52 protein-coding genes are annotated in these 57,251 nt (G+C 64.5%); 21 read left to right on the top strand and 31 right to left on the bottom strand.

What is annotated here, in order from left to right; all coding sequences use genetic code 11:
* Positions 1–92: 92 nt before the first annotated feature.
* Positions 93–3,557 carry a hypothetical protein gene (locus DOM56_RS04945; protein ID WP_110707798.1) on the top strand — a complete coding sequence of 1,155 codons (3,465 nt, stop codon included), beginning with the start codon at positions 93–95 and terminating at the stop codon, positions 3,555–3,557.
* Positions 3,558–3,652: 95 nt separating this feature from the next.
* On the opposite strand, the gene DOM56_RS04940 is transcribed toward DOM56_RS04945, so the two are convergent.
* From DOM56_RS04940 to DOM56_RS04890, 11 genes are all read right to left on the bottom strand, one after another.
* A complete protein-coding gene (locus DOM56_RS04940; RefSeq protein WP_110707797.1) occupies positions 3,653–5,722 on the bottom strand; it encodes a M13 family metallopeptidase in 2,070 nt (689 codons plus the stop codon).
* Positions 5,723–5,884: 162 nt separating this feature from the next.
* Positions 5,885–7,000 (bottom strand): porin, encoded by a 1,116-nt coding sequence (locus DOM56_RS04935; protein WP_232822180.1) that lies wholly within the window; start codon positions 6,998–7,000, stop codon positions 5,885–5,887.
* 92 nt (positions 7,001–7,092) lie between these two features.
* Positions 7,093–7,410: an EF-hand domain-containing protein gene (locus tag DOM56_RS04930; RefSeq protein WP_157958168.1), complete on the bottom strand. Its 318-nt coding sequence runs from the start codon at positions 7,408–7,410 to the stop codon at positions 7,093–7,095.
* A gap of 123 nt (positions 7,411–7,533) precedes the next feature.
* Positions 7,534–9,135, bottom strand: a complete 1,602-nt coding sequence (locus DOM56_RS04925) for an ABC transporter ATP-binding protein (RefSeq protein WP_110707794.1) — start codon at positions 9,133–9,135, stop codon at positions 7,534–7,536.
* Between the two features lie 10 nt (positions 9,136–9,145).
* Positions 9,146–10,105, bottom strand: coding sequence for an ABC transporter permease subunit (locus tag DOM56_RS04920; protein WP_110707793.1), 960 nt, complete (start codon positions 10,103–10,105; stop codon positions 9,146–9,148).
* Between the two features lie 76 nt (positions 10,106–10,181).
* Positions 10,182–11,108 (bottom strand): oligopeptide ABC transporter permease OppB, encoded by a 927-nt coding sequence (oppB, locus tag DOM56_RS04915; protein ID WP_110707792.1) that lies wholly within the window; start codon positions 11,106–11,108, stop codon positions 10,182–10,184.
* Positions 11,109–11,151: 43 nt separating this feature from the next.
* Positions 11,152–12,753 carry a peptide ABC transporter substrate-binding protein gene (locus DOM56_RS04910; protein ID WP_110707791.1) on the bottom strand — a complete coding sequence of 534 codons (1,602 nt, stop codon included), beginning with the start codon at positions 12,751–12,753 and terminating at the stop codon, positions 11,152–11,154.
* 76 nt (positions 12,754–12,829) lie between these two features.
* Positions 12,830–14,452, bottom strand: a complete 1,623-nt coding sequence (locus DOM56_RS04905) for a peptide ABC transporter substrate-binding protein (protein WP_232822179.1) — start codon at positions 14,450–14,452, stop codon at positions 12,830–12,832.
* Between the two features lie 90 nt (positions 14,453–14,542).
* The gene (locus tag DOM56_RS04900) at positions 14,543–15,526 is read right to left on the bottom strand and encodes a C40 family peptidase (RefSeq protein ID WP_110707789.1); all 984 of its coding nucleotides are present in this window, start codon (positions 15,524–15,526) and stop codon (positions 14,543–14,545) included.
* Between the two features lie 53 nt (positions 15,527–15,579).
* Positions 15,580–17,178 (bottom strand): peptide ABC transporter substrate-binding protein, encoded by a 1,599-nt coding sequence (locus DOM56_RS04895; RefSeq protein ID WP_110707788.1) that lies wholly within the window; start codon positions 17,176–17,178, stop codon positions 15,580–15,582.
* 253 nt (positions 17,179–17,431) lie between these two features.
* A complete protein-coding gene (locus DOM56_RS04890; RefSeq protein ID WP_232822178.1) occupies positions 17,432–19,012 on the bottom strand; it encodes a peptide ABC transporter substrate-binding protein in 1,581 nt (526 codons plus the stop codon).
* A 209-nt stretch (positions 19,013–19,221) separates the two neighbouring features.
* Between DOM56_RS04890 and prfB the strand changes: the two genes are divergently transcribed.
* The 7 genes from prfB to DOM56_RS04855 all read left to right on the top strand — a co-directional run bounded on the left by prfB (position 19,222) and on the right by DOM56_RS04855 (position 25,806).
* A protein-coding gene (gene prfB, locus DOM56_RS04885; protein ID WP_110707787.1) for a peptide chain release factor 2 occupies positions 19,222–20,320 on the top strand; the annotation gives its coding sequence in 2 pieces (ribosomal slippage) (positions 19,222–19,296 and positions 19,298–20,320; 1,098 coding nt in all).
* A 131-nt stretch (positions 20,321–20,451) separates the two neighbouring features.
* Complete coding sequence (lysS, locus tag DOM56_RS04880) at positions 20,452–21,981, top strand: lysine--tRNA ligase (RefSeq protein ID WP_110707786.1); 1,530 nt, start codon at positions 20,452–20,454, stop codon at positions 21,979–21,981.
* 207 nt (positions 21,982–22,188) lie between these two features.
* Positions 22,189–22,575: a hypothetical protein gene (locus DOM56_RS04875; protein ID WP_110707785.1), complete on the top strand. Its 387-nt coding sequence runs from the start codon at positions 22,189–22,191 to the stop codon at positions 22,573–22,575.
* A gap of 46 nt (positions 22,576–22,621) precedes the next feature.
* The gene (locus tag DOM56_RS04870) at positions 22,622–24,010 is read left to right on the top strand and encodes an MFS transporter (protein WP_110707784.1); all 1,389 of its coding nucleotides are present in this window, start codon (positions 22,622–22,624) and stop codon (positions 24,008–24,010) included.
* 71 nt (positions 24,011–24,081) lie between these two features.
* The gene (locus DOM56_RS04865; protein WP_110602138.1) at positions 24,082–24,393 is read left to right on the top strand and encodes a BolA/IbaG family iron-sulfur metabolism protein; all 312 of its coding nucleotides are present in this window, start codon (positions 24,082–24,084) and stop codon (positions 24,391–24,393) included.
* Positions 24,390–25,256, top strand: a complete 867-nt coding sequence (locus DOM56_RS04860; protein ID WP_110707783.1) for a hypothetical protein — start codon at positions 24,390–24,392, stop codon at positions 25,254–25,256. Before DOM56_RS04865 ends, DOM56_RS04860 begins: the two co-directional genes overlap by 4 nt.
* A gap of 55 nt (positions 25,257–25,311) precedes the next feature.
* A complete protein-coding gene (locus DOM56_RS04855; protein ID WP_198655684.1) occupies positions 25,312–25,806 on the top strand; it encodes a GNAT family N-acetyltransferase in 495 nt (164 codons plus the stop codon).
* 130 nt (positions 25,807–25,936) lie between these two features.
* Here DOM56_RS04855 and DOM56_RS04850 read toward each other — a convergent pair whose 3' ends face one another.
* Positions 25,937–26,140 (bottom strand): cell division protein ZapB, encoded by a 204-nt coding sequence (locus DOM56_RS04850; RefSeq protein ID WP_110707781.1) that lies wholly within the window; start codon positions 26,138–26,140, stop codon positions 25,937–25,939.
* Positions 26,141–26,250: 110 nt separating this feature from the next.
* On the bottom strand, positions 26,251–26,883 hold the full coding sequence (rsmD, locus tag DOM56_RS04845) for a 16S rRNA (guanine(966)-N(2))-methyltransferase RsmD (RefSeq protein WP_110707780.1): 633 nt from the start codon (positions 26,881–26,883) through the stop codon (positions 26,251–26,253).
* A gap of 128 nt (positions 26,884–27,011) precedes the next feature.
* Between rsmD and ftsY the strand changes: the two genes are divergently transcribed.
* From ftsY to rpoH, 4 genes are all read left to right on the top strand, one after another.
* Positions 27,012–28,490, top strand: a complete 1,479-nt coding sequence (gene ftsY, locus DOM56_RS04840) for a signal recognition particle-docking protein FtsY (RefSeq protein ID WP_110707779.1) — start codon at positions 27,012–27,014, stop codon at positions 28,488–28,490.
* The gene (ftsE, locus tag DOM56_RS04835) at positions 28,487–29,155 is read left to right on the top strand and encodes a cell division ATP-binding protein FtsE (protein ID WP_110602150.1); all 669 of its coding nucleotides are present in this window, start codon (positions 28,487–28,489) and stop codon (positions 29,153–29,155) included. The genes ftsY and ftsE overlap by 4 nt, the downstream gene beginning before the upstream one ends.
* Positions 29,152–30,132: a permease-like cell division protein FtsX gene (ftsX, locus tag DOM56_RS04830; RefSeq protein WP_110707778.1), complete on the top strand. Its 981-nt coding sequence runs from the start codon at positions 29,152–29,154 to the stop codon at positions 30,130–30,132. Before ftsE ends, ftsX begins: the two co-directional genes overlap by 4 nt.
* A gap of 259 nt (positions 30,133–30,391) precedes the next feature.
* Complete coding sequence (gene rpoH / locus DOM56_RS04825) at positions 30,392–31,258, top strand: RNA polymerase sigma factor RpoH (RefSeq protein WP_110707777.1); 867 nt, start codon at positions 30,392–30,394, stop codon at positions 31,256–31,258.
* Between the two features lie 125 nt (positions 31,259–31,383).
* Here rpoH and slmA read toward each other — a convergent pair whose 3' ends face one another.
* The 15 genes from slmA to DOM56_RS04750 all read right to left on the bottom strand — a co-directional run bounded on the left by slmA (position 31,384) and on the right by DOM56_RS04750 (position 46,309).
* Entirely contained in the window at positions 31,384–32,001 is a 618-nt protein-coding gene (slmA, locus tag DOM56_RS04820) for a nucleoid occlusion factor SlmA (protein WP_110707776.1), read from the bottom strand.
* Positions 32,002–32,124: 123 nt separating this feature from the next.
* A complete protein-coding gene (argB, locus tag DOM56_RS04815; RefSeq protein ID WP_110602158.1) occupies positions 32,125–33,027 on the bottom strand; it encodes an acetylglutamate kinase in 903 nt (300 codons plus the stop codon).
* 92 nt (positions 33,028–33,119) lie between these two features.
* Positions 33,120–34,538, bottom strand: a complete 1,419-nt coding sequence (locus DOM56_RS04810) for a phosphomannomutase/phosphoglucomutase (RefSeq protein WP_110707775.1) — start codon at positions 34,536–34,538, stop codon at positions 33,120–33,122.
* 43 nt (positions 34,539–34,581) lie between these two features.
* Positions 34,582–35,133, bottom strand: a complete 552-nt coding sequence (locus DOM56_RS04805) for a YaeQ family protein (RefSeq protein ID WP_110707774.1) — start codon at positions 35,131–35,133, stop codon at positions 34,582–34,584.
* A gap of 45 nt (positions 35,134–35,178) precedes the next feature.
* The gene (dut, locus tag DOM56_RS04800; RefSeq protein WP_110707773.1) at positions 35,179–35,655 is read right to left on the bottom strand and encodes a dUTP diphosphatase; all 477 of its coding nucleotides are present in this window, start codon (positions 35,653–35,655) and stop codon (positions 35,179–35,181) included.
* An 83-nt stretch (positions 35,656–35,738) separates the two neighbouring features.
* Entirely contained in the window at positions 35,739–36,998 is a 1,260-nt protein-coding gene (gene coaBC / locus DOM56_RS04795) for a bifunctional phosphopantothenoylcysteine decarboxylase/phosphopantothenate--cysteine ligase CoaBC (RefSeq protein WP_110707772.1), read from the bottom strand.
* A 105-nt stretch (positions 36,999–37,103) separates the two neighbouring features.
* Positions 37,104–37,457 carry a hypothetical protein gene (locus DOM56_RS04790; RefSeq protein WP_157958167.1) on the bottom strand — a complete coding sequence of 118 codons (354 nt, stop codon included), beginning with the start codon at positions 37,455–37,457 and terminating at the stop codon, positions 37,104–37,106.
* 140 nt (positions 37,458–37,597) lie between these two features.
* Positions 37,598–38,770, bottom strand: coding sequence for a mannonate dehydratase (uxuA, locus tag DOM56_RS04785; protein WP_110707770.1), 1,173 nt, complete (start codon positions 38,768–38,770; stop codon positions 37,598–37,600).
* A 2-nt stretch (positions 38,771–38,772) separates the two neighbouring features.
* Positions 38,773–40,260: a mannitol dehydrogenase family protein gene (locus DOM56_RS04780; RefSeq protein WP_110707769.1), complete on the bottom strand. Its 1,488-nt coding sequence runs from the start codon at positions 40,258–40,260 to the stop codon at positions 38,773–38,775.
* Positions 40,261–40,264: 4 nt separating this feature from the next.
* The gene (locus DOM56_RS04775) at positions 40,265–41,545 is read right to left on the bottom strand and encodes a TRAP transporter large permease (protein WP_110707768.1); all 1,281 of its coding nucleotides are present in this window, start codon (positions 41,543–41,545) and stop codon (positions 40,265–40,267) included.
* Positions 41,545–42,120 (bottom strand): TRAP transporter small permease, encoded by a 576-nt coding sequence (locus tag DOM56_RS04770; RefSeq protein WP_110707767.1) that lies wholly within the window; start codon positions 42,118–42,120, stop codon positions 41,545–41,547. The genes DOM56_RS04775 and DOM56_RS04770 overlap by 1 nt, the downstream gene beginning before the upstream one ends.
* A 79-nt stretch (positions 42,121–42,199) precedes the next feature.
* The gene (locus DOM56_RS04765; RefSeq protein ID WP_110707766.1) at positions 42,200–43,183 is read right to left on the bottom strand and encodes a TRAP transporter substrate-binding protein; all 984 of its coding nucleotides are present in this window, start codon (positions 43,181–43,183) and stop codon (positions 42,200–42,202) included.
* A gap of 100 nt (positions 43,184–43,283) precedes the next feature.
* Positions 43,284–44,306, bottom strand: coding sequence for a Zn-dependent oxidoreductase (locus DOM56_RS04760; RefSeq protein WP_110707765.1), 1,023 nt, complete (start codon positions 44,304–44,306; stop codon positions 43,284–43,286).
* 57 nt (positions 44,307–44,363) lie between these two features.
* Positions 44,364–45,575 carry a D-mannonate dehydratase ManD gene (manD, locus tag DOM56_RS04755; RefSeq protein ID WP_110707764.1) on the bottom strand — a complete coding sequence of 404 codons (1,212 nt, stop codon included), beginning with the start codon at positions 45,573–45,575 and terminating at the stop codon, positions 44,364–44,366.
* Between the two features lie 29 nt (positions 45,576–45,604).
* Positions 45,605–46,309, bottom strand: a complete 705-nt coding sequence (locus DOM56_RS04750; protein WP_110707763.1) for a GntR family transcriptional regulator — start codon at positions 46,307–46,309, stop codon at positions 45,605–45,607.
* A 176-nt stretch (positions 46,310–46,485) separates the two neighbouring features.
* Here DOM56_RS04750 and radC point away from each other — a divergent pair, with 176 nt between their 5' ends.
* The 7 genes from radC (at position 46,486) to DOM56_RS04715 (ending at position 51,081) form a co-directional block, all read left to right on the top strand.
* The gene (radC, locus tag DOM56_RS04745) at positions 46,486–47,160 is read left to right on the top strand and encodes a DNA repair protein RadC (RefSeq protein WP_110707762.1); all 675 of its coding nucleotides are present in this window, start codon (positions 46,486–46,488) and stop codon (positions 47,158–47,160) included.
* Positions 47,161–47,468: 308 nt separating this feature from the next.
* Entirely contained in the window at positions 47,469–47,705 is a 237-nt protein-coding gene (gene rpmB, locus DOM56_RS04740; RefSeq protein ID WP_110602189.1) for a 50S ribosomal protein L28, read from the top strand.
* 11 nt (positions 47,706–47,716) lie between these two features.
* Entirely contained in the window at positions 47,717–47,872 is a 156-nt protein-coding gene (gene rpmG, locus DOM56_RS04735) for a 50S ribosomal protein L33 (protein WP_035472447.1), read from the top strand.
* A gap of 124 nt (positions 47,873–47,996) precedes the next feature.
* Positions 47,997–48,812: a bifunctional DNA-formamidopyrimidine glycosylase/DNA-(apurinic or apyrimidinic site) lyase gene (gene mutM, locus DOM56_RS04730; protein ID WP_110707761.1), complete on the top strand. Its 816-nt coding sequence runs from the start codon at positions 47,997–47,999 to the stop codon at positions 48,810–48,812.
* 227 nt (positions 48,813–49,039) lie between these two features.
* Entirely contained in the window at positions 49,040–50,233 is a 1,194-nt protein-coding gene (locus DOM56_RS04725) for a class I SAM-dependent rRNA methyltransferase (protein WP_342596570.1), read from the top strand.
* Between the two features lie 27 nt (positions 50,234–50,260).
* Complete coding sequence (locus DOM56_RS04720) at positions 50,261–50,590, top strand: DUF2007 domain-containing protein (RefSeq protein ID WP_110707760.1); 330 nt, start codon at positions 50,261–50,263, stop codon at positions 50,588–50,590.
* Between the two features lie 50 nt (positions 50,591–50,640).
* A complete protein-coding gene (locus DOM56_RS04715) occupies positions 50,641–51,081 on the top strand; it encodes a thioesterase family protein (RefSeq protein WP_110707759.1) in 441 nt (146 codons plus the stop codon).
* Positions 51,082–51,153: 72 nt separating this feature from the next.
* Here the strand turns inward: DOM56_RS04715 and DOM56_RS04710 are convergent, their stop codons facing one another.
* Genes DOM56_RS04710 through DOM56_RS04700 form a run of 3 tightly spaced genes read right to left on the bottom strand, consistent with a single transcriptional unit; the run spans position 51,154 to position 54,391 of the window.
* The gene (locus tag DOM56_RS04710) at positions 51,154–52,671 is read right to left on the bottom strand and encodes a sodium:solute symporter family protein (protein ID WP_110707758.1); all 1,518 of its coding nucleotides are present in this window, start codon (positions 52,669–52,671) and stop codon (positions 51,154–51,156) included.
* Complete coding sequence (locus DOM56_RS04705) at positions 52,664–52,945, bottom strand: hypothetical protein (protein WP_110707757.1); 282 nt, start codon at positions 52,943–52,945, stop codon at positions 52,664–52,666. Before DOM56_RS04705 ends, DOM56_RS04710 begins: the two co-directional genes overlap by 8 nt.
* A 54-nt stretch (positions 52,946–52,999) precedes the next feature.
* A complete protein-coding gene (locus tag DOM56_RS04700) occupies positions 53,000–54,391 on the bottom strand; it encodes an amidase (RefSeq protein ID WP_110707756.1) in 1,392 nt (463 codons plus the stop codon).
* Positions 54,392–54,795: 404 nt separating this feature from the next.
* Here DOM56_RS04700 and ald point away from each other — a divergent pair, with 404 nt between their 5' ends.
* Both ald and DOM56_RS04690 read left to right on the top strand, forming a co-directional pair.
* Positions 54,796–55,914, top strand: a complete 1,119-nt coding sequence (gene ald, locus DOM56_RS04695; protein ID WP_110707755.1) for an alanine dehydrogenase — start codon at positions 54,796–54,798, stop codon at positions 55,912–55,914.
* A gap of 317 nt (positions 55,915–56,231) precedes the next feature.
* Entirely contained in the window at positions 56,232–57,245 is a 1,014-nt protein-coding gene (locus DOM56_RS04690; protein ID WP_110602200.1) for a tryptophan--tRNA ligase, read from the top strand.
* Positions 57,246–57,251: the final 6 nt, after the last annotated feature.

Here is a 57,251-nt window from a genome sequence, read left to right as displayed (position 1 = left end):
CCATTCGCCCTGTCTGGACGACGGGGAGGCGAGATACTGAGTGGCGTCCAGTCGGCCGATTCAGACTTCCCTTCCCGCTCAGGAGACTATCGATGGCCCCCGCCGTTAACTCAGATCGCGAAATCGAGACACCGGATACCACTGGCGCACCGGCCGGCTCTCCGCAGTGGCTGTCGACGCTGGTCAGGGCCGTCGCCTCGGGCAAGAGCAACGGCGAGACGACAGAGAGCGATGCGGAGAAGCCGGAGCAGGTCTCCGATACCTCACTGAGCGCCGGGCAGATACGCGACAAGTACGATATTCCGGATTTCACCGACGACGGCCTGATGGAGGCCGAAGTGGATGACACGGACGATGACGGCAATCACAAGACGGTAGGGCAGAAAGCTGCCGAGGATTTCATCCAGGGGATCCGCGATGACGTCAAGAGCGGCAAGCTTGGCGAAGAGTCGGACGAAGCGAAGCTGGTCGATCTGATCGATGCTCAGGGGGCCACCGATCATGGCTACGATCTCTACGGCTACGTCGAGCTGATCGAGTCCGGCGGTTCGACCTATCGGCAGACACAGACGGAGCCGACGCATCTCACCGGTGACGACGCCAAGGCGCTCATCGACGAGGACGAACTCGCCAAGCAGATCTCCGAGCTGATGCAGAAGGAGGGTATCAGCAAGCGCTACGACGATTCGCTGCAGGGAGCTATCGAGAGCGTCTCCGACGACAAGCGTGAGGCGATCAGCGACAAGGTCAACGAAGCGCTGTTCGACGCTGACGGCAAGGCCAACCTCGATTTCGAGGATTACGTCATTGCGATGAAGGAGAAAGCGGAAGCGACGGACGACGAGGCGCTTTCGGACGGGATTCAGGCTGAAGTCGACAACTACTTCGAAGCCCTGCAGGCGCTGGAACCGGATCGCTACAAGGACCGGAAGCAGACCTTCGACCAGAACATGATGACCCATCAGCTCGATGGCTACATGGAGAACCCCGACTCGGTGGATGCCGAAAATGTCAGCACGGGGCTGCGTGACACCATCGATATCGTGCAGGGGGGCATCAATAGCGCGCTTCAGCATCTGGACAAGACCGACAAGTCCTATAACGCCTACCAGACCCTGAATCGCGATCTGGAATCGTTCAAGTCCTCACTATCCAACCTGTCGGCGGGCGAGCACAAGAAACTCGCCGAATCCCTGCGCCTGGCGACTGAGGTCACCAACCGGCCGGGTATCAGTCAGGCGGAAAAGAACAAGCTGTTCCAGAAGATCGTCAACGACAACCTGACCGCGCTGCCGGAGGCGGAAAAGGGGACCTTCAAGAAGGTTCTCGATTCAGCCAGTTCCAGCGGTACGCTGGGTGCCATGAGCGGGATGATGAGCCTGATCAGCGGTGGCATGCAGATATCCAATGGCGGTTGGGACGAGATGACCACCGACGAGCGGGTAGGGGCCGTTCGCGATCTGGTGGGCGCGCTCAGTTTCGGTAACGACTTTGCCAAGTTCGGTTCGAACCTCATCGAGACGCTGGGCGGGAAGCGTGATGTGCCCGAGATCGAAGGCGGCGTACCTCGCGCCAATGCGACCGCCTGGCTCGGGCTGCTGGGTGACAACTTCCCGGATATCTGGAAATCCGGTGCCGATGTCAAAGCCGATCTCTTCGCCGAAAACATCAGCCTGCGCGTGGACAACGGGTCTCGGAGTCTCGGCAATCAGGGCATTCCACTCGACGATCTCGATGAGAACGGGCGAAGAAACTTCGACAAGCTGGCGGAAAACCTGGGCAACCAGATGATCGACACCGGTACCCGGACCTCTGGCACCGATATCGCCAAGAGGGTCGGACGCTCGTATCTGCGCTTCATGGGGGGAGCGGGGCTGGACATCACCGGCGGCGTCATGGATCTCGTCACCGGTGTCAAGAAGCTAAAGGATGCCGATACGGCACTGGAGAGAGCCGGCGCCGGCATTCAGATCGGGCTGGGTTCCTCGACCACCGGCATGGCGCTCGCCAACACGGTGTCGATGTTTGCGCCCAGCGGCAGCAATCTTGCCGCCAATCTCGGGGGTATCGGCACCCGCGTGATGAGCGGGATCTTCATGGGCGCGCGCGTGGCTGGCCCCGTCCTGGGTGTCGTCGGCACCATCTTCGGTATCGCCGGTACGCTGATCGCCGAAGCGATCAATCACCAGAAAATGCAGAAGCTGACCGACTCCCAGGGAGACTTCTTCAAGGATCTTTCCGAATACGGTGTCACCGAGGACGATTGGGGCGACAAGCTCGAGTTTGCCCGCTACGAGTCCTACATGTACGGCGGTCGAGACACGCCTGACGACCAATCCATCTTCGACTACCAGTCGAAGGAGTGGCAGCACTTTCAGGATACCGAGGGCGAACGCGGCAGCTCGCTCTCCCGGCTGGCACCCCATCTGCACAAGGACGGTGACCCCGGCACCGAGAATCTTTGGGAGAAACATCTGACCGGTGGCACCACGCGCCAGACCGGCAAGGACCATATCAGCAAGACCGACGATTGGCGCCCCTGGAGCAGCACGGACATGGATGCTGGCGACGAGGGGTTGGGCACCGACGAACTTCGCAGAAATTCGCGCATGGAGGCGATGATGACGCTCTATGGCCGGGAGTTCTTCGATGCGCACAAGACGGAGATCGACACCATCGCCAGCGTCTGGGACGACTGGAATGGCAAGGATGCCATCGTCAGCCGCGACGATCTGAAGGGTTTCATCGCCGACAAGAACAGGAGCCAGGGCGAACGCGACGCTGCCCAGTTCCTGCTGGACGAGAACGGTTTCTACGATGGGCTGGATTCCCTCAAGCACGGGGGCGACGGCGACGCCAAGATCAGCACCAACGATCTCGACACCTGGCTGGAGGAACTTGGCGAGGATAGCGTGGAGGAGTATCGAAAGACGGCGGCGGCCAGCGGCTATGGCTCGCAGTTCCTGCAGGACCACGCAGCCGAGTTCCAGACCATTGCCGAGCGCTGGAACGACTGGAACGGCAAGGATGACATCGTCAGCCGCGATGATCTCGAGAAGATCGTCGACGATGACGACCGGAGCGATGCCGAGCATGAGGCAGCGGACCTGCTGCTCGACAACGAGGGGCTGTTCGACACCCTGGACACTTTCCAGAAAGGTGGCGGCAAGGATAGCAAGATCAGTACCCGGGACCTCGACGACTGGCTCGCGACCATCGGCGAAGTCGGGCTGGATGATTACCGTCGGGCCTCGGTCGTGGGGGACTACGACGTCGATTTCTATCGTGACAACGAGGAGGTGCTGACCGTGGCGATCGACAGCTGGGACGACTGGAACGGCAAGGACGATATCGTCAGCCGCGATGATCTCGAGAAGTTCGCCGATGACGAGGATCGCGACGAAAGCGAACAGGAAGCGGCGGCTCTGCTATTGGAGGATCAGGGGCTGTTCGAAGTGCTGGATACCTTCAAGAAGAGCGATGGCAGCGACGGCAAGATCAGCACCAAGGATCTCAACGCCTGGCTCGAGACGATCGGCGTCGAGCGGCGCGCCTGAGATCGTACGGCTATTCGGCGCCCGCTGACGGATTCGACCCCCGGCCATGAGGCCGGGGGTCGTCGTTCAGGCGCGTGGGAATTTTCCAGAGAAACCTACCAGATCACCACCCGCTTTTCGGGCGGCAGATAGAGGTCGTCGCCAGGCACGACACCGAAGGCGTCGTACCATGTATCCATGTTGCGCACGATGCCGTTGACCCGGAACTGCGACGGCGAGTGGGGATCGCTCTGGACCCGATTGATCATCTCCTCCTCGCGCATCAGGCGCCGCCAGACCTGGCCCCAGGCCAGGAAGAAGCGCTGGTCGCCGGTGAAGCCGTCGATGATCGGAGCGGGTTCGCCATCGAGCGAGCGGTGATAGGCGCTCAGGGCGATGTTCACGCCTCCGAGGTCGCCGATGTTCTCCCCCATCGTCAACTGCGGATTGAGTGAATAACCCGGTATCGGTTGGTACTGCGCATACTGCTGCCCGAGACGCTCGGCCAGTTGGTCGAAATGCTCGGCGTCGGTGGGCGTCCACCAGTCGGTCAGCATGCCGGTGCCGTCCGACTTGCGGCCCTGGTCGTCGAAACCGTGGCTCATCTCATGGCCGATCACCGCCCCGATGCCGCCGTAGTTCACCGCCGGGTCGGCGTTGGGATCGAAGAAGGGTGGTTGCAGGATTGCCGCGGGGAACACGATCTCGTTGCGTGACGGAGCGTAGTAAGCGTTGACGGTCTGCGGGTTCATGAACCACTCGTTCCGGTCCACCGGACCGCCGAGTTTGGCCAGATCGTCCTGCCAGTGCCACTGGCGTGCCGCACCGATGTCGCCGTAGAGATCATCGGCACGAATGGTCATCCCGGCGTAGGTTTCCCAGTGATCGGGATAGGCGATCTTGGCGGTGAAGGCGTCGAGCTTCTCCAGCGCTCGCTGACGGGTCCGGTCGGTCATCCAGCTCACCTGGTGTTGCAGACGATCGCGATAGGCGTCTTCGAGATTGGTGACCAGCGTCTCCATTTCGCGCTTGGCCTGGGGCGGGAAGTGCAGCATGACGTAGAGCTTGCCAGCGGCCTGGCCCAGGAAATCGTTGATCAGCGATACGCCGCGCTTCCAGCGTTCGCGCTGCTCCGGCTGGCCGGAGAGACGCTGGCCGTGGAAATCGAAATGCGCCTGGCTGAAGTCACTAGAGAGATAGGGGCTGTTGGCATCCAGCAGTCTAAACGTCGCATAGGTCTTGAGCGTCGACAGCGGCGTTTCGTCGTAGAGCCGTGCCAGGCCGCGAATGGCGGTATTCTCCGCGAGCACGACCTGGGGCTGACCGGCAAGACCGCTGGCCGAGAGCCATGCCTGCCAGGGAAAACCGGGGGCATAGTCGTCGAGCCGATCCAACGGCAGCGGATTGTAGGTCAGGTCGCGATCCCGCTGTTTCGCCGGCGCCCATTCGATCTCCGCCATGGCGGTTTCCAGTTCGAGAATGCGCTGTGCGCTCTGTCGGGGATGGGGCTGCCTCGCCAGTGTGAGCAGCCTGCCGATGTAGCCGAGATAGGCCTGGCGAATCGTCTCGAAGCGCGGATCGTCACCGAGGTAGTAGTCCCGGGTGGGCAGGATCAGCGGGATCTGCGAGAGATAGGCGGCGTAGCGATCCGGCGCCTTGACGTCGATATCGACGCCCGGCGTCACGATGGTCGGCACGCCGAGACGACGGTCGGCGCTGAACCGAGCCAGATCCGCCTTGCTCTCGATTCCCGCCAGGCGCGTCAGGTCCGGCATCAGCGGCGAGATGCCCTTGGCCTCGATGGCGCCCTCGTCCATCCAGGCGTGGTAGAGATCGCCCAGTCGCTGCTGGGGTGAATTCGACGGCGTATTGGCACCGTCGAGCTGGCGGAGAATGTCACGCACCTGCTGCTCGGCCTGGTCGGCCAGCACGGTAAAGGCGCCGTAGTTGGTGCGATCGGCCGGGATCGGCGTGCGTGCCAGCCAGCCGCCGTTGACGTAGTGGTAGAAGTCGTCGCCAGGGGCGACGCTGGTGTCGCGGGCGCTCAGGTCGACGCCCCACTTACCCATGGCGGGGGCGTGGTTCGGTGCACCGGCGAGGGCGTTGGCACCCGTCGTGCCGGCAAGTGTGAGGATGGCGAAGGCACACGCCGATGTCAGGGTGGAAACGATGCGTCTGTGAGTCATGACCCCTCGCTCTGTTGGGTAGAGCTGACAAAAAGCCGCTACTAGGACGGATAAAAAACTGTCACTGGAACGGATAAAAAAAGCCGCTACACAGAGTAGCGGCAACCGATCGAAGAAACCTCTTTGACAAGACGCATTCACGTCTCTTTGCTCCAGATGTGGTTAGAAGTTGTAGCGCACCAGCAGATCGGTCTCATCATTACCGTAGTCGCTGTCGTCGACGTTTCTCGAATCGTCGAATTTGCGCTCGACGGCGAGAATCAAATTGTCGTCGAAAAGCAGCCACGCCGCCCCCGCGAGATAGAACGCGTTACGAGCGTCGGAGTCGCGATCCTCCAGCCGGTTGAGGCCTGTGTAGAGCTGGACCGTACCGGGGACCGATTCCTTGACGTTGTAGAGTGCGACGCCTTCGTAACCGCGCGCTTCGTCGACGATGCCGTCGCCGCTCTCGACCCCGCTGAAATCTCCGTCGCGTACCAGGTTATGGTATTCGCCCGCGGTCAATGCAAAGTACCAGTTGCCCGGCGTCCAGCGCGCCGCGAGCAGGCCGGCATCGACACTCTCGTCCGTCTTGCCACCGCCGCTCAGCTCGCCGTCGATATTGCTGTGGGTGTAGGTGAAGCCGAACGACCACTCGTCGGTCGGTTGATAGACCGCCGCGCCCTGCGCCGTGTACTTGCGATCCAGACCGGTGAGATTGCCGCTGTAGCCTACCGAGTTGGGGACGTCGTCCCGGGAGGTTTGATAGAGCAACCCGAGTGTCCAGTCACCCCAGTTGTTCTTGTAGGAGATGGCGTTGTCGGGGCGTCCGTTGCCGTCGAAGCCGCCATCGCTGGAAGCGCCGTTGAAACTGCCCTGAGCCGTTGCCCCGTTGTACCAGAACCAGTCGGTCCAGTAGGCGACCATGTCGTACCATAACGAGTACTGCTTGCCGATCAGGATGGTGCCGTAGTCATCGTGACTGACACCGGCGTAGAGCAGGCGCTTGTAATGGTTGTCGGTGCCGTCCTCGAAGAACGGGTCGAAGCCCCACTCCGCGCGGGCGATCGATGACCAGCCGCCCTGGAAGTTGTGTTCGTGAATCAGACGAATGCGCGATCCGGCATTTTTCGGATCGTGATCGTCATGTACGTCGTCGACGAAACTGCTTCCTGCCGCGATGCGGCCGCTGACCGTGAGTTTGTCCTGGGTCGTTTCGTAAAGCGTTACGGCCAGTGCGGATTGGCTGGCCAAAAGGATCCCGGTAGCGACGAAGGTCGCCACAACTGTTTTATTCATCATGATGACTCTTGCTAACTGTTTTTATAAAGAGTGTTCACTCATTTTCGAGAGTGCGGTCACTGCTTGGATGACACCGGTCGCGCCAGCGATCAGTTGTTGTTGACGGCCTGGCTGTCCAGAAACTCTTCCAGCGAAAGCTGGCGATCGCTATCGACATCGGCGGTGCCGAAGGCCCCCATTAGATCGGAATCCGAGCGCGCTTCGCTGACATCGATGACGCCATCGCCGTCGCTGTCCAGAGAGTGGAATCTGTCGACCAGCTCGGGTGGCGCGCTCATCTCCAGCTTGCCACGCTCGAAACTGCCGGTACCGTCACCTGCCGGTGTGTAGTTCTGGCAACCTGCCAATGCCACTAGTGCAGTGACGGAAAAGAGTCCCGTTGTTATGGACTTTGTACTCAAGAACATCTTTGGCTCCCTTTCAGGAGTGGGTTTTGGGGTATAAACCCCGTTTTTTGGCCGCAGATACCCCAAGCGGGTGCGATTGGAGCATCCGCGGCCAAATTCTGTTGTTATTGGAAGAGAAAGGCGTTAAGCGACTTCGCTCTCCAGAAATGCTGCCTTCAGCAGCGCCTGGGTATAGGGTTCTCGAGGATTCGAGAAGATCGATTCCACCGAGCCGTGTTCGATGACGCGCCCTTCCTTCATCACCATCACGTCGTCGGAGAGTGCGCGAACCACCGAGAGGTCGTGGCTGATGAACAGGTAGGTCAGGCCGTGTTTCTTCTGCAGGTCTCGCAGCAGGTCGATGACCCGGACCTGGACCGAGCGGTCGAGCGCCGAAGTCGGTTCGTCGAGCAGCAGCAGCTCGGGTTTCAGGATCAGCGCGCGGGCAATGGCGATCCGCTGGCGCTGGCCGCCGGAGAACTCATGCGGGTAGCGGTTGCGCATGGCCGGATCGAGGGCGACCTCTTCCAGCGCGGCGATGACCTCGGCCTCGCGTTGACGGCGATTCAACTCGGGATGATGAACCTTGAGACCTTCACTGATGATGTCGCCCACGGTCATGCGCGGGGAGAGCGAGCCGAAGGGGTCCTGGAACACCACCTGCAGGCGCGAGCGCAGCGGACGCATGCCGGACTTGTCGAGCCCGGAGATGTCACTCTCCTCGAAGCGGATGTCGCCTTCGGACTTCAGCAGTCGCAGCAAGGCGCGGCCTAGCGTCGACTTGCCCGAGCCGGATTCGCCGACGATACCCAGGGTCTCGCCACGGCGGATGGAGAGATCGATCCCGCGTACCGCCTCGAAGTATTCGCTCTTGCCGAACAGGCGCTTCTTCAGTGCGAAGCGAACCTTGATATCGCGCCCGCTCATCAGCACCGGTGCGTCTGCCGGGGCAGGCTCCTTGCGCCCGCGCGGAATCGCGTCGAGCAGCATGCGGGTATAGTCGTGCCGAGGATTGTCGAAGACCTCCAGCGTGCGGCCGGTTTCGACCACTTCGCCATACCGCATCACCGCGACGTGATCGGCGAAGTGGCGAACGATGCTCAGGTCGTGGGTGATGAACAGAATTGCCATGCCGTATTCGGCCTGCAGCGACTTGAGCAGATCGAGGATCTGCGCCTGCACGGTGACGTCGAGTGCCGTGGTCGGCTCATCGGCGATCAGCAGTCTGGGTTCGCAGGCCAGCGCCATGGCGATCATCACGCGCTGGCGCTGGCCGCCGGAGAGCTCGTAGGGATAGCTGTCGATCCGGCGTTCCGGTTCGGGGATACCGACCTGATTCAACAGTTCCAGGACGCGCTGCCGATTGGCCTGGCCCTTGAGCTGCTTGTGCCGGATCAGCACTTCACCGATCTGCTTGCCGATCCGGTGCAGCGGATTGAGCGAGGTCATCGGCTCCTGGAAGATCATCGAGATGTCGTTGCCGCGCACGCGGCGCATGCGCTTGGGCGTGACCTCCAGCAGGTTCTCGCCGTTGAAGCGTATCGCGCCGGTGGTCTCGGCGAGCTCCGGCAGCAGGCGCATGGCGGCGGTGGAGGTGACCGACTTGCCGGAACCGGACTCGCCGACGAGTGCCATGGTCTCACCCTCGGCAATGGCGAAGCTGACCTCCTTGACCGCCGTCACGGGGCCGGTAGGCAGCTGAAACGTCACGCTGAGCTTGTCGATTTCCAGTAGTGATTGCGTCATCGAGTCATCCTCAGCGTGTGCGCGGGTCGAGGGCATCACGCAACCCATCGCCCAGGAAGTTGAGACAAAACAGCGTGGCGGCGAGGAAGAACGACGGCACCAGCAGCATCCAGGGGGCACTCTCCATCATGTCGACGCCTTCGGAGATCAGCACGCCCCAACTGGTCAGCGGCTCCTGCACCCCGAGCCCCAGGAACGACAGGAAGCTCTCCAGCAGGATCACCTTTGGCACGGTGAGGGTGACGTAGATGATCACCGGGCCAATGGCGTTGGGAATCAGGTGGCGGGTGACGATCTTGGTATCCCGCACACCGAGTGCATGGGCGGCTTCGATGAATTCGCGACGCTTCAGCGCCAGGGTCTGCCCGCGCACGATACGGGCCATGTCGAGCCACTCGACCGCGCCAATGGCGGCGTAGATCAGGAAGATGTTGCGACCGAACACCACCATCAACAGGATCACCAGGAACATGAACGGCAGCGAGTACATGATGTCGACGAAGCGCATCATGTAGTTGTCGACGCGGCCGCCCAGATAGCCCGAGATGGCGCCGTAGAGCACACCGATCACCAGGCTGACGAAGGAGGCGACCAGCGCCACCGAGAGTGAGACGCGGCCGCCATAGAGCACGCGGGTGAGCAGGTCTCGGCCGTTGGCGTCGGTGCCCAGATAGTGGGCGCCTTCCAGCGTCGGACCGGTGCCGAAGGCGTTCCAGTCGACCTCGGCCAGCCCCCAGGGCAGTAGCCACGGACCGACGACGCAGACCACGATGATGGCGATCAGCAGGCCCAGACTGGCCATGGCAGCACGGTTCTGGGTAAGCCGCCGCCAGGCATCCTTGGCCAGGCTTTCACCCACGGGGGCCGCGGCGGCTTCCGGTTCTGGAGCGCGGGGTGGGTTGGGGCCGCCGGCGGGCAGCGGAGCGCCATCCCGCTGTTCTCCGCTGTAGGGCTTGGAATCAGACGTCATTGGCGGCCTCCCCGGTGACACGAATGAATGGAGTCGAGGCTCGGTCGTTTTTCATGAGGTGGTCATTGTTCATGAGTCAGTCGTCGTAGCGAATTTGGGGATCGAGTGCGGAGTAGAGCAGGTCGACGATCAGGTTCATCAGTACGATCAGCACGCCGTAGAAGACCACGGTGCCCATCACCAGGGTGTAGTCGCGGTTGAGCGCGCCCTGGACGAAGTAGCGGCCGATCCCCGGGATGCCGAAGATCTGCTCGATCACCACCGAACCGGTGATGATCCCGGCGATGGCCGGGCCGAGGTAGGACATCACCGGCAGCAGGGCAGGGCGAATCGCGTGGCGCCAGATCACTTCACCCTCGTTGAGACCCTTGGCCCGCGCGGTGCGAATGAAGTGGCTGCCCAGTACCTCGATCATGCTGGCGCGCATCATCCGCGCGATATAGGCGATCTGCTGGATCGACAGCGCCACCACCGGCAGGACCAGGTTGGGCAGGGCGCCACCGTTCCAGCCCCCGGCCGGCAGCCAGCCCAGCAGCACGCCGAACACCAGGGCGAAGATCGGCGCGATCACGAAGTTGGGAACGGCGATACCGGTCAGCGCGGTGCCCATGACCAGGTAATCCACGGTGGAGTTGCGCTTGATCGCCGCCGCGATCCCCAGCGGTAGCCCGATCATCAGCGCCAGCAGTATCGCCAGGCCGCCGATCTCCAGGCTGACTGGAAAGCCCTGCATGATCAGCTCGGTGACCGAGAAGTCCTTGTACTTGAACGACGGCCCGAAATCGCCCTGGAGCAGATTGCCCATGTAGCGCAGGTACTGCATCGGCAACGGTTCATCGAGATGGTAGGCGGCCATCAGGTTGGCTTCGATCTCCGGCGGGAGCTGGCGTTCGCCGTCGAATGGGCCGCCGGGCGCCACACGCATCAGGAAGAACGAGATCGTGATCACGATCAGCAGCGTGGGAATCGCCTGCAGCAGGCGCTTGAGGGTGTAGATCAGCATGCGGAGTCACCTGAGCCTGAACGTGGCGGCGTCTTCGAGAGAATCATTGCTCGCGCTCCTGGAGATAGCGCAGCGGGTGAACGTCCATCGGGTTGCTCTCCCAGCCCTGGAGGTCGGGCGATACCAGGTGAACGGAGACATAGTCGTAGAGTGGCAGCAGCGCATAGTCGTCCAGTAGCCGCTGTTGGGCCTGCGTCATCAATTGGCGACGCTTCTCGGCGTCGAGTTCGCCGGTGCTCTCGGCGACGAGCGCGTCGTAGGTCGCGTCGTGGTAGCCGCTGCTCCGGCTTGCCGAGCCGTTGTCGGCATAGGCATTGAGGAAATCGAACGGGTCGTTGATGGTCGCCACCATGCCGTAGCGCGCCACCTCGAAATTGCCTTCGCGGATGGTGGCGTAGTGGACGGCCGCCTCGGAGTTGATCAGCTCGACCTGCACGCCCAGCGGCTTCCACATCGCGGCCACCGCCACCGCGATCTTCTTGTGATCTTCCAGGGTGTTGTAGTTGAGCCGCAGGTGCAGTGGATGGTCGGGCCCATAGCCCGCTTCCTGCATCAGCTCCTTGGCGCGTGCCAGGCGCTGTTCCATGGGCATGTCGGCGAAATCCAGCTCCCCCTGCGGCGCGTTGGCGGTGTTGCGCGGTACGTACCAGAACGAGGGAGTCTGGCCCTGGCCGAGAATCTGGTCGGTGATGACGTCGCGCCGGACGGCCAGATTGAGGGCTTCGCGAACGCGCTTATCCGCCAGCGGCTGGCCGTCGTGGAGGTTGAACATGTAGAAATATTCCGCCGTCAGCGGGCCGACTCTCAGCGCGTCGCCGAGGTTCTCCCGCGCCCAGGCAAAGCGCGACGACGGCACGCTGGAGTAGGCGATATCCATCTCGCCGGTGCGGAAACGGTTGAGGGCCGAGCCGGCATCGTCGATGGGGTAGAAGGTGACCTTGTCCACGGCGACGCTGTCGGCGGCATGGAAATGCGGATTCTTCTCCACCACGATGCGCGACTGCGGCTGCCACTCATCCAGGGTGAAGGCGCCGCTGGAAACGGTGTTGCCCGGCTGCACCCAGCCTGCTTCGTTGGCGATGACGTGTTCGGGAAGCGGCGCCGCTTCGGTCATCGCCAGCGCCTGCAGGAACCAGGCGGTGGGCTGGGTCAATCGGATGCGTAGGGTATGCGAATCGACCGCTTCGACCCCAAGGGCGTCGGCGCTCTCGTCACCAGCATTGATCGCCCGGGCGTTGACGATGGGGTAGTAGAGATTGGCGTTCTGGTTGGCGATCGCCGGATCGAGCACGCGACGCAGGGCGAAGACGGCGTCCTCGGCAGTGATCGGTTCGCCGTCGGACCACTCGGCGTCGCGCAGATGGAAGGTGTAGGTCTTGCCATCGTCGCCGACTTCCCAACGATCGGCCAGCCCCGGGACCAGGCTGCCATCCTTGGCATAGGTGACCAGGCCCTCGAACAGCGCGCGGGTAATGCGTGTCTCCCAGGTGCCGCTGGTCTTCTGCGGATCGAGGGTGCCCGGCTCGGCACCGTTGGCGATATTGACGCTGAAGGCCTGCGCTGGGATGGCGAATGCCGTCAGTGTGATGCCGCCCAGCGTGGCAAGCAGATGCCGCGAGATCTTGCTGTAGGGTTTCGAAATCATCTGGTAATGCGTCCCTTGGCCGCCGGTCGCTGCGAATCGATGACACGGCGGCATTGGTGATTCGAATTGTCGTTTGTCAGTCCGACGCTAGCGAAAGCCACCGAGAAAGGTGCCGATTGAGCGCGTTGTCTTCCCAGCCATTCAGCTTGGGGTTGACCAGGTTGCGCGAGACGTCGACGTAGATCGGTGCCACCGCATAGTCGGACAGCGCCTGCCGCTCCGCCTGCTGCAGCAACTGCTGGCGAGCGTCTTCGTCGGTCTCGCGGCTGGCTTTGGCCATCAGATCGTCGAACGCCTGGCTGCGATAGCCGCCGTAGTTCTTGGGCGAGTCGCTCTGCAGGATGCCGAGGAAATTGCTGGCGTCGTCGAAGTCCGCGACCCAACTGCCGCGGCCGACGTCGAAGTTGCCGTTGGCGAGCTCGGCGTAGTGCACCGCGCCCTCGGCGTTGATCAGTTGCGTCTCGACCCCGAGCGGCTGCCACATCGCGGCCAGCGCCACGGCGATGCGCTTGTTGGCCTCGGTGGTGGAGTAGCGCAGCGTCAATTCCAGGGGATGGTCCGGGCCGTAGCCGGCGTCTTCGAGCAGGCTCCTGGCCTCGGCAATCCGCTCATCCATCGGCCGATCCAGGCCTGGCATGGTCTGGGCGTCGTAGTGGCTGACGCCGCCTGGGACGAAACCGCTGGCCGGGGAGACGACACCGCCCATGATCTTGTCGGCGATCACGTCGCGGCGGATTGCCAGATTGAGCGCTTCGCGCACGCGCTTGTCGGCCGTCGGATGGCCATCGCGCTGGTTGAGCGCGAAGTAGTAATTGGCCAGCTGCGGGGCGAGGTGAACGGCGTCGGGGAGGTTCTCCTGCAGCCACTGGTAGCGGTCCGGCGAGAAATCACGAACGATGTCGAGACCGCCGGCGCGGAAGCGTTGCAGGCCGGCGCTGCGATCCTCGACCGGATAGTAGTCGACCCCATCGAGGGCGACGTCGTCGGCGTCGTGGAATTCGGGGTTCTTGCGCGCCGCGATGTGATCGTGGGAGGTCCAGCTTGTCGGGGTGAAGGCGCCGTTGGTCGCGATATGATCCATCTGGGTCCAGTCGTTGCCGAAGCGCTCGACCAGGTGCGAAGGCACCGGAGACGCGGCGATATGCGCCAGCAGCGTCGGAAAGTAGGGCGTCGGCTGGCTCAGGGTGATCTTCAAGGTCTTGGCATCGACCGATTCGATACCGAGTTCGGGGGCGTCCTGCTCGCCCTTGGTATGAACTTCGGCGCCGCGAATCGGATAGAACAGGCTGGCGTAGACGGCGCCGTTGGCCGGATCGAACAGGCGTTGGAAGGCGAGCACGAAGTCCTTGGCGACCACGGGTTCACCGTCCGACCAGTTGGCGTTGTCGCGCAGCTCGAAGGTGTAGACGGTACCGTCGTCGCTGACGTCCCAACCGCTGGCGGCGCCGGGGATGTACTCGCCGGCGGGGTCCAGGGTGACCAGGCCCTCGAACAGATCGCCGAGGACGTCGTTCTCCCAGGTGGTACCCCCGATCCGGGCGGCATCCAGTGACGCCGGCTCACCCTGGATGCCGATACTCAGCGTCGCGGCCTGGGCGGTGGCGACGCCCCCCGACGCGATCAGGCTCGCGGCCATCAGCAAGGGGAGGCCGAGCCGAACGAATCGTCGGCGCGCGCTTTGGTGGGGCTGTTTACGCATGATCGAGTCCATCCGTTGTTGAGCGTTTGTTATGGCCGGGGCTGCTGGCGCATTCGCCGGTTCTGGCGACCCCGTCTCGATCTTAAGTCTTCAGGTTCCTGCTGGAATAGTTCCCGCTGGAATCGCCGTTCCCGGATCACTCTGGTCGAGATAGCGACGCACGGCACAGAGCTGCGTTTCGTAGCGACTGCCCGAAAGTCGGCGACATTCGATTCGGGCATTGTTGGTCGGCGCGTGCAGCATGCGGTCATCGCCGAGATAGAGCGCCACGTGATCGACTACCAGCCGGCCCGCGTCGTTGGGCTTCTCGAAGAACAGCAGATCGCCCGCCTGGCGCTCGTCCGGCGCCACCGGAAGCCCTGTCTCGACCTGGTCGTGGGCGTCCCGAGGTAGACGAATGCCGATGGCGGCGAACAGGCTGTGAACGAGCCCCGAGCAGTCGTAGCCGAAGCTCGAGTTGCCGGCCCAGAGATAGCGCAGACCGTCGAAGCGCCGCCCCAGCGTTTCCAGCGTCGCGGCAGTCGCCGGCAGGCTCTCGCCTGGCAACTGGACACTGTCGCGTGGCAGCCAGCCGCGTCCCAGCGACGTCTCCACCCAGATGCGGGAAGCTTTCCGGTCAGCGGCTTCCGTCACTGGGTCGGCCAGCTTCAGCCGAGTCAGAAAGCTCAGTTTCAGCGAGCGTCCCTGGGATAGACCCTGCAGCCAGGCGATGGGAGCCATCACCACCACCGACTCGGCATCGGCCGGGCAGCCCTCTGCCTCGACGAGCTGCGCCGCCGGTATCCAGCCGGGGTAGCCGCGCTCGTCCAACGAGGACCGCTGGCTCGGGACCACGACGCGACACCAGTCGTTGCCGTGGCCATCACGATGGCGCTCGAGTATCTCGACCGGCGTGTCCAGCAGCACCTGAGTGGCGAGCCGCTTCTCCTTGCACAGCGCCAGACGGGTCTCGTCGTCCAGCCGGGAGAGCCAGCGTTCGAGCAGTGCCGGGTTACCCAACGCCGGGGCGTCGATGGCCCGGGGCGCTTCGGGGGAGGTCCACAATCCCGCCACGGCGACGGCGACACAAGTCATGTCGATGCTCCTGGATGACTCATGTCGGCGCCCCCGCAAGACAGCTCAAGCCGTTACTCGGTGAAGTGAACCCAGCGGGACGGATGATCGTCCTCGACGTTGTCTTCCCAGCCCTCGAGCTTCGGATTCACCAGGTTGCGGGTGACGTAGGTCAGCAGGGGGATGAACGCGTAGTCGTCCAGCGCCACGTTCTCCGCCTTTTCGAGCAGCTTCTCGCGGGCATCCAGATCCTGGGTCTGGGCAGCCTGATCCATCAGCTTGTCGTACTCCGGGTTGGAGTAGGCGCCGTAGTTGTTGCCCACACCGGTGTGCAGCAGGGTGAGAAAGTTCTCGGCATCGTTGTAGTCGGCGATCCAGCCGGCCCGGGCGACGTCGAAATCCCCCTGCTGGATGGTCTGGTAGTGGACGGTGGCTTCGGAGTTGATCATCTGCACGTTGACGCCCAGCGGCTTCCACATCGCGGCCACGGCGATGGCGATCTTCTTGTGCTCGTCGCTGGTGTTGTAGCGCAGGCGCAGATTCAACGGATGATCGGGGCCATAGCCCGCTTCCTGCAGCAGCTCCTTGGCCTTGGCCATGCGCGCGTTCATATCGTCGCTGCCGAGGTCCATATGCTGGGCTTCGTAGTGACTGGTACCCGGCGGAACCATGGCGGTGGAAGCCTTGAAGCTGCCAGCCATGATCTGCTCGGAGAGCACGTTGCGACGAATCGCCAGATTGAGCGCCTCGCGTACCCGCTTGTCGTTAGTCGGGTGCCCGTCACGCTGGTTGAGCACGTAGTAGTAGGAACCCAGCATCGGGCTCATATGGGTGGCGTCGGGGAGGTTCTCGCTCAGCCACTGGTAACGGCTGGACGGGTAGTCGCTCAACACGTCCAGCTCCCCGGCGCGGAAGCGCGAGATGCCGGCGTTGCGATCTTCGACGGTGAAGTAGTTGACGCCATCCAGTGAGACATCGTCGGCATCGTAGTAGGTCGGGCTCTTCTCGACGCTGATCTTCGACTGCGAGATCCAGTCCACCGGCTTGAACGCGCCGTTGGTGGCGATATGGTCCAGCTTGACCCAGTCTTTGCCGTATTCGTCGACCAGATGCTTGGGCGTTGGATAGGCCGTGTAGTGGGTCAGCAGTTGTAGAAAATAGGGCGTTGGGTGGTTGAGGGTGACCTTGAGCGTCTTGCCGTCATCGAGAGATTTCGCCCCCAGCGTGTCGGCGGCCTTGTCGCCGGTGTTGATCGCCTCTGCGTTGACGATCGGATAGAGCATGTAGGCGTACTTGGAGGCGTTCTCCGGCGCCAGCAGATGCTGCCAGCCGAACACGAAATCCTCGGCGGTGACCGGCTCGCCGTCGGACCACTTCGCATCTTCCCGCATGTGGAAGGTATAGGTCTTGCCGTCGTCGGAGACCTCCCACTTCGTTGCCATGCCCGGCAGCAACTCACCATCGGGAGACTGCTTTATAAGGCCCTCATAGACGTCCATCAGCACCTGGGATTCCCACACGCCGCCGGAGACCTGGGAGGTATCGAAAGAGGCGAGCTCGCCCTGGACACCGATACTGAGGGTCTCGGCCAGCACCGGCGAGGCCATTAGCGAGGTGGCCAGCGCCAGGGTACTCAGGGGAAACAGGGTGCGGGGGAGTTGCAGCTTCGACATCTTTGAAAAGCTCCGACTTGTTGTTGTGAAAATCCGTTGTGAAAGGCTCGCTGTAGAACGATTGCCACGAGCGGGCCATCAGTGAACCGGCTTATGGCCATCCCGAGGATCGATGCGACACCTTCGCGCGAACCTCATGATCCGTCTAATTCAAATGCTCGATAGTCCGTTTCATCTCATGCATACAGGTGCGCGAAGGCGGCAGTGGCGCCGCCTCCGCTGTGATTCTGGTTACAGTTAGACGTTGGTCTAGTCACTCCGGCAGCTCGATCCAGCGCGAGGCGTGCATGTCCAGCGCGTTGTCGTTCCATCCCTCGATTTCGGGATTGACCAGATTGCGCGAGCTGTAGGTGTAGATCGGCGTCAGCGGATAGTCGGCCAGCGCCAGTGCCTCGGCCTGCTGCATCAGCTGCGCCCGCTTGCCCGGGTCCTGCTCGGCGTCCGACTGGCTGACTAGTTGGTTGTAGTCGTCGTTCTGATAAGCGCCGTAATTGTTGGTCTCCGCCGACAGCAGCTGGAGGAAGTTCTGGGCGTCGTCGTAGCTGGAGATCCAGGCGGCGCGGGCAACCTGGAAATCGCCCTCCATCAGGTCGGCGTAGTGGACGTTGGCTTCGGTGTTTCTGAGTTCGACATCGACGCCCAACGGCTTCCACATTGCGGCGACGGCGACGGCGATCTGACGGTGTTCGTCGCCACTGTTGAACCGCAGGGTCAGCTCGAGGGGCTTGTCCGGGCCGTAGCCGGCCTCTTTCATCAGCGATTTGGCCTTGGCCAGACGGCTATCCATGTCGTCATCGAGCCCGGGCTGGGACTGGGCCTCGTAGTCGCTGGTTCCCGGCGGTACCAGCGAGGTGGCCGGCTCGACGCCGCCTTTCAGCAACTGGCCGGCAATGACGTCGCGGCGAATCGCCAGGCTCAGCGCCTCGCGGACGCGCTTGTCCGCCACCGGCGAGCCGTCGCGCAGGTTGAATACGTAGTAGTAGGTGCCCAGCGACGGAAACAGGTGGGTGGCATCGGGCAGGTTTTCGGAGAGGCGCGGATACTGCGCCGCCGGATAGTCACGCAGGATATCCAGCTCGCCGGCACGAAAGCGCTGGATGCCGGCGTTCTTGTCCTCCAGCGGGTAGTAGTCGACGCCGTCCAGGCTGACGTTGTCGGCATCATGGAAATGATCGTTCTTGACCGTCTCGAGCTCGGTGTTGGAGACCCACTTCACCGGCTTGAACGCGCCGTTGACCGCGATGTGGGAGGGGTCGCTCCAGTCGTCGCCGAACTCATCCACCACATGCTTGGGGATCGGGTAGGCGAACGGCAGCACCAGTGTCTTGAGGAAATAGACGGTGGGAGCGTTGAGGGTGATCTTGAGCGTCTTGCCGTCGTCCAGGGATTCGACGCCCAGCGAATCGAGCGGCTTGCTGCCAGCGTTGATCGCCTGGGCATTGACCACCGGATAGAGGCGGTGGGCGTAGTTGGAAGCGGTCTTGGGATCGACCTGGTGACGGTAGGCGTAGACGAAGTCGTCGGCGGTCAGCGGCTCGCCGTCGGACCATTCGAGGCCATCGCGCAGATGAAAGGTGTAGGTCTTGCCATCGTCGGAGATCTCCCAGCTTTCGGCGGCGCCGGGGATGATCTGGCCATCGGCATCGATGGCGATCGGGCCCTCGAAGATGTCCCGCAGCACATCCTCTTCCCACACTCCACCGGTGATCTTGGCCGGGCTCAGCGACGCGGGATCGCCGGAGATGCCCATGTGCAGTGTGGCTGCCTGGATGGGCAGGGCGCTCAGGGTGGCTGCGAAACCGATGGCGGCTGCCAGGCGAGTCGGTGATATCAAAGTGGGATCCCTCGAACGGTAATGGATGATCAAGTTTTTATTCTTTCCACCTTAGCGCATCGTCTCGATTCGCACAGCGTGAGACGGTCGACGGCGGGATGACGCTATGCCGGGGTTTGGCTACAATAGGCGTCCTTTTTTCGACGAGTCGACCACCCCCGTGTTCCGGGAAGGTTCGACGCGTCGGTGGCGACGTTGGCAGGAGCCCCATGCAAGAGATCAATCCGATCAATAACCTCATCAAGGACCTGTCCGAACGGACAGACGTCCTGAGGGGGTATCTTTGACTATGCCGAGAAGAAAGACCGGCTAGAAGAAGTCTCCCGAGAGCTGGAAAACCCGGACGTCTGGAACGATCCCGACTATGCCCAGAAACTGGGCAAGGAGCGGGCGTCGCTGGAAGCCGTGGTCGAGACCATCGACACCCTCGACAGTGGCCTGGCCGACAACCGCGAGCTGCTCGAGCTGGCGGTGATGGAAGAGGACGACGCCACGATCGATGAGGTTCGCAAGGAACTGTCGTATCTCGAGGGACAGCTCGACAAGCTGGAGTTCCGGCGCATGTTCTCCGGCGAGATGGACGAGAACAACGCCTATCTCGACATCCAGGCTGGCTCCGGCGGCACCGAGGCGCAGGACTGGGCCAACATGCTGCTGCGCATGTACCTGCGCTGGGCCGAGCACCACGGCTTCAAGGCCGAGCTGACCGAAGTCTCCGCCGGCGAGGTCGCGGGCATCAAGTCCGCCACCATCCACGTCCAGGGCGAGTACGCGTTCGGCTGGCTCAGGACCGAGACCGGTGTCCATCGGCTGGTTCGCAAGAGTCCGTTCGACTCCGGCGGCCGGCGGCACACCTCTTTCGCGTCGGTGTTCCTCTCTCCGGAGGTGGATGACAGCTTCGAGGTCGAGATCAACCCGGCCGATCTGCGCACCGACACCTATCGCTCCTCCGGCGCCGGCGGCCAGCACGTCAACACCACCGATTCGGCGGTGCGAATCACCCACGAGCCGACGGGTATCGTGGTGGCCTGCCAGAGCCAGCGCAGCCAGCACGCCAACCGCGACTTTGCCATGAAACAGCTCAAGGCGAAGCTGTGGGAGCACGAGATGCAGAAGCGCAACGCCGCCAAGCAGCAGGCCGAGGAGAGCAAGGCCGACATCGGCTGGGGCAGCCAGATTCGCTCCTACGTCCTGGATGACCAGCGGATCAAGGACCTGCGCACCGGCGTGCAGAGCAGCAACTGCGACAAGGTGCTCGATGGCGATCTGGACCAGTTCATCGAAGCGAGTTTGAAGCAAGGTCTCTAGCTACGAGCTACGAGCTACGAGCTACGAGCTACGAGCTACGAGCTACGAGCTACGAGCTACGAGCGTATTGTTTTGGCTGAGACTTGCATTCGCGGCTCGCGGCTTTATTTCAATTTTCGACAGGCGACGACATGGCGAACCAGGACAACCCGCAATCTCCTTCCGATGCACACCATGAAGCCCAGGAAGAAAATCGGCTGATCGCGGAGCGCCGTGGCAAGCTGGCGGCCCGCCGCGAACGTGCGGCGGAGCAGGGCGGCAGCGCTTTCCCCAACGATTTCCGACGCGACAGTCTGGCGGCGGACCTGCAGGCGGAGCTGGGCGACAAGGAGAAACCCGAGCTCGAGGCGCTCGACCGCCAGGCTGCCGTTGCCGGCCGCATCATGCGCAAGCGCGGGCCGTTCGTGGTGATCCAGGACGCTTCCGGCCAGATCCAGTTCTACGTCGACAAGAAGGGGCTCCCCGCCGAGTTGCTGGAAGACATCCAGAGCTGGGATATCGGCGATATCGTTGCCGGCCGCGGCCCGGTGCACAAGTCCGGCAAGGGCGATCTCTACGTGATGCTGGTCGAGGCGAAGCTGCTGACCAAGAGTCTGCGTCCGCTGCCGGACAAGTTTCACGGCCTGACCGATCTGGAAGCGCGCTATCGCCAGCGCTACGTCGACCTGATCATGAACCCGCAGTCGCGTCGGGTCTTCGAGGTGCGCTCCGGCGTCATCGCCGCGATCCGTCGGTTCATGGTTGAGCGGGGCTTCATGGAGGTCGAGACGCCGATGCTGCAGCCGATCCCCGGCGGCGCCACGGCGCGACCGTTCACCACGCACCACAATGCGCTGGATATCGACATGTATCTGCGCATCGCACCGGAGCTCTATCTCAAGCGGCTGGTCGTCGGCGGCTTCGAGCGGGTGTTCGAGATCAATCGCAACTTCCGCAACGAAGGCCTGTCGACGCGGCACAACCCCGAATTCACGATGCTCGAGTTCTACTGGGCCTATGCCGACTATCGTGATCTGCTCGATTTGACCGAGGCGATGATCCGCGACGCGGCCGAGCAGGTGCTGGGCACGACCACCGTCACCTACCAGGGCACCGACTACGATCTGGGACAGCCGTTCCGCCGCCTGACCCTGCGTCAGTCGATTCTGGAGCATGGGGACGGGCTGGGCGAAGCGGATATCGATACCCTCGAGGCCGCCAGGGCGACCTGCGAGCGTCTGGGTATCGCGACCAAACCGAGCTGGGGACTGGGCAAGCTGCAGACCGAGATCTTCGAGGAGGTCGCCGAAGCCGAGCTCGATCAGCCCACCTTCATCACTGAGTATCCGGCCGAGGTCAGCCCGCTGGCGCGACGCAACGATACCAATCCCCATGTCACCGACCGGTTCGAGTTCTTCGTCGGCGGGCGCGAGATCGCCAACGGCTTCTCCGAGCTCAACGACGCCGAGGATCAGGCCGAGCGCTTCGCCGCCCAGGCCGCCGAGAAGGACGCCGGCGACCTCGAGGCGATGTACTACGACGCTGACTACGTGCGTGCGCTGGAGTACGGCATGCCGCCCACCGCCGGCGAGGGCATCGGCATCGACCGGCTGGTGATGCTGCTGACCGACAGCCCCTCGATCCGCGACGTGCTGCTGTTCCCGGCAATGCGCCCGGAATAATACGGAGCTACGAGCTACGAGCTACGAGCTACGAGCTACGAGCCGTGCGTTTCGGGTGAGACTTGCAGTCGCGGCTCGCGGCTCGCGGCTCGCGGCTCGCGGCGCAGCCGGGCAAGAGTTATTGGTCAGGGGCGCAGCGAGCGCCCATAATGGCTGCGGTTCGAATTCTGCCGACCCCGTGCGGCTCCCAAGATAGAGGTGACACCGATGAAGCTGCTCAACCGTTCCGCGCTGAGCGTCAAGCCGACCCAGGCGTTCGTCGACTGGGTCAACTCGTTGGAGCCGATGGTCGGTGAAGACGACCTGACGCTCGAAGACATCGCTGGCGAGAATACCGTCTATCTCATCCCCGAGATGGATACGCCGGAAGCCCTGCAGGCCTATGTCGGAGAGCGCTACTACGACATCCTCGAGACCGAGCTGCGAGCGTGGGAGGAAGATGAGCGCCAGTGGCCGGAGAGCCTGGACTGGGCGCTGTTCGAGACCTTTCTCACCCTGGAACACAGTTATCTGGCGGTGGACCTCGACGACGAGGCCGAGCTGGAGACCTCCGAAGTCGACGACGAACTGCTGATGGAGACCGACGAGGAGTGAGGTTGCGGATGTTACTCGAGGGCGATGCTCCGCGCTTCTGCAGCCCATGCTGAAGCGGCTGTTCGAGGAGCGGCCGGGGGACGACGGGCTTCCCGGGCGTGAACGCAAGCTGGCGCTGCTGGCGATGATCACTGGCACCCAGATGGCGGTGCTGGACAACGGTATCGTCAACATTGCCCTTCCCACGCTGGCCAAGGAGCTGGCGATCAGCGGCGCCGAATCGATCTGGATCGCCAACGTCTATCAACTGGTGACGGCGGCGCTTCTGCTGACCTTCGCCGCGGTGAGCCGACGCGTCGGTCGTCACCGGCTCTATATCGGCGGGCTGGCGGTCTTCACCGTGGCATCATTGGGCTGTGCGCTGGCCCGCTCGTTCGAATTTCTGCTGGTGATGCGGGGGCTGCAGGCGATCGGCGCCGCTGCGATGCTGAGCATCGGACCATCGCTCTACCGCATCATTTTTCCTACCCGTCTGCTGGGCTCGGCGATCGGACTGAGCGCGCTGACGGTGGCGTTCGGCATTGCTGCAGGGCCGTCGCTGGGGGGGCTGATCCTGCACCTGGCGAGCTGGCCGTGGCTGTTCGCGATCAACGTGCCGATCGGTCTGCTGGCGCTGACGCTGGGGGTTCGCGCCTTGCCGCGGGAGAAGGCGATTCCGGGGCGGATCGATATCTGGGGCGCGCTGATGTCGATCATCATGCTCAGTGGCAGCGTCTTCGCGCTGGATCAGTTCGGCCACGGGGAGGGCGGCGTGCTGGCCCTGGCCACGCTGACACTCAGCGTGATCTGCCTGGTGGGATTCATCTATCGCCAGCGCCATGTCGCCAGGCCGCTGGTGCCCCTGGCACTGTTCGTCGAGCCGCGCTTCTCGTTCGCGGCGATTGTGTCGATGTTCGCATTCCTGGCCCAGGGCGTGGCGTTCGTGGGGCTGCCATTTCTCTACCAGACCGTCATGGGCGTCTCGCCGATCATGTCGGCAGTGCTGTTCACGCCCTGGCCGCTGGTGATCATGGTCATCGGGCCGCTGGCAGGGCGCCTGGCGGACAAGGGCAACCCGGCGCTGATCAGCTCGACCGGCCTGGGCTTGTTCCTGCTCGGCATGCTGGCGTTGACCGGCCTTGGCGCCGACTCGAGCTACTTGGACGTAATCTGGCGCACCGCGCTCTGCGGGGTGGGTTATGGCCTGTTCCAGGCGCCCAACAATCGCGAGATGATCGGTAGCGTGTCGGTCGATCTCAGTGCCAACGCCTCCGGCGTGCTGGCATCGGTGCGCACCTTCGGGCAGTCGCTGGGTACGGCCTTGGTCGGGCTGATCCTCGGTCTCTCGTTCGGTTCGCTCACGCTGTCGCTCTGGGTGGGATGTGCATCGGTGGCGATCGCACTGGCATTGAGTCTCTATCGCACGCCGATGGCCGCCAAGGGACTTCGGCGCTGAGCCCTGTTCGAGGCTCACCCAATCCCCGAGCAAGGCGTTACAATGGTCCGGTTGGTTCAGGAGGAACTGTCATGAGTGTTCAGGCACGTATCGAAGAGAAACTCGCGACGCTCGAGCCGGTCGAGATGACGGTCGAGAACGAGAGCCATATGCATCATGTGCCACCGGATTCCGAAACCCACTTCAAGGTGACGCTGGTCTCGGAGCGATTCGCCGGGCTGATGCCGGTCAAGCGCCACCAATTGATCTACAGCCTGCTCGCTGATGAACTCGCCGGCCCCGTCCATGCGCTGGCACTGCATCTCTACACGCCGCAACAGTGGTCGACCCGTGGCGGCGTACGCCCGGATTCGCCCCACTGTCGCGGCGGGGGCGGCCAGTGATCGGCGATCCGCAGCGGCTGCAGTACCTCGAGGCCATGGGGATCTCCACCTGGGCCTCGCGGTATCGCTTCGTCAACGCCAAACCGACCGAGCAGGTCGAATGGGAAGCCGCGGCTGAACCGGAAAAACCGGCGCCGGGGCAGCGGCTGCAGGCGTTGCTGGAAACGCCGGCACGACCGGTCGAGCGCGATCGGCCCGCCGCCGATGCGTCGCCGACGCAACAGACCGCGGCACCGCTGTCGCGCGCCAGGGCACTGCTCGGGGAAGACGTGCCCCGGGTCGAATCGCCGCCGTCTTCTCCCGACCGCACTGCCGATCCCGACGCGGCGGTTTCCTCGGCGCCAACGGTCTCCGGGGACGGGCAAGCTCCCGTGGGCGTTGCCAAGGATGCTGCGCCCGCCGCCGAGCCGCTCCGGTTCACCCTGTCGCTTTCGGTCATCGGTGAGCGCTGGTGGCTGCTGCTTCCCGGCGAGCGGCCGATCTCCGCCGCGGGCCAGGCGCTGCTGGGACAGATGCTGCAGAGCGCCGGCATGCCCGCCGGTGGGGCGCCGCTGTCGCGTCTGACCTGGCCGTTGATGGACCTGCAGGCCACCGATCCCGCCGATGAGGCGCGTGAAGGTATCCGGGTCTTCTGCGCTGGGCAGGCGCGTCGCCACGGTATGAAAATCGACGGTGCCATCGCCGTCGGCGATGAGGTCTGGTCGTCGCTGCTGAGCGATTCGGGGGACGAGGGCGATTGGGCCTGCCACCGCCTGCCGCACCCCGACGACATGCTGAGCTCGGCCAATGCCAAGCGCGAGTGCTGGTCCCTGCTGCAGGTGGCGGGAAGCGCCTGGCGCCAGGGCTTGGACTCTCCCGAATAGCAGCTCCCGCCTGCCGGTGCCGGAGCGCTTGAACGATCCTCCTCGAGTCATGCCCATGTCCATCGACGCTTTTCACCCCGAGGCCTTCACTAGCGGGGCCATTCCGGTTCGGCTCGACGCCGACGACTTGCCGGTGTTGATGGCGTTCGAGCGCCGAGCCAACGATGACGCCTGGTCGGAAGCGCTGCTGGAGGCGGCGTTGAGGGACGACGGCTACGCGGTCTGGGGCATTCGATCGGCCGAAGACAGCACACTGTGGGCCGTCGCCATCCTGGCCTATCTGCCTTTTGACGCCGAGCTACAGTCGATCTGCGTGCTGCCCGATGCGCGACGCCAAGGTCTGGCATGGAAGATGCTGGGGTGGGTCATGCGATGCGCCCGTGCCCAGGGGGCCGAGCGCCTGCTGCTGGAGCTGCGGGAATCGAACCTGGCGGCGCGGCGACTGTACGAGCGTGCCGGCTTCAGGATCGACGGCCAGCGTCGCGGTTACTACCGTCGTGACGATGGACGTGGAGAAGATGCGCTGCTGATGTCCCGGGACCTGATCTAATGCGATCGATCGAGGACGCCCGGCCGAACGCGAGGGTGATTTGGCAGGGACCCGGAGGGGTGGAAAGCGAGGCCGCGGCGGGCTGGCTGCCGCACGGGACGGCCCGAGCAGGTCGCCCCGTGCCGCCGTCTCAGCCGTTGTCGCTGGTGGGGGCGCTGTCGAGCGACTGCAGCTTGTCCAGCAGCCCTCCGAGGCGCTGTTCCCACTCCTCACGCTCCTGCTGAAAGCGCGCGTTCTCCGCCTTGAGCTCTTCATTCTCCATCTTCAGCATCTCGATGCTGTCGACGGCATCCTGAATCTTCTGTTCCAGTTTGGCGAAGATTTCACCGTTCATCTCTACTCTCCTTGAAAGTTCGTGACTCGTTCCCGAGGTATGGCCGCTGGTTCGATGGCCGCAGCCTACGTGGCGCCGAGGCCGACGACAAGCGTCTCGAAGTGGCGACGTCAGCCGGCGTCGGGTTGACGTCTGAAAAGCCGCCCATGACTGTCTCCCGCCACGATTTCGCGATGAAGTTGCCAAGATGCCGGCGGGGACCAGACGAGCTCGTGTTCCGTCTCGACATAGATGACCGCATCGGACGCCAGCCAACCGCCCATCTCGAGGTTGAGGCAGGTTTGTGCGGCCAGCCCCTGGCGGAAAGGGGGATCGAGGAAGACGAGGTCGAACCTGCTGGGCGTCGTCGCCAGGAACCGTTCGACGGGGATGCCGACGACGTCTCCGGCGGCGCCCAGCGTAGCGACATTCGCTTCCAACACCTTGGCCACCGGGGCGATGGATTCGACGAACGTGGCCCGGGCCGCCCCTCGCGACAACGCTTCCAGGCCGAGTGCACCGGTGCCCGCGTAGAGATCCAGTACCTGCCGTCCGGCAATATCGAAAGCCAACCAGTTGAACAAGGTTTCGCGCACCCGGTCCGGTGTCGGGCGCAGGCCGGGGCTGTCCGGTATCGGCAGCTTGCGGCGACGAAACTCGCCGCCTATCAGGCGCAACTGGCCACGGCCACCGCGAGAGGTGGCTTGAGAGGGCTGGCGCGAGCGAGCGCTGTCGGAAACCCGGCGTGGGCGGCGTCGATTCATGGCGCGCAATTGTACCCCCGCAACACTCGCGGTGATAGGATGAGCCCTCGATAACGATATTCTCCGAAGCCGTGACGATCGACACTGGTAAGTGGCGCGAGCACGGCTTTTCAGCAGTGAAGCCATCCATGTTCGGACTATTCAAGAGTCGTAAAAAGCAGCAGGAAGAAGAGGCGCGCCGGCGCGAGTCGGAACGGGCCGAGGCGGCGTCAGAACAAGAGAACCCGGAAGCTGGCGTGGTCGAAGACCGGGAAGGAGACGTCGAAGGCGAACGTTCCACCGGTGCCGGTGAACCGCAGGCACCGGCCGGACGAGAGGGCCCGTCCGCCGCCGGGGAGACCGATTCCGGGAACGCCGAGGCCTCCCCCTCGCAGGAGTCAGCGGCCTCGTCGACAGTGGCAACCGCAGTCCCTGCGACGGCGTCGGCCGTCGAGACCGAATCTCCCGATCGACCGGTGCCGGTGGACTATCAACCCTCGCCGGTCGAGACAACGGCCGCCGAGGAGTCGCTGGCTCAGCCGCTGGACCCTGAGTCGCCGCAATCGGCCCTGCAGGAGTACCCCGCGGATGGTACCCGCGAGGCCGATCTGGCAACCGACGTGACCCCAGCGCCCTCCATGGAGACCGCGGCAGAGACGAGTCCGCCGGCACCGAAGGAGAAGCCCAAGGGCGGCTGGCTCTCGCGTGTGCGTGCCGGCCTCGGGCGTACGCGTGCCAACCTGACCGACGGCATTGCCGACCTGCTGCTGGGCAAGAAGCAGATCGACGATGAGCTGATGGAGGACCTCGAGACCCAACTGCTGCTGGCGGACGTGGGCATCGAGGCCACCAGCGAGATCATCGAGCGTTTGACCGGTCGGGTATCGCGCAAGGAGCTGGCCGACGCCGACGCCTTGTATCGCGCGCTTCAGGAGGAGCTGGCGGCGTTGCTCGAACCGGTTTCGCAGCCGCTGCAACTGCCGGCCAAAGGCGAAGGTCCGTTCGTGATCCTGATGGTTGGCGTCAACGGCGTCGGCAAGACCACGACCATCGGCAAGCTGACCCAGCGTTTCCAGAATGAGGGGCGCAGCGTGATGCTGGCCGCTGGTGATACCTTCCGGGCCGCGGCGGTGGAGCAGCTCAAGGTCTGGGGCGAGCGCAACCGGGTACCGGTGATCGCCCAGCATACCGGCGCCGACAGTGCCTCGGTCATCTACGATGCGGTCGCCGCTGCGCGCGCGCGCAAGGTCGATGTACTGATTGCCGATACCGCCGGTCGCCTGCACAACAAGAGCCATCTGATGGAAGAGCTCAAGAAGGTGCAGCGGGTCATGGCCAAGCTCGACGCCAGCGCCCCCCATGAAGTGATGCTGGTGCTCGACGCGGGAACGGGACAGAACGCGATCTCCCAGGCGACGACGTTCGATGAGGCGATTCCGGTGACCGGCATCACCCTGACCAAGCTCGACGGCACCGCCAAGGGCGGCATCATCTTTGCCCTGGCCAAGAAGATGGGAACGCCGATTCGTTTCATCGGCGTCGGCGAGTCGCTGGAGGATCTGCGCCCGTTCGACGCCCAGACGTTCGTCAAGGCGCTGTTCGGACGGGACGGTGACGCCGACTCATGATCGCGTTCGAGCACGTCGGCAAGCGCTACGGTGGTCGTTTCGAGGCGTTGGCCGATATCAATTTCCGGGTCGAGCGCGGCGAGATGCTCTTCCTCACCGGCCACTCCGGTGCCGGCAAGAGTTCGCTGCTGCGGCTGATCATGCGCCTCGAGCGCCCTTCGCGTGGCCGGGTGCTGGTCGCCGGCCACGATCTGGATCGGTTGCATATCAGCCAGGTTCCCTACTACCGGCGCCAGATCGGCGTCGTCTTCCAGGATCATCAACTGCTGTTCGATCGCGATATCTTCGCCAATGTCGCGCTGCCATTGACCATTCAGGGCGTCGAGCCCATCGATGCCGGCAGGCGCGTGCGGGCCGCGCTGGACAAGGTCGGGCTGCTGCATCGCGAGCGAGCGCTGCCGATCGAGCTCTCTACCGGCGAGCAGCAGCGCGTGGGCATTGCGCGCGCGGTGGTCAACAAGCCGGCGTTGCTGCTGGCCGACGAGCCGACCGGTAATCTCGATCCCCAGCTCTCCGCCGACATCATGCGGCTTTTCGAGGATTTCAATCGCATCGGCACGACGGTCCTGGTGGCGAGCCACGATCTCGCCCTCATCGCCCGGTTGCGCCACCGGGTGCTGAAGTTGCGGGATGGCCGTCTCGTCGGCGATGGGGAGGCGGCATGAGCGAGCGCCAATCCACCAGCCCCTCCCGGCGCGGTGCCCAGAAGCCCACGCGTCGATCGTCCGGCGGCGGCCGGGCCTGGCTGCGGCATCACCGGGCCATGATGAGCGACAGTGCCCTGCGTCTGGTCAGGCGCCCGATATCGACGTTGCTGACCATGCTCGCGATCGCCATTGCGTTGATCCTCCCCGCGGGTTTATGGCTGGCCCTGGACAGTGCGCGCCTGGTCGATGCCGAGCTGGACGAGAGTGCCACGTTGACGGTCTATTTCGACGCCGACGTCGATGAATCCCGGGCCATGAGCCTGGCGGCCGAAGTCGGCGAGCAGAGCGGCGTTGCGGGGACTCGTCTGGTGACGGCGGCCGAGGGGCTGGCGGAGTTCCAGCAGACGCTGGGGGTCGAGGATGCGCTCTCCCAGCTCGACACCAATCCGCTGCCGGCGAGCGTCGTGGTGACTCCCGACGATACCGATCCCGCCGCCGTGCAGTCGCTGAGCCAGCGTCTGCAGACGCTCGATGGCGTCGACGAGATTCGCCTCGACCTGGCGTGGCTGGATCGGCTTCAGCAACTGGCGGCGGTCGGCCAACGTGTCGCGCTGGCACTGGCGCTGCTGTTCGGCCTGGGTGTCCTGCTGGTGGTCGGCAACACGGTCAGGCTGGCGGTGGAGAGTCGGCGTCAGGAGATCGAGGTAGTGACCCTGATCGGCGCCACCCACGCGTTCGTGCGACGCCCGTTCCTCTATAGCGGCGCCTGGTACGGCCTGGGTGGCGGGGTCCTGGCGTTGGTCATGCTGGTCGTCGGGGGCAACTGGCTGGCGTCACCCGTCGCGGCGCTGGCGGAGAGCTACGGTGCTCAGTTCGCACTACCCTCCCTGGGCACCACTCATTCGGCTTTTCTGCTGCTTTTTAGTACACTATTGGGCTGGCTGGGCGCGTGGCTGGCCGTCGGGCGTCATCTGGCGGACATCAAGCCGCGCTAGGTTAGAAGCAGAGGCCCGGAAACTGGTCAAGGTGGGCGAAATACGGTAAGAAGGTCACCCAGGATGCTGGGCCACCACCAGGCGACGCTGGGTTTTCGAGTCATCGAGGCTGGCGAACATCTTGAACTTTTGTCTAGATTGAGGGTCTCATCAGGTATCCTCGCAAACAGGCAGAACAACCTGTTGCGGCGTGTTTCCCGGTGGATCGAGCCGACTGGCTCTCCCCATTGACACGTCGTCAACCATGGAGACAACGCACATGAGCACCAGTCTTCAATCCATCGGGAATCTCTCCCCGGGGCACGATCTCAACGGCTACATTCAGGCCGTCAATGGCATTCCCGTACTGACGGCGGACGAGGAGCACGACCTTGCCGTGCGGCTGCACGAGGAGGACGATCTCGAGTCGGCCCGCCGTCTGATCATGTCTCATCTCCGCTTCGTCGTTCACATCGCCCGCAGCTACTCAGGCTACGGTCTGCCCCAGGCGGACCTGATCCAGGAAGGCAACGTCGGCCTGATGAAGGCGGTCAAGCGGTTCGATCCGTATCAGGGCGTTCGTCTGGTGTCGTTCGCCGTGCACTGGATCAAGGCGGAGATCCACGAGTACGTGCTGCGCAACTGGCGTATCGTCAAGATCGCCACCACCAAGGCCCAGCGCAAGCTGTTCTTCAACCTGCGCAGCGCCAAGAAGCGCCTGGCCTGGTTGAACAACGACGAAGTCGATGCCATCGCCAAGGATCTCGACGTCAAGCCCAAGGTGGTGCGCGAGATGGAGGGTCGGCTGGCTTCCTATGACGCCGGCTTCGACGCCTCGCCGGGCGACGACGACGAGCAGAGCTACCAGGCGCCGGCCCAGTATCTCGAGGATCACAGCTTCGACCCGGCGGCTCAGCTCGAGGCGGACGATTGGGAAGCCGACTACACGCGTCGCCTGCGGGAAGCGCTGAGCGAGTTGGATGATCGCTCTCGCGACATCCTGCAGCGGCGCTGGCTCTCGGAGCACAAGTCCACGCTGCACGACCTGGCCGATGTCTACGGCGTTTCCGCCGAGCGCATCCGTCAGCTCGAGAAGAATGCGATGAAGAAGATCAAGCTGCAGCTCGGCGACACCATCGCGGCGTAAACCATCCTCGCGGTTGATGAGTAAGGGCGGCGAGCCCTAGACAGGCCTGAGTGGTACATCGCTTCAGGCAGAGACGCAAAAAGCCCGGNNCCGGGCTTTTTGCGTTTGGGCACCCCGGACTCGCCCTAGACGGACGTCGTCTGGTGGGTCGTCGTCAGCAGCCCGCCGCCCAGAAGACGCCACTGGTCCTCCCAATGGACGGTGGGGCGGTGGCGGAAATCGCTGCGTACGTACTGGCTGATCCGACCCTCGACGAATGCCGAGAGCAGGTTGGCGGCGGCGGAGACCGGCAGTTGCGGGCGCAGCCCCTCGCGCAGTTCCGCCTCGCGCAGGATCTGCTTCAACTGGGTTTCGAGCCGCTCGAACAGTTGCGACATGCGGGTGCGCAGCCGGGCGGTCTCGCCCGTCAGGACATCGCCGTCCATCAGCCGGCTGAGGCCCGGGTTCTTCTCGGCGAAGGCGAGCACGAGCTGGACGATCGTCTCGCAGCGGGCGAGGGCCGACGGCTCGTCGTCGAGGATGCGCCGGATACGCTCGAACAGGCTGGCTTCGATGAACTCGATCAGTCCCTCGAACATGCGCGCCTTGCTCGGGAAGTGGCGGTACAGCGCCGCCTCGCTGACGCCGACCTGGCGGGCCAGGGCGGCGGTGGTGATACGCTTGCCACTGTCCTCCTCGAGCATCAGTGCCAGTGCCTGGAGGATCTGCTCCCGGCGGGAGAGTTGGGGGGTTGCCTGCGTCATGGCGATTCTTATCGGTTGTCTCGTCGAGGCTCCTTCCTGGAGCGTCCCGGGTGCACGTCGACTGTCTGGCACCCGGGCGGGCCCTCCACGCCCGCGATGTATGAAAAGAGGCTCTTGTCGGGTTCAGTCCCGATGATCGGTGATCTGGGTGCCGACCCCGGCATCGGTGAAGATCTCCAGCAGGGTCGAATGGACAACGCGGCCATCGACGATGACAGCACTGTCGACACCGCCCTTGACGGCATCCAGCGCGCAGCGGATCTTCGGCAGCATGCCGCCGTAGATCGTCCCGTCGGCAATCAAGGCGTCGACCTGTTCGGTCGAGAGGCCGGTCATGACGTTGCCCTGGGCATCCTGCAGCCCCGCGACGTTGGTCAGCAGCATCAGCTTTTCGGCCTTGAGCGCCTCCGCCACCTTGCCGGCGACCAGATCGGCGTTGATGTTGTAGCTATGGCCTTCGCGATCGACCCCGATCGGCGCGATCACCGGGATGTAGTCGGCCTTCGAGAGCATCTCAATCAGGTCGGTGGAGATGTGCTCGACCTCGCCGACATGGCCGATATCGATGATCTCGGGTTCGGCCAGTGCCGGATTGTACTGTTCGACCTTGAGCTGGCGCGCCCGGATCTGGGCGTTGTCCTTGCCGGTCAGGCCGATCGCCTTGCCGCCACACTGATTGATCTGGGTCACGATGTTCTTGTTGACCAGTCCGCCCAGCACCATCTCGACCACGTCCATGGTTTCGGCATCGGTCACGCGCATGCCGTTGACGAAGCGCGATTCGATGTTGAGCCGTGCCAGCAACTGGCCGATCTGCGGGCCGCCGCCGTGCACCACCACCGGGTTGATGCCGACCTCCTTCATCAACACCATGTCGCGGGCGAAGGAGTCGATCAGCTTGTCCTCGGTCATGGCGTTGCCGCCATACTTGACCACCACCGTCTTGCCCGAATAGCGCTGGATGTAGGGCAGCGCCTCCGACAGGATCTCGACCACCTGGCGCGGGTCGCGCGGGCTCTCGTTCATGAGGCGTTATCTCTCCACTGTCTGTGCACCGTAAGCCTGCCGGCACCGGCGGCGCGTTCCCTGTTGTTGCGTATGTCTCGTGCGCTGCGATCTCAGAACGGCAGTTCGACGTGCGGCGCCACCGCGAGCACCGCGGCGCCGAACCGCTGCTGGATACGCGCCAGTGCCGCTTGGTCCTTGCCTTCGAATCGCAGGACCAGCATCGGCGTGGTGTTGGAGGCCCGGCAGAGCCCCCAGCCATCGGGGTAGTCGACGCGAATGCCGTCCAGCGTCGTCTTGATGCCATCCTGACCGAAGTCGCCATTCTCGGCCAGTCGCTCGACGATCGCGAACTTCTCCTCGTCGGTCACCGGGGCATTCAGCTCCGGAGTGCTGACGTCCTGGGGAAACGCGCTGAAGTAGCGGTCGGCATCCACCGTCTGGCGCGACAGAATTTCCAGCAGCCGGGCGGCGGCATAGAGTCCGTCGTCGAAGCCGTACCAGCGTTCGGCGAAGAAGATATGGCCGCTCATCTCGCCGCCCAGCTGCGCGCCGGTCTCCTTCATGCGTGCCTTGATCAGCGAGTGGCCGGTGCGCCACATCTCGGGCTCGCCCCCGGCCCGCTCGATGATCTGGGCCAGATTGCCGGTGCACTTGACGTCGAAGACGATACGCGCGCCAGGATCTCGTTCGAGCAGGTCGGTGGCGAATGCCATCATCAGCCGGTCCGGGTAGATCATCTCGCCGGCCGGCGTGACCACGCCCAGGCGATCGCCATCGCCGTCGAAAGCCAGCCCCACATCGGCACCGGTCTCCCGAACCTTGGCGATCAGGTCGACAAGGTTCTCCGGCTTGCCGGGGTCGGGGTGATGGTTGGGAAAGTCGCCGTCGATCTCGGCAAACAGGGGAACGGTCTCCGCCCCCAGCGCCTCGATCAGCCTGGGCCCCAGTTCGCCGGCGACGCCGTTGCCGCAATCCACTACCACCTTGAGCGGACGTCCGATCCCGGACGGGTCGAGGGAGACGTCACCCAGAATGCGCTGAAGATAACTCTCGCCGATATCGCGCTGCTCCAGCGAGCCTTCGCCCTCGCTCAACTCGCCGCTGCGGATGCGCGCGAGCAGGCCCGTGATCGCCTCGCCGGAGATGGCGACGCCGTCGAGCACGATCTTGAAGCCGTTGTAGTCAGGCGGATTATGGCTGCCGGTCACCATCACGCCGCTACGGCTCTCGTCCAGCGTCGCGGTGGCGAAGTAGAGGACCGGGGTCGGCACGCGGCCGATATCGATCACGTCCCTGCCGGCGGCGCGCAGGCCGCGGATCAGCGCCGCCTGGAGGCGAGGGCCGGAGTGGCGGCCATCACGGGCGACGATCACCGTCTGCTGCCCCCTCGCCGCCGCTTCGCTACCCACCGCGCGACCGATCCATTCCACGGTCTCCTCGGTCAACGTCTCGTCGACGATACCGCGAATGTCGTAGGCCCTGAAGATCGAGGCCGGCACGTCGGCGCCGGGCTGCTCATTCGTCGTCATGTTTCAATCTTCCTTTGTTTCGCGAACGGCTTCGACGCGAGATTCATGCCCAGCGCTCGAACTCCAGCGCCACCGAAACCTGGCCGTCTGTCATCAGCCATTCGCCTTCCATCCGGGTGGCGTCGAGGCTCAGGTTGCGGTCGACGAGCGCGGTCAGCGCCGCCAGCGGTTCCGGCGGCGGGCTCCAGACCGTCACCCGGGGCAGGGCCAGAACATCGCTTTCGAGCTTCTTCCACCACTGTGCCGCACTGCGCGGGGCGTAGGGATATACCACTACCCGTTCCGCCCGGGAAAGGCCCTGCTTGATGCGCTTCAGCGACGGCTCGCCCAGCTCTATCCACAATAGGATTCGCCCATCCGGTGCCTTGAGCCAGAGATCCGGCTCGTCGTCGGTACTCAGGCCGCGCGTCATGGCGAGATCGTTGTCAGCGCCGATGGCGTGCGCATTGTCGATGAATGCCAGCAGGCGCACCATCAGTCGCGTCGCCGTCTCGGACGGGTGGCAGGCCACGGTCAGCGCATGATCGCCATAGTAGTGGCGATCCAGATCGCTGACGTTGAGTTTCGCTTTATAGATGGTTGCGCTTAGCGCCACGTGACATGTCCTTGCAGAGAACGGCTATGGGAGGCGGAAGACGATTCACTGCCGGCCGGAGTGACCGAACCCGCCGCCGGCGCGCTCGGTGGCGACGAAATCCTCGACGATGTCGAGCTCGGCCTGGACCACCGGCACCAGCACGTACTGCGCCAGCCGCTCGCCGGGCTCGAGCACGAACGTCTCCTGACCGCGGTTCCAGACCGAGATCATCAACTCGCCCTGGTAGTCCGAATCGATCAGCCCGACCAGATTGCCGAGCACGATACCGTGCTTGTGGCCGAGGCCGGAACGCGGCAGGACGACGCCGGCCAGGCCCGGGTCACCGATGTGGATGGCCAGGCCGGTGCGGACCAGGGCCGTGTCGCCGGGCGCCAGCGTCAACGCGTCGTCGAGCAACGCGCGCAGGTCCATGCCGGCGCTGCCTGTGGTGGCGTAGTGGGGCAGCGGGTAGTCGTGTACCCGCTCATCGAGAATCTTGACCGAGAGCTTGGGTCTGGCGGGCGCAGTGCTGAGTGACATGAAGCGTCGTTCCTGAGGGTGCATGAAGTGAGATGACGAGCAGGCCGCCCAGCTTACCACCGCTGGGAGGCGGACCGGATGCGTTAGCGCAGACGATCGGCGATGTGATCGACGATGGCGTTGGCCAGTGCTGTCTTGGGCTGACGCGGCAAGGCGTGGCGCCGGGTCCGCTCCCGCTCCCGCCACAGCAGCGTGGCGGCATTGTCGTCGCCGCCGAAGCCGACCCCCTCGAGGGAGACATCGTTGGCGACGATCAGGTCCAGGCGCTTGCGTTCGAGCTTGCTGCCGGCGTGTGTCTCCAACGACTGGGTCTCGGCGGCAAAGCCGACCGTGAACGGTCGGTCCGCCCGCGCCGCGATCGTGGCGACGATATCCGGATTGCGCACCAGCTCGAGGGTCAGCCCGTCGGCGTCTTCCGTCTTCTTCAACTTGTGTTCGCTGACGGCGGCGGCGCGGTAGTCGGCCACCGCGGCACAGCCGATGAACAGATCGCACGGCATGCGGGATTCGACCGCAGTCAGCATCTCCACCGCCGAGATCACGTCGATCCGTTCGACACCGGGCGGCGTCGAGAGCGTCACCGGGCCGCTGACCAGCGTGACGCTGGCGCCACGCTCGGCGCAGGCCGCGGCCAGGGCGTAGCCCATCTTGCCGGAGCTGTGGTTGGAGAGATAACGCACCGGGTCCAGGGCTTCGCGGGTGGGTCCAGCGGTGATGACCACGCGCTTTCCGTCCAGATCCCGGTGCACGGGCATCACCCGTGACGCCGCTTCCTGGCCCGGTTCTAGCTCGCCCAGCAGCCGGGCGAGAATGGTCTCCGGCTCGAGCATGCGGCCGAGGCCGACGTCGCCACAGGCCTGGTCGCCGGCGTCGGGGCCCAGCAGCGCCCAGCCCAGCTGCTGCAGCCGGTCGGCATTGGCCAGGGTGGCCGGATGACGCCACATCGCCTGGTTCATGGCCGGCGCCATCAGGCAGCGGGCTTCGGTGGCGAGACAGAGGGTGGTCAGCAGGTCGTCGGCGTGACCGTGGGCCAGCCGCGCCATCAGGTCGGCGGTGGCGGGGGCGATCAGGATGATATCCGCCCATTTCGCCAGCTCGATGTGGCCCATGCCGGCTTCGGCTTCCGGATCCAGCAGCGATGTCCGCACCGGCTCGCCGGTCAGCGCCTGCAGCGTCAGCGGGGTGATGAAAGCCTGCGCGCCTTCGGTCATGACCACGCGAACTTCGGCCCCCGTCTTCTTCAACAAGCGGGCGAGATGGGCGCTCTTGTAGGCGGCGATGCCGGCGCTGATGCCGAGCAAGATGCGGGTTCCGGCCAATCCCGGACCAATCGGTAGCGACATGGGATCTGTCCTGATGGTTCGGTCGTTACCATACCACTGCGGTCGCGGGTTGCGTAATGGTGCGCTGGAAGTGGCGACCGCCGTTGCAGCGGCCGCCCGTGGCGATCACTCGGCGTTGCTGAGCTCGCCTTCACCGACGACCTCGTCGCCGTCAAGCCACTCGATGCTCTCGTCACTGTCCTGGCGGACGCCGTAGCAGGTCGGTTGACCATCGCCGTAGTCGAAGCACATGCGATCGTCGACGATCGTGGCCTGGCCGGTGTATCCATCGCCCTCGATCTTGCCGTCCTGGCGATAGACTTCGTCGTACTGCTGGCCGCTAGCCATGGCGCCCTGAACGCGATGCCCCCAGACCTGCTGCTGGATCTCGTCGCCGCTGAGTCGCTCGCCCTCGGCGGCGGTTGCCGTGGCCGCGAAGGCGAGCGCCGCCAGCGTGGTCGCCAGCCAGAGGGTTGGCAATATTCGAACCGTGGGAGGGACCGGTGATGTCTTGATCGGCATGGTTCATGAACCCCGCGCTGTTGCGTGAATGGTGGTCGTACGAGTCTGCCGTACTGAGGAGCTTACGTGGAAAGGCGCGAAGGAGATGCACCGGACCATCAAAAGAGCCGCGCTACCGCAAGTTCCACCCCGCGCAGTTCGGCCAGCCCCTTGAGCCGGCCGATCAGCGGGTAGCCGGGGCGGGTGTCGCGGTGGAGATCGTCGAGCAGGTGGTGGCCGTGATCGGGGCGCATGGGCAGACGTGGACCGCCGTCACGCTGGCGCCGACGCTGTTCGCGAACCAGCTCGACGATCACCCCGACCATGTCGACATCGCCGTCCAGGTGCTCGGCCTCGTGGAAACTGAGCGGGTCGGCTTCGCGCCGGGTAGCGCGCAGATGCACGAAGTGGATGTAAGGCGCGAAGCGTTCCGCCATGGCGACGAGATCGTTCTCCTCGCGAACGCCGTAGGAGCCGGTGCAGAAGGTCAGGCCGTTGGCGGTGCTGGGCGCGCTGTCGAGCACGAACTGGGCGTCCTCGGCGGTGGAGACGACGCGCGGCAGTCCCAGCAGTTCCCGGGGCGGATCGTCCGGATGAATCGCCAGGCGCACCCCGGCTTGCTCTGCCGCGGGCACGATGGCGCGTAGAAACGCTGCCAGATTGGCGCGCAAGCGTTCGGCGTCTATGCCACGGTAGGCGGCAAGGGCGTGGCGAAAGTCTTCGAGGGTGTAGTGCTCCTCGGTGCCGGGCAGCCCGGCGATGACGGTATCGATCAGGCGCGTTCGTGCCGCGGCATCGAGCGTGTCGAGGTAGGCTCTGGCCGCTTCCCGCTCGGCGTCGCCGTAATCCGCGTGTGCACCCTCGCGCTCGAGCAGAAACAGATCGAAGGCCGCGAAGGCCGTCTGGTCGAAACGCAGCGCGGTTCCGCCGTGCGGCAACGGCCAGGCGAGGTCGGTGCGGGTCCAGTCGAGGATCGGCATGAAGTTGTAGCAGACCACATCGATACCGCCCTGGCCGAGATTGGCCAGCGTCCGGCGATAACTCTCGATATAGCGCTCGGCTTCCGGCAGTCCCTGCTTGATCGCTTCATGAACCGGCACGCTCTCCACCACCGACCAGGTCAGACCGGCGGCTTCGATCGTTCGCTTGCGCGCGGCGATCGCGTCCACCGGCCACACCTCGCCATTAGGAATGTCATGCAGTGCGGTGACGATGCCGGTCGCGCCGGCTTGGCGAATCTCGCCGAGGGTGATGGGGTCGGCCGGGCCGAACCAGCGCCAGGTATGTTCCATGATCAAGCGTCCCGATCAGAAGCGTTGAGGGTCAAGGCGGCAATGGCGGACTCCACGCCGTCGTTTTCCAGTCGCGCCAGTGCCGCGAGGATCTGCCGGGAGAACGGCCGGTCGTCGCGCATCGCCACGGGAAACACGGCATCGAGGGCGAGAAAGGCGTCGGTCAGCGCGGCGGGGTCGTCGCCGTGACGACGGTGGAGCGTCGCGAACGTCTCTGCCATGGGGTCGTCCACCGGATGCGGCTGGCCGTTGAGATCGGTGCCCGCGGTATAGCGAATCCAGCCGGCCACGCCCAGCGCGGTCGCACTGATCTCGTCGCCGGCAGTCATTCGTTCGACACCACCGGCCAGCCAGCGCTGGGGCAGCTTCTGCGAACCGTCCATGGCGATCTGCTGCAGGCGGTGGCGCAGGCTATCGTTGGCGAAGCGGGCCAGCAGGCTGTCGGTGTAGGCAGCGACATCACTCCCCGCCGGCAGTGAGAGTGTCGGGATCGCTTCCTGCTGCCAGTAGTGCCGGAGCAACCCGCGAAACGCCGGGCGCGCAACGGCGGCATCGACCGTCTCGATGCCGGCCAGCGCGCCGAGATAGGCGAGCAGCGAGTGGGCGCCGTTGAGCAGCCGCAGCTTCATGGTTTCGAACGGCGCGACGTTGGCGACCATCTCGACGCCATCGGCTTCCCAGTCCGGTCGGCCCAGCGGGAAGTCATCCTCGACCACCCACTGGCTGAAGGTCTCGCACACCACGGCGGCAGGGTCGTCGATACCCAGTCCGGCCAGGCGCGTCCGGTCCGCGTCGGTCATCGCCGGCACGATGCGATCCACCATGCTCGAGGGGAAGGCGACACTGGCGTCGATCCATTCTGCCAGTTCGCCATCTCTATGCCGCGCCAGCGAGACCACCGCACGCCGCGTGCGCCGGCCGTTATGGGGCATGTTGTCGCAACAGAGCACGGCGAACGGTGGGATGCCTGCCGAGCGGCGTCGCGCCAGTGCCTCCAACAGCATGCCCGGTGCGGTATCCGGCGATTCGGGATGGGCGATGTCGTGGGCGATCGGTGGCGCGTCGGTCAGCAACTCGCCGCTGGCCGGGCTGAGGAAGTAGCCCTTTTCGGTCACCGTGAGGGTGACGATGCGCACGGCGGGATCGCTCATCCGCGCCAGCAGCGCCTCCCGGTCCGGGCCGTCCGGGCCTGCGTAGAGCGCTTCACGGATGGCGGTGACTTCTCGCAGCGTGACATGCTCGCTGTCGCTGAATTCGGCCACGTGATAGCGGCAGTCGCCGTCGCGCAGTTGATCGACCAAGGTGCGATTGGCGCGGATATTGGCGCTGCAGATGCCCCAGTCGTCCGCACCGTCCCGATCGAGATATCGCTGCACGCAGACCGCCTGATGGGCGCGGTGAAAGGCGCCCAGGCCCAGGTGGACGATGCCGATCCCGCTCGGGGGCCGCCGGCTCGGCTTACGCTCGATGTTGATGTCGGCTGCGGTCATGAGGCTATTTCCCCATCAGCAGGTTGGGCAGCCACAGTGACAGCGCCGGCACGAACGAAACCAGCATCAGCACGATCAGGTTGCAGATCAGGAACGGCACGATGGCTTTCGCCACCCGCAGCATGGGCAGCTTGCCGATGCTCGAGACCACGAACAGGCAGACGCCCACCGGTGGCGTGGTCAGGCCGATCATCAGGTTCAGTACCGCCATCACGCCGAAGTGGATCGGGTCCATGCCGACCCCCGTCGCCACGCCAAGCAGGGCCGGGAACAGGATGATCAGCGCGGCAATGGTCTCCATGAAGGCGCCGACGAACAGCAGGATCAGGTTGAGGATCAGGATGACCACGATCGGGTTGCTGCTGATGCCGAGAATCGCATCGGCGAGCAGCTGGGGGATCTGCTGGCTGGTCAGGATCCAGCCGAACAGGTTGGCCAGGCCGACGAGCAGCATCAGCGAGGCCGAGGTGATGACGGTGTCGGACAGGATCCCACCCAGATTGCGCCAGTTGATACCCTTGTAGACGAAAGTGCCCACCAGCAGTGCGTAGAGACTGGCGACGATCGACGCTTCGGTCGGGGTGAACAGGCCGCCGATGATGCCGTAGAGGATGATGAAGGTCATCAGCAGCGCCCAGAACGCGCTGCGGCCTTCCTTGATCAACTCCCTGAAGGTGGCGCGCTTCTCCTTGGGGTAGCCGCGTCGCACCGCCAGCCAGTAGGCGGTGATCATCATCGCCACGCCCAGCAGCAGGCCGGGCAGCGCCCCGGCGAGGAACATGCGGCCGACGGAGATGCCGGAGAGCGAACCGACGATGATCATCGGCACGCTGGGCGGAATGATCGGGCCGATGGTGGATGAAGCGGCCGTGATGGCGGCGGCGAACGGCTTGTCGTAGCCGGCCTTGGACATGCCTGGAATCATTACCGAACCGATGCTGGCGGCATCCGCCACCGCCGTGCCGGAGATGCCGCTGAAGATCATCGAACCGCCGACGTTGGCCAGGCCCAGGCCGCCGCGAATGTGGCCAACCAGGGCGTTGGAGAAGCGCACGATATGCTGGGTGATATTGCCCACGTTCATCAGGTTGCCGGCCATCACGAAGCCGGGAATGCAGAGCAGCACGAAGGAGTCGATGCCGGAAAACATGCGCTGCGGCACGATGGTCAACGAGATACCGCCAAGCATCAGGTAGGCGAGTGACGACACGCCGAGACAGAAGGCGATCGGCAGACCGATCAGCAGCAGGATCAGAAAGGTGGTGAAGAGAACGGCGATTTCCATCAGAGCGCCTCCTGGCGTTCACCACGAACCATGGCGATGATGCCCTCGGCGAGACCGATCAGGCTGTAGAGCAGCAGCGTGGCGAACAGCACCACCGATGAGAAAAAGATGTAGAGCATGGGGATGCGCAGCGTTGGCGAGGTCTGAAACGCACCGATCTGGGCGAACTGCCAGGCGTTGGGCAGCACCACCAGCGTGAAGGCGAACGTGATTGCCGAGACCAGCGCCAGGTAGGCAGCCCGACCACGGAAACCGAGCCAGCCGTGGAACAGCTCTACGTTGACGTGGCGATGACGGTGCTGCACCACGCCGGCACCCATCGCCACCATGTAGATGAAAAGGTAGCGGGTCAGTTCTTCGGTCCAGGAGAGCGTGATGGGCAGGAACAGACGCGAGGCGACCTGCAGCAGCACGGTCAGCGACAGGCCCACCAGCGCGATGACGGCCAGTGTCAGCAGAACGCGGTCGAGGGCGTTGGCCAGCCGGCCGATGGGGCCGCCCAGTCGCGGAACGCGGGTCAGTGTCTCGAGGTTTTCCTGAATCTCCTGGTGAATCTCCGTCTGTGGTTGCGACATGGCGGTCTCCCGACGAGATGAGAAGCGGGGGCGGCGAGCGCGCTACCCCCGAGTACATGGGCTCGTAACCCGCAGGGGATTACAGCGCCTGGATGGCCTTGTAGAGCGCCTTCTGTTCGTCGTTCAGGGCGTCGAGCACGGCAGGCTCGGCTTTCTTGGCGAAGGCCGCCTGATCCACCTCGACGAACGTCATGCCCTTGTCCTTGAGCGCCTGTTCGAGACGCTTCTGATCCTCGACGAACAGCGTCTCCTCGTAGGACTGCATCTCGCTGGCGGCATCTTTCACCACGGTCTGCAGGTCGTCCGGCATCGACTCGAGCTTCTGCTTGCCGATCACCACGTAGATCCAGCTACGCACGTGGTCGGTCATGTCGACGTACTTCTGCACCTCGTTGAAGCTGGCGCTTTCGATCAGGCTGAGCGGGTTCTCCTGGGCCTCGATGGTGTTCTGCTGCAGCGAGGTGAAGACTTCGCTGAACGCCATCGGGGTCGGGCGGGCGCCCAGCGCTTCCCAGGTGTCGACGAACAGCGGCACGTTGGGTACGCGAATGCGCAGGCCGTCGAGGTCGTCCGGGGTCTTGATCGGACGATTGGAAGTGAGTTCGCGGGGACCGCGCTCGAACCAGGCCAGCGGTACCAGGCCGGTGCGCTCGGTGATCTGCGCCTCGATCTGCTGGCCGACGTCGCCCTCCACGGCCTTGCGCATCTGGTCGGCGTCACGGAACAGGTAGGGCACGGCCATCATCGCCGCCTTGGGCGCCCAGTTCTGCAGACTCTCGCCGGTGATGGTCATGTCGGCGGTGCCGAGCTGGATGCTGTTGATCACATCCATTTCGCTGCCGAGCTGCTCGTTGGGAAACACCTGGACCTCGATCCGGCCGTCGGAGTTGGCTTCCACCAGCTCCTTGAACTTCAGTGCGGCCTTGTTCCAGATGTTCTGCTCGTTGGCCAGATGGCCGAACTTCAGCGTGTAATCCGCAGCCATCGCCGCTTGGCTGCCCAGTAGCGTGGCCCCGAGGGCCGCGCCGGCCAGCAGATGCTTGAGGGTTGTCGTTGTCAACATGGCGTGAGTCTCCTGTCGCGTCGATACGCGTCGGTGTTGTCGTCCGGGCCAGCGCTGTTCCGGGTCTGTTCCGGCATGGGTGGCGGACTCGAGCGGACGTTCAAGGCGAGATTTTCACCAGCACCTTGCGCGCCTGTTCCGGATGGTTCTCGAGCAGATCGATGGCGCCGGGCATCTCGGTCAGGGGGACGCGATGGCTGATCAGCGCCTTGGGAGCGAGACGACCCGTGGCGATATGCTCGACCACCTCCGGGAATTTGCGGTTGCTCAGGCGGGAGCCGACCAGTGTCAGCTCCTTCTTGATTACCTCCAGCTGAATCAGCTCGCTGGGCGTCGGACTGAAGCCCAGCAGGCCGATGCGCCCGGCGGGACAGGCCATGCGCAGCATGGTGGGCAGCAAGGCCGGTACGCAGGCGGCATCGGCGATCAGCGGAATGCCTTCGCCGTCGGTGGCGGCCAGCACGGCCTGTTCGAGATCTTCGCTGCGTCCGTTGATGGTGTGACTGGCACCCAGTTCGCGGGCCGTGGCGAGGCGTTCGTCGAGGATGTCGGTGACGATCACCTGCTCCAGGCCCAGGGCGCGGGCCATCTGCAGCACGGTCAGGCCGATCACGCCGGCACCGATCACCAGCAGGCGGTCGCCGGGCCGAGGGTCCATCCGCGAAAGCACGTTGGCGGCGATCGAATAGGGCTCGACCAGGGCGGCGGCATCGAGATCGAGATCGTCGGGAATACGGTGGGCGTTGGCCGCCGGCACGCTGACCCGTTCGGCAAAGCCGCCGTTTCTGTGAACGCCGATCACCTGCATGGCGCTGCAGACGTTGGGTCGACCGATCCGGCAGGGATAGCACCGGCCGCAGCTGACGACCGGGTCGATACAGACACGGTCGCCGACACGGGCGGGGTCGACGCCATCGCCCACGGCGCAGATGACGCCGGCGAACTCATGGCCGGTGATCCGCGGGAACTGCACGAAGGCGTTGTCGCCGTGGATGATGTGCATGTCCGAGCCGCAGATGCCGGCGTAGGCGACGTCGACGATCACTTCGCCCGGGGCCGCACTCGGTGCGGGCCGATCGCCGATGGCGAAGGCATGTGGGGCACTGACTTCAAAGGCTTGCATCGATGACGCTCCTGACTGTGTCGCGATCGCTCTGACCCGGGCTCACAGGTGTCTGGTTCACCAGTGCCACAGGGTGCCGTCCTCGAGCCGGTTGACCGGCAGGCTGGCACGCTTGAACGGATAGCGAGCCGCGGCTTCCTCGTCGATGTCGACGCCATGCCCCGGCGTTTCGCCGACCAGGAAGTGGCCATCCTCGAAGCGATAGTCGTGGGGGAAGACGCTGTCGGTCAGCGGGTCGTGGGGCATGTGCTCCTGAATGCCGAAGTTGGGTACCCAGGTATCGAAGTGGATCGCGGCGCCGAGACACACCGGCGACAGGTCGGTGGGGCCATGGAAGCCGGTGCGCACGTGATAGAGCGAGGCCAGGTCGGCGATCCGACGCAACTGGGTGATCCCGCCGCCGTGAGTCAGCGGGGTGCGGATGTAGTCGATCCACTGGTTCTGGATCATCTCGCGGCAGTCGTGGATCGAGTTGAACACCTCGCCGATCGCCAGGGGCGTGGTGGTGTGTTCGCGGATCAGGCGCAGGCTCTCCTGGTTTTCGGCGGGCACGCAATCCTCGAGCCAGAACAGGTGATAAGGCTCGACCGCCTTGCCCAGGCGCGCGGCCTCGATGGGCGTCAGCCGGTGGTGGACGTCATGCAGCAGGTGCAGCTCGTGGCCGAAGCGCTCGCGTACCGCGGCGAACAGCTGGGGCACGTGGTTGAGATACTTCTCGGTGCTCCAGACGTGCTCGGCAGGGAGTTCGGAATCGGCCGGCTCGTAGCGCTCGCCCTCGCGCTTGGCGACGCCGTAGATCGTCTTGATGCCGGGGACGCCGGCCTGTACACGGACGGCCCTGTAGCCCAGCTCGACATGACGGGCGACTTCCTCCAGGCAGTTGTCGATGTCCTTGCCGGTGCAGTGGGCGTAGGTCATCACCCGCTCGCGGCTCTTGCCGCCCAGCAACTGGTAGAGCGGCATGCCGGCGGCCTTGGCCTTGATATCCCACAGCGCCATGTCGACGGCACCGATCGCGCTCATGGTCACCGGGCCGCGACGCCAATAGGCGCCGCGATAGAGGTATTGCCAGGTGTCCTCGATGCGGCTGGCATCGCGACCTATCAGCGCCGGCACGACGTGCTCTCCGAGATAGGCCGCAACCGCCATTTCGCGGCCGTTGAGCGTGGCGTCGCCGATACCGTAAGTGCCGGATTCGGTGATCAGCTTGAGCGTGACGAAATTGCGTCCCGGACTGGTGACGATGACGCGTGCATCGATGATTTTCATGGAATCTCCGGCTGGGGAAGGCGGCAGCTTCAGTGGGTGGCGAACAGGTCGGGGAAGCGGTCGATCAGGCGAGGCAGCGAGGTCAAAAGCTCTCTCAGGTGCGCCTGCACGGCTCGCTCGGCGGCTTCCGGGTCGCGAGCTTCGATCGCCGCGACGATGCTGGCGTGCTGGTCGACCAGCGTCTCCAGCGGTGTGCCGTCGGGCACGCTGATGTATCGGACGCGGTCGAAATGCGCCTTGACCTCCTCGGTGAAGCGCCAGGCCGACTCATGCCCTGCTTCCCGGGAGAGGGTCTGGTGGAAGGCTTCGTCGAGCACGTAGAAACGTTCGTAATCGCCGCTGTCGATGGTTCGACGCTGGCGTTCGACCAGTTCCAGCAGATCGTCCATCCCGCGTCGGGAGAGTCCTTGCTCGGCGGCCGACTTGGCCACCGCCACCTCGATCGCCTCGCGCACGAAGCGCGCGCTGTAGACGGCCTGCGGCGAAATCTTGACCACGAAGGTGCCGCGCTGGGGACGCACCTCGACCAACCCCGCTTCGGAGAGGCGGATGAACGCTTCGCGAACCGGCTGGCGGCTGACCTCGAAGGTGTCGGCAATCTCTTTCTCCGACAGTGCCTGGCCCGGTGCCAGTACCAGCCGGATGATGGCGTGGCGCAGCACGTCGTAGAGCCGCTGGCGCACGTGCCCGGCTTCCGAGGCGTTCCAGAGTGTCTGCAGGGTCGTCGTGGTCAAGGGCGCTCCGGTGTTCACGGCTGACTGTCTTGTCTGACTAGTATGGTAGTTGTTTCGATGCGTTGACGATTCGACTTTGGGCGCAGGAAAACGTGGTCACCGTCACAGTTCCCGCCGGTTCTGCCGATGTCTCTTTCAGTGGGCCACGATTCGCCATCGAAGGAGACCAGGCAGCGATGGGCATACGCGATTGGCCGGAGGGGGAGCGGCCGCGGGAGAAACTGTTGATGCTGGGGTCGGCGGCACTGTCCGATGCCGAGTTGCTGGCGATCTTTCTGCGCGTCGGGGTCAAGGGGCGCTCGGCGGTGGACCTGGCGCGGGATCTGCTGAGCAGTTTTGGTGGGCTGCGCCAGTTGCTGGAAGCGGATCGCCAGCGATTCTGTGCCGAGCATGGCCTGGGTGAAGCGAAATTCGTGCAGCTTCAGGCCACGCTAGAGCTGTCCCGTCGTCATCTGGGCAGCCTCCTCGAGCGGGAGGCGGCACTGACCTCGCCGGCGCTGGTGCGGACTTTCCTGAGCGCGCAGCTGCGTCATCTTGACCATGAGGCATTCGCGGCGCTGTTTCTGGACACCCAGCATCGGGTGATCCGCTTCGAGATCCTCTCCGAAGGCACGCTGGACAGCGCCTCTGTCTACCCGCGAGAGGTTGCCCGGCGAACGCTGGCGCACAATGCCGGTGCGGTGATCTTCGCCCACAATCACCCCTCCGGCGTGGCCGAACCCAGCGATGCCGACCGGCGGATCACCGAGCGACTGCGCGAGGCGCTGGCACTGTTCGATATCCGCGTTCTGGACCACTTCGTGATCGGCGATGGTGAGGTGATCTCCTTCGCCGAACGGGGATGGCTGTAGAAAAGCCCCAATTTCGAGATTCGGATGGGAAGACGTATCGGATTCGGGTAACATGCCGCGCCATGTTCTCGGGTGGTCGCCGCTCCAGCGGTGTATCGGCAACGATCGACGCGGTGCTTGAAGGGCGCCGATTGTTGCGAAGAGCAGGGGGCTCTGGTATAAAGTACGCCCTTTGAATCGGGGCATACGGTGACGGCCCGCCATTTCGAGCGTTTCGGAGATGGCAGGAAGAGTCGCGAAAAGCGATCTCGACACCGAATGTCCGAGATAAACCGAACAACCCAACCCGCCAGTGGTCGGAGGCTTCCATGTCCCAAGTTTGTCAGGTTACCGGTAAGCGTCCGGTGACTGGTAACAACGTCTCGCACTCACAGCGCAAGACACGTCGTCGTTTCGTCCCGAACCTGCACACGCATCGTTTCTGGGTCGAATCCGAGAAGCGTTTCGTCAAGCTGCGTCTGTCCTCCAAGGGCATGCGCATCATCGACAAGAAGGGCATCGATGCGGTGCTCAGCGACATTCGCAAGCGTGGCGCCAGCCTTTAAGGAGTCGAGACATGCGTGACAAGATCAAGTTGGTGTCCAGTGCCGGTACCGGCCACTTCTACACCACGGCCAAGAACAAGCGTAACACCCCGGACAAGCTGGAATTCAAGAAGTACGATCCGGTCGTTCGCAAGCACGTCATCTACAAGGAAGCCAAGATCAAGTGATCTAGCTTTCCGCTGGTGCTGAAGTGCTGGCGCAGGAATGACAGTACGGAAAACCCGGTCCTCGACCGGGTTTTCTCGTTTGTGGTGAATCCGTTTGTGATGAAAGAGTCGCGAGAACAGACGCATGCCCGAGCTCCCCGAAGTCGAAACCACCCGCCGCGGCATCGCTCCCCACGTCGAGGGACGGGAGATCGTCGAGGTCATCGTGCGCCAACGTAGCCTGCGCGTGCCGATTCCTGGCGATCTGGAGTCGACATTGATCGGCGCCCGGTTTGGCGAGCTTTCCCGGCGCGCCAAGTATCTACTGCTGCCGCTGGCGGAGCGCACCCTGCTGTGGCATCTCGGCATGTCGGGAAGCCTGCGCATTGCCCGCGTCGGCGACCAGCCCAAGAAGCACGACCATGTCGACGTGGTGGTCGAGGGGGGCAATATCCTGCGCTATCACGATCCCCGCCGCTTCGGCTTCGTCGACTGGCTGGCGGGAGACGTCGAATCGGATACCCGGCTGTCGAGGCTGGGGCCGGAACCGCTGTCGCCGGCGTTCGATGGCCAGCGACTCTACCGGCTTTCCCGAGGACGCCGAGCCGCGGTGAAAACCTTCATCATGGACAACGCGGTGGTCGTGGGCGTGGGAAATATCTACGCCACCGAGGCGCTGTTCATGGCCGGCATCGACCCGCGCCGAGCCGCCGGGCGCGTTTCGCTCGAACGTTTCGAGCGTCTCGTCGACGCGATCAAGACGGTGCTGGCGGCGGCGATCACCCAGGGTGGTACGACGCTGCGGGATTTCGTCAGCGGTAGCGGCGAACCGGGTTACTTCGCGCAGCGCCTCAACGTCTACGGGCGCGGGGGGCAACCCTGCCGCCATTGCGGCCTGGAGCTGCGCCATGTCGTGCTGGGGCAGCGCGCCACGGTGTACTGTGCGATCTGCCAGACCTGATCGCTCGCCGTCTCCGTCGGCATCTTGGCCGATGAAGCGGGAACCTTGCCGCTCGCTCGTTTTCCAACTCGGGCGCGGTGGCTGGCCGCTATGTGCGTTCGAGGGTTGGGGAATTCGCGGGTGTTGTTAGAATGCGCCAGCATCTCCGTTCGATATCGCGCCGCCCGAAACGCTTTTTTATCTCTTTTGCTGTTGTCCTTCCCGATGGAGCCCCGCCAATGGAGTCAATCGTGACCCAGACCCTGCGTCTCAAGAAGAATGCCGATCGTCGTCTCAAGGCGGGCCATCTGTGGCTCTATTCCAACGAGATCGATATCCAGGCCACACCGCTCAAGGGCCTGGAACCGGGGGCGCAGGTGACTATCGAGGCCGCCAACGGCAAGGCTTTGGGCGTCGCCTATGTCAATCCGAACTCGCTGATCTGCGCCCGCGTCGTCTCCCGCGATGCCGACGTTCGGCTCGATCGCTCGCTGCTGGTGCACCGCTTCAATCAGGCGCTGGCGCTGCGCGACCGGCTGTTCGCCAAGCCGTTCTATCGTCTGATCCACGGCGAGGGCGACCTGCTGCCGGGCCTGATCGTCGACCGGTTCGACGACGTGCTCGTGGTCCAGCTCAACACCCTCGGCATGGAGACGGTGCGTGACGAGGTGATCGCGGCGCTCGACAAGGTGCTCTCGCCGAGAGCGATCGTGTTCAAGAACGACTCCAGTGGTCGTCGCCTGGAGCAGCTCGAGTCCGAAGTGGCGGTGGTTCACGGAGAACTGCCGGACGAGGTGCTGCTGGAGGAGAACGGTGTCCGTTTCGTGGCGCCGGTGCTGGACGGCCAGAAGACCGGCTGGTTCTACGACCATCGCGCCAACCGCGCCTGGCTCAACGGTCTGGTCGCCGGCAAGCGGGTGCTCGATCTGTTCAGCTACGTCGGCGGCTGGGGCGTCCAGGCGGCGGCGCACGGTGCCAGCGAGGTCCTGTGTGTCGATGCGTCGCAGACGGCGCTCGACCGGGTGGCCGAGAACGCCGCCCTCAACGGGCTCCACGAGCAGGTCTCGGTCGGCCACGGTGACGTTTTCGAAGCCATGACGGCGCTGCGCGCCGAGGGCGAGAAGTTCGATGTGGTGGTGCTCGATCCGCCGGCATTCATCAAGAAACGCAAGGATCTCGCCAATGGCGAGCGCGCCTACGCGCGCCTCAATCGCGAAGCGATGCGGCTGCTGGGTCGCGATGGCCTGCTGATGTCGGCCTCCTGCTCCATGCACCTGTTCGAGGAGCGCCTGGTCGAGTGCGTGCGGGGCGCGGTTCGCCACCAGGATCGTCACGGTCAGATCATTTATCGCGGTGGCCAGGCCGGAGATCACCCGGTGCATCCGTCGATTCCCGAAACCGCTTACCTGAAAGCGCTCGGCGTGCGGGTTTTCCGGAACTGATGATCGCGACGATCCGGTGACGGTGACATGAGCGTCGAACAGGTTCGGGTCTTTCGTCACGCCAATGTCTTGCTGGTCAGTCATGTTCGTAATGTGATCGAGAGCGCCGGCGTTGCGGCCACGTTGCGCGACATGACCCTGGCCGGTGGGGCGGGCGAGCTGCCGCCCGATCAGTGCGAGGCAGAGGTCTGGGTGGCCGCCGCGGCCGAGGCGCAGGCGGCCAAGCTGGTTCGAGAAGCTCTCGATGGCCCCGCTACGGCCCTGCCGGAGTGGTGCTGCCAGGGCTGCGGGGAACGTCTCGAGGGTGTGTTCGACCGTTGCTGGCAGTGCGGTCGTGATCGCCCGGATCGCAGCTGAGCCCCATCGCTGCCGTTGCGGCGCCGTCTGATTCAACCCAGGAGGTTTGCATGGACTGGGACCTGCCCACGCCTTTCGTGATCGATATCGATGTCGAGCGCTCGAGCATCGATCACTACGGCCATGTCAACAACGCCGAGTATCTGCGCTGGGTCGAGCGTGCCAGCTGGGCGCACTCGCGCGCGCTGGGGCTGACGCTGGAGGACTATCGCGCGCTCAATCGCGGCATGGTCGTTCACCGTCATGAACTGGACTATCTGGCACCGGCCTTCGAGGGCGACCGCTTGCAGCTCTCGACCTGGATCGTCAGTTGCGACGGTCGCCTGTCGCTGGAGCGGCGCTTTCAGCTGCGCCACGTCGAAACGTCCCGCACGTTGCTGCGCGCACATACCCGCTTCGTCTGCATCGATATGGAGAGCTGCCGGCCGAAACGCATGCCGTCGTGTTTCGCCGAGGTCTACGGCGGCGCGTGCGTCACCGCGGATCGCTGAATCCCCAATTCGCTGAATCGGAACGCCACCGGCCCCGCTCGTCTCGACGCGCGGGGCCGGTGGCGCTTTGGCTCATGGGTTGGCGGGCGAGGGTTTTGTCTCGCGCTCGCCGGTTGAGCGGGATGTCGACCGCCCCGGGGCGACGATCGCCATGAAGCGCGCGAGTGTCGCGTCGCTGGCCGGACGCGTGATCCGGGAGACGGCGACGAACAGCGGCAGGTTGATGATCAAGCCCCAGGCGCCGGCGTGGACGCCGAGCGGGTTGGGCCACACTACCGTGAACAGGACGGTCACGATGAACCCGGCCGACAGCCCGCACAGCACCCCGGTTCGGGTGGCTCGCGGCCACACGAACAGGCCGATGAAGGCCGGCAGCATCTGGGCGGCGAAGCCGAGCCCGACCAGCAGGATCATGATCAGGTTGCCGGGATTGAGCATGGCCACCGGGCCGACGATCAGCAGCATGATCGGAAAGATCAGGTAGCGCGCGAGCTGGCCGGTGCGTCGCTCCGAAAGCTTGAACAGCGGGCGGATCACGTCCCGGGTCCAGGTCAGCGCGGTGCCGTGGATGTAGGGCTCGCTGGAGGACATCGCGGCGGCCAGCGTGCCGGCGCCGAGCAGACCGACCAGTACCGGTGGCATCTGCTGGAATGCCAGCTGCAGGGCGACGGTGTCGGCGCGCTTCAGGTCGGGCAGGCTGAAGATACCGATGAAACCGACCACCACCATCGGCAGGATGACGAAGTAGTAGGTCGGCAGCCAACTGGCGCTGCGGCGGATGCTCTGGGCCGAGTCGGCGCTCATCCACTGCAGCCAGACCGGCTGCTGGAACGAGAACATCGAGACGATGATCGACGAGGTCCAGAAGGCGAAACTCATGTCGCCGAGGCCGCCCGGCAGCGTCAGGAAGTCGACATGGGTCTCGCGCAGGCGTTCGAACACCCCGCCGAACCACCAGTCGCCGGTCAGCCGATGGGCCGCCCAGAGCCCGATCGTCCAGGCCACGATCAGCATCAGGCCGCCCTGAAACGCGTTGGTCACGCCGATGGCGCGCTGGCCGCTGATGAACAGATAGATCGCGATGGTCCCCAGCACCAGCCAGATATTGAGCGTGAAGGGCAGCAGGCCGCCGCTCATCACTTCCAGGATGTAGGCCGCGCCGATGGTCTGGAGGACGGCATAGGCCATGGCGCCGATCGACATCACCAGTGACGTCAGCGCGCCGAGCAGCGGACTCTCGAAGCGATCCGCCACCGCCTGGGCCTGGGTGACGTGGCCAAGTCTGGCGCCGAACGCCCACACCCGGGGGCCGCAGTACCAGGCGATCAGGGCCAGATAGCTCAGGTAGATGACGACGTAGAATACCGGCACGCCCTTGCTCCAGGCCCAGCCCGGCGCGCCCATGAAGGTGTAGGCGCTGATGCTGCCGGCACCCATCAGCAGATACATCACCACTGGCCCCATGCTGCGTCCGGCGACGCCCCACTGCTCGAGACTGTCCATGCGATGGCTGCCGCGGGCGCGAACCCCAAGCCACAGCGCCACGGCCACGTAGGCCAGCGTCATCAGCAGTGGAATCGGTTCACTCATCGACACGCTCTCCCGCTCCTGACGCCGGTATGGTCGGATCTGCCTGGGTGATCGAGGTCGGCAGGGGCAGCAGCCGGTTGGCCAGCAGCATCACACCGGTCGATGCGAGGATGATCAGGCAGGACCAGGCCGCCAGCGCCGGCAGACCCAGTATCAGCACGGCGTGGTTGGCCAGCAGCACGGCCGGCCACAGCCCGGCCAGGATGACCAGCAGGAAGAGGGCGAGCAGCGCCTTCCCTCTCCTCGTGGCAGGGCGGATCAAGCGGTGGTTCATGAGATGACTCCAGCATCTTGGGGTTGGCGAGGATACCGTGCCCAGGCCTCCGGTTCAGCTTCGTGGCGGTGTCGGCCAGGTGTGAATCGGTCCTCGCCACTGTTCGAAGAGACGGGCGAGCTGCAGCACTCGATGATCCTCGAAGCGTGGCGCGATCAGTTGAATGCCGAGCGGCAGGCCGTCGCGACCGAAACCGCCGTTGAGGGACAGTGCCGGCTGCTCGCCCATGTTCCAGGGCAGCGTGAAGCCCAGGTGCTCGAACGGATGGTCCGGGTCGTTGGAGGGGTGGCCGTACTCGGCGGGGAAGCTGTAGACCGGCGTCGTCGGGGAGAGTATGGCGTCGACATCGTCGAACGCGGCCTCGGTGGCGCGGCGCAGGGCAAAGGTCTGCTCGAAGCCGTGGACGACATCGACCGCGCTCAACTCGGCGCCGCGCGCCGCCCATTGGGTAATCATGGGAAAGATCCGGGCGTGCTGCGAAGCGCTCAAGGCCGCCAGCGACTTCCACTGCCGTGCACGCCAGAAGTTGTCGAGACCGTCGAGCATCTCGCGGGTCATCACCGGTGCCACCGGCACCAGCTTGGCCCCGGCGTGCTCGAACTTCGCCGCGGCGGCTTCCACGGCCGCCAGGAGCTGGGGATCGATGGTCAGGCCGCAGCCGGCGTCGAGCATCACGCCAAGCCGGAGGCCCGACAGCTCGAGCGAGAGCTCCATCCAGTCGATCCGGGATGGGGGCAGGCGGGTCGGATCGCGGCGATCGGTGCGGGAGAGCGTTTGCATCATCAGCGCGGCGTCCTCGACCGTGCGGGTCATCGGCCCTGCACAACGCCCGGTATAGCAAGGGTCGATGGGGATGCGTCCCAGCGTGGGCTTGAACCCGACCAGACCGCACCACGCGGCCGGTAGGCGCACCGAGCCACCAATGTCGGTGCCGACATGCAGCGGCCCGAGGCCGGCGGCCGCCGCCGCGCCGGCGCCGGAACTGGAGCCGCCGGGATTGGCGTCGAGCTTCCAGGGGTTGCGGGTCAGGCCGTGGAAGGTCGAGACGCCGGAGGACATCATGCCGAAATCGGGGCAGGTCGTCTTGGCGAAGATCAAAGCTCGATCCTCCCTCAGCCGTGCCGCTGGCGGGGCGTCGTCGCGGGCCGGCGTCAGTTCGGTGACCACGGTTCCCTGCGGAATCGGCACGCCACGGGTGGCGATCAACTCCTTGATCGTGACCGGGATGCCGTCGAGGGGGCCTAGAGGTGCACCGTCACGCCAGCGCCGGGTGGCTTCGGCGGCCTCGGTCGTCAGCGTCGTCTCGTCGTAGGCATAGAGCGCGTTGATGTGAGGTTCCCAGGCCCGAATGTGGGGAATGAGCTCGGCGACGTAGTCGGCGGGCGAAAAGCGACCGTCGCGAAAACCGATCAACAGCGTCGTCGCGGATGCATCGAGGAGGTTCATGGCGAGAGGATCCCGTTGGCGTTGTCGTGGGTATCGGTTCCTAGCATGCCGCGTGTTGGCGGGCTGTCGCCACCGCCAAATGGTCAGCGCGGTGTAATGATCCGGTGCCCGTCGGGCCAGGCCTGGTGGTGACTCGGCGCAACCGGTGCGCCATGAAGCCGCCCCGCAGGTCGGCCGGCTCGGTGGTGACGCGGCGTGAACTCGCGTCGGCGCGACGACGGCAGGAGGTGTTAGTGCTGATTGGTTCGATCCGCTTTTTATGACGGTATTTTCGAGAATATTTTTTACCAAAATCTCTATTTCAGTGAATTTGCATCTTTTCTGGTGCGCTATCCCGTCCTTATCGCTGTTGTGCTGTAATTCCTGCGATCCTTCAATGACAACCAGAGATCGAGGCAACGACCATGCATATCGGCGTCCCCAAGGAAATCAAGAACCATGAATATCGCGTCGCCCTGACCCCGGGCGGCGTGCGTGAACTGGTGGCGCGAGGCCACCAGGTCGGGGTACAGGCGGAGGCGGGGATTGGATCCGGCTATCCGGACGATGCCTATCGCGAGGCCGGCGCCGACATCGTGGCCGACGTCGACGCGCTATGGGCGAGCGCGGAGCTGATCCTCAAGGTCAAGGAGCCGCAGGCGGAAGAGGTCGCCCGGCTGCGCCCGGAGCAGACGCTGTTCACTTACCTGCACCTGGCCGCGGAGGAGACGCTCACCCGTGGCCTGATCGACAGCGGCGCCACCTGCATCGCCTACGAGACCGTCACCGACGACCTGGGGGGCTTGCCGCTGTTGGCGCCGATGAGCCGCGTCGCCGGCCGCATGGCCGTCCAGGCGGGAGCCCACAGTCTGGAGAAGGCCCAAGGCGGTGCCGGCATACTGCTGCCGGGGGTGCCCGGCGTGGCGCCGGCCAAGGTCACGGTGATCGGCGGCGGCGTGGTCGGCGAGAACGCCGCGCGCATGGCGCTGGGGCTGGGTGCCGAGGTGACCATACTCGACAAGTCCCTGCCCCGGCTGGAAGTGCTCGACCATCGTTACCAGGGTCGGATTCGCACGGTCTATTCGACCACCGAGACGCTGGAGGTCGCGGTGCGCGAGTCCGACATGATCATTGGCGCCGTGCTGGTCCCCGGCGCGGCTGCCCCCAAGCTGATCACCCGAGCGATGCTCGGCGAGATGAAGCCGGGCAGCGTACTGGTGGACGTGGCGATCGATCAGGGCGGCTGCTTCGAGACCAGCAAGCCGACGACCCATGCCGAACCCAGTTACGTGGTCGACGGGATCGTGCACTACTGCGTCGCCAACATGCCCGGCGCGGTGGCGCGAACCTCGACCCAGGCGTTGACCAACGCCACGCTGCCGTTCGTGATCGCGCTGGCCGACAAGGGCTGGAAGCAGGCACTGGCCGATGATGCGCATTTCCGCGCCGGCCTCAACGTCCATGCCGGTCAGGTGACCTACACCGCCGTCGGCGAAGCGTTCGGGCTGGAAGTGGTTTCAACCGAGCAGATTCTGAAGGGCTGAGGTCGAGCATCCTCCGAGGCATGGGCCAACAGGCGAGATCGATAAATGGGGGAAACGCTGCACAAACCCTGCGCCATGTGATGGCGCAGGGCGTGCGGTGCCCGTGGCGCTGGCATCGGTGGCTGTCACGATTCCTCCGAACGGAGCGCTTCTCTCGCTACCGGCGGCGCGAGAAGGCGCTGCGTCGCTCCCCATCGCCTCATCGCTGGTAGCCGGTCGGCATCGGTCTGTGGAGGTTCCCGCGGGTGTTCGCTCTGGGGGAGGTGGCAGGGTAAACTGCCCGCACTGCCACTTTCCCCTAGCGATTCGAAGAGTTCATGAGCAAGCGACGCGTTCTTACCGGTATCACCACCACGGGTACGCCGCATCTGGGCAATTATGTCGGTGCGATCAAGCCGGCCATCGCCGAGAGCCAGAATCCCGATGTCCAGTCCTACTACTTCCTTGCCGACCTGCATGCGCTGATCAAGGCGCAGGACCCGCAGCGGGTGCAGCAGTCGCGGCTCGAGATCGCCGCCACTTGGCTGGCGCTGGGGCTGGACACCGACAACGCGATCTTCTATCGCCAGTCCGACATCCACGAGATCCCGGAACTCGCCTGGTTGCTCTCCTGCGTCTGCGCCAAGGGGTTGATGAACCGCTCCCACGCCTACAAGGCGGCGGTCGCGGAGAACGAAGAGGGCGGCGTCCCCGATCCGGATCGCGGTGTCACCATGGGGCTGTTCGGCTATCCGGTACTGATGGCCGCCGATATCCTGATGTTCAACGCCCACAAGGTGCCGGTAGGGCGCGATCAGATCCAGCATATCGAGATGGCCCGCGACATGGCGGGGCGGTTCAACCATATCTACAAGGGCGACTACTTCACCCTGCCCGAGGCGATCGTCGACGAGAAGGTCGAGGTGCTGCGCGGGCTCGACGGGCGCAAGATGTCGAAGAGCTACGACAACACCATCCCGCTGTTCGTCTCGGCCAAGAAGCTGCAGAAGCTGGTGCGCAAGATCAAGACCAACTCGCTGGAGCCCGGCGAGCCCAAGGACCCGGAAACCTGCACCCTGTTCCAGATCTACAGCGCTTTCGCCACGGCGGAGGAGAGCGCCGACATGCGTCGCCGCTACGCCGAGGGAATCGGCTGGGGCGAGGCCAAGAACGAGGTGTTCGAGTACCTCGATGCGCAGCTGCGCGAACCGCGCGAGCGCTATGAGGCGCTGATCAACGACCCCGGCCATATCGAACAGGTGCTGCAGCGGGGCGCCGAGCGTGCTCGCGCCGAAGCCAATGTCCTGATGGAACGGCTGCGGGTGGCCGTGGGGCTGGGGCGCTTCCAGTAGGCTTCG

Origin of the sequence: Salinicola sp. CR57 (assembly GCF_003206585.1) — a bacterium.
Classification (GTDB): Bacteria; Pseudomonadota; Gammaproteobacteria; order Pseudomonadales; family Halomonadaceae; genus Salinicola; species Salinicola lusitanus.
This window is presented reverse-complemented; position numbering and strand designations above follow the sequence as displayed.

Excerpts from the sequence above, each read along its gene's own strand:
- radC (WP_110707762.1), top strand. The coding sequence starts at position 46,486 with ATGGGCATACGCGATTGGCCGGAGGGGGAGCGGCCGCGGGAGAAACTG.
- argB (WP_110602158.1), bottom strand. The coding sequence starts at position 33,027 with ATGAACGAGAGCCCGCGCGACCCGCGCCAGGTGGTCGAGATCCTGTCG.
- DOM56_RS04930 (WP_157958168.1), bottom strand. The coding sequence starts at position 7,410 with ATGTTCTTGAGTACAAAGTCCATAACAACGGGACTCTTTTCCGTCACT.
- DOM56_RS04850 (WP_110707781.1), bottom strand. The coding sequence starts at position 26,140 with ATGAACGGTGAAATCTTCGCCAAACTGGAACAGAAGATTCAGGATGCC.
- DOM56_RS04810 (WP_110707775.1), bottom strand. The coding sequence starts at position 34,538 with ATGACGACGAATGAGCAGCCCGGCGCCGACGTGCCGGCCTCGATCTTC.
- DOM56_RS04765 (WP_110707766.1), bottom strand. The coding sequence starts at position 43,183 with ATGTTGACAACGACAACCCTCAAGCATCTGCTGGCCGGCGCGGCCCTC.
- DOM56_RS04920 (WP_110707793.1), bottom strand. The coding sequence starts at position 10,105 with ATGACGTCTGATTCCAAGCCCTACAGCGGAGAACAGCGGGATGGCGCT.
- DOM56_RS04700 (WP_110707756.1), bottom strand. The coding sequence starts at position 54,391 with ATGAACCTCCTCGATGCATCCGCGACGACGCTGTTGATCGGTTTTCGC.
- DOM56_RS04855 (WP_198655684.1), top strand. The coding sequence starts at position 25,312 with ATGTCCATCGACGCTTTTCACCCCGAGGCCTTCACTAGCGGGGCCATT.
- DOM56_RS04760 (WP_110707765.1), bottom strand. The coding sequence starts at position 44,306 with ATGCAAGCCTTTGAAGTCAGTGCCCCACATGCCTTCGCCATCGGCGAT.
- ftsE (WP_110602150.1), top strand. The coding sequence starts at position 28,487 with ATGATCGCGTTCGAGCACGTCGGCAAGCGCTACGGTGGTCGTTTCGAG.
- ftsY (WP_110707779.1), top strand. The coding sequence starts at position 27,012 with ATGTTCGGACTATTCAAGAGTCGTAAAAAGCAGCAGGAAGAAGAGGCG.
- dut (WP_110707773.1), bottom strand. The coding sequence starts at position 35,655 with ATGTCACTCAGCACTGCGCCCGCCAGACCCAAGCTCTCGGTCAAGATT.
- DOM56_RS04935 (WP_232822180.1), bottom strand. The coding sequence starts at position 7,000 with ATGAATAAAACAGTTGTGGCGACCTTCGTCGCTACCGGGATCCTTTTG.
- DOM56_RS04905 (WP_232822179.1), bottom strand. The coding sequence starts at position 14,452 with ATGCGTAAACAGCCCCACCAAAGCGCGCGCCGACGATTCGTTCGGCTC.
- rpmG (WP_035472447.1), top strand. The coding sequence starts at position 47,717 with ATGCGTGACAAGATCAAGTTGGTGTCCAGTGCCGGTACCGGCCACTTC.
- DOM56_RS04710 (WP_110707758.1), bottom strand. The coding sequence starts at position 52,671 with ATGAGTGAACCGATTCCACTGCTGATGACGCTGGCCTACGTGGCCGTG.
- DOM56_RS04895 (WP_110707788.1), bottom strand. The coding sequence starts at position 17,178 with ATGTCGAAGCTGCAACTCCCCCGCACCCTGTTTCCCCTGAGTACCCTG.
- DOM56_RS04690 (WP_110602200.1), top strand. The coding sequence starts at position 56,232 with ATGAGCAAGCGACGCGTTCTTACCGGTATCACCACCACGGGTACGCCG.
- DOM56_RS04875 (WP_110707785.1), top strand. The coding sequence starts at position 22,189 with ATGAAGCTGCTCAACCGTTCCGCGCTGAGCGTCAAGCCGACCCAGGCG.
- DOM56_RS04910 (WP_110707791.1), bottom strand. The coding sequence starts at position 12,753 with ATGATTTCGAAACCCTACAGCAAGATCTCGCGGCATCTGCTTGCCACG.
- uxuA (WP_110707770.1), bottom strand. The coding sequence starts at position 38,770 with ATGGAACATACCTGGCGCTGGTTCGGCCCGGCCGACCCCATCACCCTC.
- DOM56_RS04940 (WP_110707797.1), bottom strand. The coding sequence starts at position 5,722 with ATGACTCACAGACGCATCGTTTCCACCCTGACATCGGCGTGTGCCTTC.
- rpoH (WP_110707777.1), top strand. The coding sequence starts at position 30,392 with ATGAGCACCAGTCTTCAATCCATCGGGAATCTCTCCCCGGGGCACGAT.
- rsmD (WP_110707780.1), bottom strand. The coding sequence starts at position 26,883 with ATGAATCGACGCCGCCCACGCCGGGTTTCCGACAGCGCTCGCTCGCGC.
- DOM56_RS04900 (WP_110707789.1), bottom strand. The coding sequence starts at position 15,526 with ATGACTTGTGTCGCCGTCGCCGTGGCGGGATTGTGGACCTCCCCCGAA.
- DOM56_RS04770 (WP_110707767.1), bottom strand. The coding sequence starts at position 42,120 with ATGTCGCAACCACAGACGGAGATTCACCAGGAGATTCAGGAAAACCTC.
- DOM56_RS04780 (WP_110707769.1), bottom strand. The coding sequence starts at position 40,260 with ATGACCGCAGCCGACATCAACATCGAGCGTAAGCCGAGCCGGCGGCCC.
- DOM56_RS04715 (WP_110707759.1), top strand. The coding sequence starts at position 50,641 with ATGGACTGGGACCTGCCCACGCCTTTCGTGATCGATATCGATGTCGAG.
- mutM (WP_110707761.1), top strand. The coding sequence starts at position 47,997 with ATGCCCGAGCTCCCCGAAGTCGAAACCACCCGCCGCGGCATCGCTCCC.
- manD (WP_110707764.1), bottom strand. The coding sequence starts at position 45,575 with ATGAAAATCATCGATGCACGCGTCATCGTCACCAGTCCGGGACGCAAT.
- DOM56_RS04775 (WP_110707768.1), bottom strand. The coding sequence starts at position 41,545 with ATGGAAATCGCCGTTCTCTTCACCACCTTTCTGATCCTGCTGCTGATC.
- DOM56_RS04945 (WP_110707798.1), top strand. The coding sequence starts at position 93 with ATGGCCCCCGCCGTTAACTCAGATCGCGAAATCGAGACACCGGATACC.
- DOM56_RS04720 (WP_110707760.1), top strand. The coding sequence starts at position 50,261 with ATGAGCGTCGAACAGGTTCGGGTCTTTCGTCACGCCAATGTCTTGCTG.
- lysS (WP_110707786.1), top strand. The coding sequence starts at position 20,452 with ATGGCGAACCAGGACAACCCGCAATCTCCTTCCGATGCACACCATGAA.
- ald (WP_110707755.1), top strand. The coding sequence starts at position 54,796 with ATGCATATCGGCGTCCCCAAGGAAATCAAGAACCATGAATATCGCGTC.
- DOM56_RS04925 (WP_110707794.1), bottom strand. The coding sequence starts at position 9,135 with ATGACGCAATCACTACTGGAAATCGACAAGCTCAGCGTGACGTTTCAG.
- ftsX (WP_110707778.1), top strand. The coding sequence starts at position 29,152 with ATGAGCGAGCGCCAATCCACCAGCCCCTCCCGGCGCGGTGCCCAGAAG.
- rpmB (WP_110602189.1), top strand. The coding sequence starts at position 47,469 with ATGTCCCAAGTTTGTCAGGTTACCGGTAAGCGTCCGGTGACTGGTAAC.
- oppB (WP_110707792.1), bottom strand. The coding sequence starts at position 11,108 with ATGCTGATCTACACCCTCAAGCGCCTGCTGCAGGCGATTCCCACGCTG.
- coaBC (WP_110707772.1), bottom strand. The coding sequence starts at position 36,998 with ATGTCGCTACCGATTGGTCCGGGATTGGCCGGAACCCGCATCTTGCTC.
- DOM56_RS04865 (WP_110602138.1), top strand. The coding sequence starts at position 24,082 with ATGAGTGTTCAGGCACGTATCGAAGAGAAACTCGCGACGCTCGAGCCG.
- DOM56_RS04870 (WP_110707784.1), top strand. The coding sequence starts at position 22,622 with ATGCTGAAGCGGCTGTTCGAGGAGCGGCCGGGGGACGACGGGCTTCCC.
- slmA (WP_110707776.1), bottom strand. The coding sequence starts at position 32,001 with ATGACGCAGGCAACCCCCCAACTCTCCCGCCGGGAGCAGATCCTCCAG.
- DOM56_RS04705 (WP_110707757.1), bottom strand. The coding sequence starts at position 52,945 with ATGAACCACCGCTTGATCCGCCCTGCCACGAGGAGAGGGAAGGCGCTG.